49 protein-coding genes, 1 tRNA gene, 1 pseudogene, 1 riboswitch and 3 other annotated features are annotated in these 51742 nt (G+C 42.9%); of the genes and pseudogenes, 46 read left to right on the top strand and 5 right to left on the bottom strand.

Going from position 1 to position 51742, the window contains the following annotated elements; all coding sequences use genetic code 11:
* The first annotated feature begins 80 nt into the window (after window positions 1-80).
* From BIV59_RS24220 to BIV59_RS07185, 17 genes and pseudogenes are all read left to right on the top strand, one after another.
* Window positions 81-212, top strand: a complete 132-nt coding sequence (locus tag BIV59_RS24220) for a hypothetical protein (RefSeq protein ID WP_276205130.1) — start codon at window positions 81-83, stop codon at window positions 210-212.
* A gap of 137 nt (window positions 213-349) precedes the next feature.
* Window positions 350-1381: a glyceraldehyde-3-phosphate dehydrogenase gene (locus BIV59_RS07255; protein ID WP_071350799.1), complete on the top strand. Its 1032-nt coding sequence runs from the start codon at window positions 350-352 to the stop codon at window positions 1379-1381.
* Window positions 1382-1855: 474 nt separating this feature from the next.
* The gene (speD, locus tag BIV59_RS07250) at window positions 1856-2236 is read left to right on the top strand and encodes an adenosylmethionine decarboxylase (protein WP_071350798.1); all 381 of its coding nucleotides are present in this window, start codon (window positions 1856-1858) and stop codon (window positions 2234-2236) included.
* Between the two features lie 184 nt (window positions 2237-2420).
* A complete protein-coding gene (locus BIV59_RS07245; RefSeq protein ID WP_071350797.1) occupies window positions 2421-2816 on the top strand; it encodes a hypothetical protein in 396 nt (131 codons plus the stop codon).
* Window positions 2817-2959: 143 nt separating this feature from the next.
* Window positions 2960-3424 carry a transcriptional regulator NrdR gene (nrdR, locus tag BIV59_RS07240; protein ID WP_071350801.1) on the top strand — a complete coding sequence of 155 codons (465 nt, stop codon included), beginning with the start codon at window positions 2960-2962 and terminating at the stop codon, window positions 3422-3424.
* 145 nt (window positions 3425-3569) lie between these two features.
* Window positions 3570-5000, top strand: a complete 1431-nt coding sequence (locus BIV59_RS07235) for a replication initiation and membrane attachment family protein (RefSeq protein WP_071350796.1) — start codon at window positions 3570-3572, stop codon at window positions 4998-5000.
* Entirely contained in the window at window positions 4987-5928 is a 942-nt protein-coding gene (dnaI, locus tag BIV59_RS07230; protein ID WP_071350795.1) for a primosomal protein DnaI, read from the top strand. Before BIV59_RS07235 ends, dnaI begins: the two co-directional genes overlap by 14 nt.
* Window positions 5929-6325: 397 nt before the next feature.
* The gene (gene ytxC / locus BIV59_RS07225) at window positions 6326-7171 is read left to right on the top strand and encodes a sporulation protein YtxC (RefSeq protein WP_240501864.1); all 846 of its coding nucleotides are present in this window, start codon (window positions 6326-6328) and stop codon (window positions 7169-7171) included.
* 102 nt (window positions 7172-7273) lie between these two features.
* Window positions 7274-7515, top strand: a binding site (T-box leader).
* A gap of 102 nt (window positions 7516-7617) precedes the next feature.
* Window positions 7618-9549, top strand: coding sequence for a threonine--tRNA ligase (gene thrS, locus BIV59_RS07220; protein ID WP_071350793.1), 1932 nt, complete (start codon window positions 7618-7620; stop codon window positions 9547-9549).
* 223 nt (window positions 9550-9772) lie between these two features.
* Entirely contained in the window at window positions 9773-10273 is a 501-nt protein-coding gene (locus tag BIV59_RS07215; protein WP_071350792.1) for a GNAT family N-acetyltransferase, read from the top strand.
* Window positions 10274-10417: 144 nt separating this feature from the next.
* Window positions 10418-10557 (top strand) — a sequence feature (ribosomal protein L20 leader region).
* A gap of 129 nt (window positions 10558-10686) precedes the next feature.
* Entirely contained in the window at window positions 10687-11190 is a 504-nt protein-coding gene (gene infC, locus BIV59_RS07210) for a translation initiation factor IF-3 (protein WP_071350791.1), read from the top strand.
* A 21-nt stretch (window positions 11191-11211) separates the two neighbouring features.
* Window positions 11212-11412 (top strand): 50S ribosomal protein L35, encoded by a 201-nt coding sequence (gene rpmI / locus BIV59_RS07205; RefSeq protein ID WP_034309070.1) that lies wholly within the window; start codon window positions 11212-11214, stop codon window positions 11410-11412.
* A gap of 35 nt (window positions 11413-11447) precedes the next feature.
* Window positions 11448-11807, top strand: coding sequence for a 50S ribosomal protein L20 (gene rplT, locus BIV59_RS07200; protein ID WP_071350790.1), 360 nt, complete (start codon window positions 11448-11450; stop codon window positions 11805-11807).
* An 81-nt stretch (window positions 11808-11888) separates the two neighbouring features.
* A complete protein-coding gene (locus BIV59_RS07195; RefSeq protein WP_240501863.1) occupies window positions 11889-12161 on the top strand; it encodes a DUF1294 domain-containing protein in 273 nt (90 codons plus the stop codon).
* A gap of 57 nt (window positions 12162-12218) precedes the next feature.
* Window positions 12219-12352 (top strand): annotated as a pseudogene (locus BIV59_RS22745) (SDR family oxidoreductase); the annotation flags it as partial.
* Window positions 12353-12480: 128 nt separating this feature from the next.
* Window positions 12481-13209 carry a DsbA family oxidoreductase gene (locus BIV59_RS07190; protein ID WP_071350789.1) on the top strand — a complete coding sequence of 243 codons (729 nt, stop codon included), beginning with the start codon at window positions 12481-12483 and terminating at the stop codon, window positions 13207-13209.
* A 127-nt stretch (window positions 13210-13336) separates the two neighbouring features.
* Complete coding sequence (locus BIV59_RS07185; RefSeq protein WP_071350788.1) at window positions 13337-13780, top strand: GNAT family N-acetyltransferase; 444 nt, start codon at window positions 13337-13339, stop codon at window positions 13778-13780.
* Window positions 13781-13858: 78 nt separating this feature from the next.
* Here the strand turns inward: BIV59_RS07185 and BIV59_RS07180 are convergent, their stop codons facing one another.
* A complete protein-coding gene (locus tag BIV59_RS07180) occupies window positions 13859-14230 on the bottom strand; it encodes a hypothetical protein (protein WP_071350787.1) in 372 nt (123 codons plus the stop codon).
* Between the two features lie 256 nt (window positions 14231-14486).
* Between BIV59_RS07180 and BIV59_RS07175 the strand changes: the two genes are divergently transcribed.
* The 3 genes from BIV59_RS07175 to BIV59_RS07165 all read left to right on the top strand — a co-directional run bounded on the left by BIV59_RS07175 (window position 14487) and on the right by BIV59_RS07165 (window position 17256).
* Window positions 14487-14978, top strand: a complete 492-nt coding sequence (locus BIV59_RS07175; protein WP_071350786.1) for a dUTP diphosphatase — start codon at window positions 14487-14489, stop codon at window positions 14976-14978.
* 149 nt (window positions 14979-15127) lie between these two features.
* Window positions 15128-16213, top strand: coding sequence for a M42 family metallopeptidase (locus BIV59_RS07170; protein WP_071350785.1), 1086 nt, complete (start codon window positions 15128-15130; stop codon window positions 16211-16213).
* Window positions 16214-16437: 224 nt separating this feature from the next.
* Window positions 16438-17256 carry a general stress protein gene (locus BIV59_RS07165; RefSeq protein ID WP_071350784.1) on the top strand — a complete coding sequence of 273 codons (819 nt, stop codon included), beginning with the start codon at window positions 16438-16440 and terminating at the stop codon, window positions 17254-17256.
* Window positions 17257-17348: 92 nt separating this feature from the next.
* On the opposite strand, the gene sspI is transcribed toward BIV59_RS07165, so the two are convergent.
* On the bottom strand, window positions 17349-17561 hold the full coding sequence (gene sspI, locus BIV59_RS07160; protein ID WP_071350783.1) for a small acid-soluble spore protein SspI: 213 nt from the start codon (window positions 17559-17561) through the stop codon (window positions 17349-17351).
* A gap of 120 nt (window positions 17562-17681) precedes the next feature.
* Between sspI and BIV59_RS07155 the strand changes: the two genes are divergently transcribed.
* From BIV59_RS07155 to pheT, 3 genes are all read left to right on the top strand, one after another.
* Window positions 17682-18440, top strand: a complete 759-nt coding sequence (locus BIV59_RS07155) for a TrmH family RNA methyltransferase (protein WP_071350782.1) — start codon at window positions 17682-17684, stop codon at window positions 18438-18440.
* Between the two features lie 58 nt (window positions 18441-18498).
* Window positions 18499-18732 (top strand) — a binding site (T-box leader).
* A gap of 101 nt (window positions 18733-18833) precedes the next feature.
* Entirely contained in the window at window positions 18834-19874 is a 1041-nt protein-coding gene (gene pheS, locus BIV59_RS07150; RefSeq protein ID WP_071350781.1) for a phenylalanine--tRNA ligase subunit alpha, read from the top strand.
* Between the two features lie 54 nt (window positions 19875-19928).
* Complete coding sequence (gene pheT, locus BIV59_RS07145) at window positions 19929-22343, top strand: phenylalanine--tRNA ligase subunit beta (RefSeq protein ID WP_071350780.1); 2415 nt, start codon at window positions 19929-19931, stop codon at window positions 22341-22343.
* Window positions 22344-22485: 142 nt separating this feature from the next.
* Here the strand turns inward: pheT and rnhC are convergent, their stop codons facing one another.
* The gene (gene rnhC / locus BIV59_RS07140; RefSeq protein WP_071350779.1) at window positions 22486-23436 is read right to left on the bottom strand and encodes a ribonuclease HIII; all 951 of its coding nucleotides are present in this window, start codon (window positions 23434-23436) and stop codon (window positions 22486-22488) included.
* 146 nt (window positions 23437-23582) lie between these two features.
* On the opposite strand from rnhC, the gene zapA reads away from it, so the two are divergent.
* From zapA to trxA, 10 genes are all read left to right on the top strand, one after another.
* The gene (gene zapA, locus BIV59_RS07135) at window positions 23583-23843 is read left to right on the top strand and encodes a cell division protein ZapA (RefSeq protein WP_071350778.1); all 261 of its coding nucleotides are present in this window, start codon (window positions 23583-23585) and stop codon (window positions 23841-23843) included.
* A gap of 4 nt (window positions 23844-23847) precedes the next feature.
* Window positions 23848-24390 carry a CvpA family protein gene (locus BIV59_RS07130; RefSeq protein ID WP_071350777.1) on the top strand — a complete coding sequence of 181 codons (543 nt, stop codon included), beginning with the start codon at window positions 23848-23850 and terminating at the stop codon, window positions 24388-24390.
* 294 nt (window positions 24391-24684) lie between these two features.
* Complete coding sequence (gene polX / locus BIV59_RS07125) at window positions 24685-26403, top strand: DNA polymerase/3'-5' exonuclease PolX (protein ID WP_071350776.1); 1719 nt, start codon at window positions 24685-24687, stop codon at window positions 26401-26403.
* Window positions 26404-26448: 45 nt separating this feature from the next.
* Window positions 26449-28809, top strand: coding sequence for an endonuclease MutS2 (locus BIV59_RS07120; RefSeq protein ID WP_071350775.1), 2361 nt, complete (start codon window positions 26449-26451; stop codon window positions 28807-28809).
* 1353 nt (window positions 28810-30162) lie between these two features.
* The gene (locus tag BIV59_RS07110; RefSeq protein WP_071350773.1) at window positions 30163-31860 is read left to right on the top strand and encodes an AMP-binding protein; all 1698 of its coding nucleotides are present in this window, start codon (window positions 30163-30165) and stop codon (window positions 31858-31860) included.
* Window positions 31861-32037: 177 nt separating this feature from the next.
* Complete coding sequence (locus tag BIV59_RS07105) at window positions 32038-32631, top strand: TetR/AcrR family transcriptional regulator (RefSeq protein WP_071350772.1); 594 nt, start codon at window positions 32038-32040, stop codon at window positions 32629-32631.
* Between the two features lie 117 nt (window positions 32632-32748).
* Complete coding sequence (locus tag BIV59_RS07100) at window positions 32749-33522, top strand: enoyl-CoA hydratase (RefSeq protein WP_071350771.1); 774 nt, start codon at window positions 32749-32751, stop codon at window positions 33520-33522.
* 120 nt (window positions 33523-33642) lie between these two features.
* Window positions 33643-34416 carry an electron transfer flavoprotein subunit beta/FixA family protein gene (locus BIV59_RS07095; protein WP_071350770.1) on the top strand — a complete coding sequence of 258 codons (774 nt, stop codon included), beginning with the start codon at window positions 33643-33645 and terminating at the stop codon, window positions 34414-34416.
* A gap of 63 nt (window positions 34417-34479) precedes the next feature.
* Complete coding sequence (locus BIV59_RS07090) at window positions 34480-35457, top strand: electron transfer flavoprotein subunit alpha/FixB family protein (RefSeq protein ID WP_071350769.1); 978 nt, start codon at window positions 34480-34482, stop codon at window positions 35455-35457.
* Window positions 35458-35782: 325 nt separating this feature from the next.
* The gene (gene trxA / locus BIV59_RS07085) at window positions 35783-36115 is read left to right on the top strand and encodes a thioredoxin (RefSeq protein WP_276205131.1); all 333 of its coding nucleotides are present in this window, start codon (window positions 35783-35785) and stop codon (window positions 36113-36115) included.
* 281 nt (window positions 36116-36396) lie between these two features.
* On the opposite strand, the gene BIV59_RS07080 is transcribed toward trxA, so the two are convergent.
* Window positions 36397-37035: an esterase/lipase family protein gene (locus BIV59_RS07080; protein ID WP_071350767.1), complete on the bottom strand. Its 639-nt coding sequence runs from the start codon at window positions 37033-37035 to the stop codon at window positions 36397-36399.
* A 432-nt stretch (window positions 37036-37467) separates the two neighbouring features.
* Here BIV59_RS07080 and uvrC point away from each other — a divergent pair, with 432 nt between their 5' ends.
* Entirely contained in the window at window positions 37468-39240 is a 1773-nt protein-coding gene (gene uvrC / locus BIV59_RS07070; protein ID WP_071350765.1) for an excinuclease ABC subunit UvrC, read from the top strand.
* 70 nt (window positions 39241-39310) lie between these two features.
* A riboswitch (Lysine riboswitch) is annotated at window positions 39311-39487 on the top strand.
* 126 nt (window positions 39488-39613) lie between these two features.
* Window positions 39614-40846, top strand: coding sequence for an aspartate kinase (locus tag BIV59_RS07065; protein ID WP_071350764.1), 1233 nt, complete (start codon window positions 39614-39616; stop codon window positions 40844-40846).
* Window positions 40847-41229: 383 nt separating this feature from the next.
* Here BIV59_RS07065 and BIV59_RS07060 read toward each other — a convergent pair whose 3' ends face one another.
* The gene (locus BIV59_RS07060; RefSeq protein ID WP_071350763.1) at window positions 41230-41682 is read right to left on the bottom strand and encodes a YslB family protein; all 453 of its coding nucleotides are present in this window, start codon (window positions 41680-41682) and stop codon (window positions 41230-41232) included.
* 360 nt (window positions 41683-42042) lie between these two features.
* On the opposite strand from BIV59_RS07060, the gene BIV59_RS07055 reads away from it, so the two are divergent.
* From BIV59_RS07055 to BIV59_RS07005, 11 genes are all read left to right on the top strand, one after another.
* Window positions 42043-42651 (top strand): succinate dehydrogenase cytochrome b558 subunit, encoded by a 609-nt coding sequence (locus BIV59_RS07055; RefSeq protein WP_071350762.1) that lies wholly within the window; start codon window positions 42043-42045, stop codon window positions 42649-42651.
* 52 nt (window positions 42652-42703) lie between these two features.
* Entirely contained in the window at window positions 42704-44455 is a 1752-nt protein-coding gene (gene sdhA / locus BIV59_RS07050; RefSeq protein WP_071350761.1) for a succinate dehydrogenase flavoprotein subunit, read from the top strand.
* Window positions 44456-44470: 15 nt separating this feature from the next.
* Window positions 44471-45232 (top strand): succinate dehydrogenase iron-sulfur subunit, encoded by a 762-nt coding sequence (gene sdhB, locus BIV59_RS07045; protein WP_071350760.1) that lies wholly within the window; start codon window positions 44471-44473, stop codon window positions 45230-45232.
* 294 nt (window positions 45233-45526) lie between these two features.
* A complete protein-coding gene (locus BIV59_RS07040) occupies window positions 45527-45997 on the top strand; it encodes an acyl-CoA thioesterase (RefSeq protein ID WP_071350759.1) in 471 nt (156 codons plus the stop codon).
* A 124-nt stretch (window positions 45998-46121) separates the two neighbouring features.
* Entirely contained in the window at window positions 46122-46346 is a 225-nt protein-coding gene (locus BIV59_RS07035) for a helix-turn-helix domain-containing protein (protein ID WP_028392149.1), read from the top strand.
* A gap of 323 nt (window positions 46347-46669) precedes the next feature.
* On the top strand, window positions 46670-47113 hold the full coding sequence (locus BIV59_RS07030) for a MarR family winged helix-turn-helix transcriptional regulator (protein ID WP_071350758.1): 444 nt from the start codon (window positions 46670-46672) through the stop codon (window positions 47111-47113).
* A 10-nt stretch (window positions 47114-47123) separates the two neighbouring features.
* Window positions 47124-47921: a glutamate racemase gene (gene racE / locus BIV59_RS07025; RefSeq protein ID WP_071350757.1), complete on the top strand. Its 798-nt coding sequence runs from the start codon at window positions 47124-47126 to the stop codon at window positions 47919-47921.
* 513 nt (window positions 47922-48434) lie between these two features.
* Window positions 48435-49502 (top strand): GerMN domain-containing protein, encoded by a 1068-nt coding sequence (locus BIV59_RS07020; protein ID WP_071350756.1) that lies wholly within the window; start codon window positions 48435-48437, stop codon window positions 49500-49502.
* 166 nt (window positions 49503-49668) lie between these two features.
* Entirely contained in the window at window positions 49669-50283 is a 615-nt protein-coding gene (locus BIV59_RS07015; RefSeq protein ID WP_071350755.1) for an XTP/dITP diphosphatase, read from the top strand.
* A complete protein-coding gene (locus tag BIV59_RS07010) occupies window positions 50280-50792 on the top strand; it encodes a metallophosphoesterase (protein ID WP_071350754.1) in 513 nt (170 codons plus the stop codon). The genes BIV59_RS07015 and BIV59_RS07010 overlap by 4 nt, the downstream gene beginning before the upstream one ends.
* Before the next feature lie 138 nt (window positions 50793-50930).
* Window positions 50931-51004 (top strand) — tRNA-Arg (locus BIV59_RS07005).
* Window positions 51005-51742 lie beyond the last annotated feature (738 nt).

The raw sequence follows: 51742 nt of genomic DNA, 5'->3' as shown, positions 1-51742 counted from the left end.
GAGCGTAAGTGCGAGACTCCTGCTTAGATTAGCGGGAAGGTGAGACCCCGCAGGCGAAGCAGAGGAGGCTCACCGCTTGCGTGGAAAGCGAGCAACCTGAAGCGGAAATCAACCCCTTGTTCCATAGCAGCAAAGTTTACGAAAACAGCCTATTTAAAGATGTCTGCTGCACGGCGTCTGAAAAGGAACCATCTGGAGAGGATATGAACTAAAAAGTGAATCAGAGACATCATAATTAATAAATATGCTGATTTTTAGAGAAATGTTTACCGCTTTCATTATGAATTATGCTATACTAATTGTGGAAATAACATAATGAGTATAACACTAATTCGGGAGGTTCCGAAACATGAAAGCAAGAGTAGCGATTAATGGATTTGGAAGAATCGGAAGAATGGTTTTCCGTAAAGCAATTCTAAATGATAACCTGGACATTGCGGCAATCAATGCCAGCTATCCTGCTGAAACCTTAGTGCATTTAATTAAATATGATACAAACCATGGCAGGTTTGACGGGGATGTCAGGGCGGAAGAAGACTCTATTATAGTGAATGGGCACCGTGTTCGGCTCATTAATAACCGCGACCCGAGACTGCTTCCATGGGGCGAAATGAATATAGATATTGTTATTGAAGCAACAGGAAAGTTCAATAGCAGGGATAAAGCTGCGAAGCATCTTGATGCCGGAGCTAAGAAAGTTGTATTAACAGCTCCCGGAAAAGAAGAAGATGTTACAATCGTGATGGGTGTCAATGAAGAAGCGCTTCAGGCTGATGAACACTATATCATCAGCAATGCCTCCTGTACCACGAATTGCCTGGCACCTGTCGCAAAGGTGCTTGAAGATAGTTTCGGAATTGAAAATGGCTTAATGACAACGATTCATTCTTATACAAATGATCAGCGGAACATAGATAATCCCCATAAAGATTTAAGGCGTGCAAGGGCTTGCGGGCAAAGCATCATTCCAACCACTACGGGTGCTGCAAAAGCACTTTCGCTAGTGCTTCCGCAGTTAAAGGGCAAGCTTCACGGAATGGCCTTAAGAGTACCGACCCCAAATGTCTCGCTTGTGGATCTTGTGGTCGATGTAAAAAGAGATGTTACTCTTGATGAGGTTAATGAAGCCTTTATTACTGCTTCAAAAGGGCCTTTAAAAGGAATCCTTGATTTCACGGATGAGCCGCTTGTATCAATAGACTTTAACACGAATCCTCATTCAGCCATCATTGATGGACTGTCAACAATGGTCATGGGGACAAGGAAGGTGAAGGTCTTAGCCTGGTATGATAATGAATGGGGTTATTCCTGCCGTGTTGTGGACCTTGTGAACCTGGTGGCAGATGAAATGCTTAGTATGAAAGAAATGAAGGTAGGATAAACAGAAGGAGCTCCCCTGAAGAGGGAAGCTTCTTTTTTTGGATCATTTCTTAAGTTAATGAGTCTGAGAGGAAAACCCATTGTTAAATCATGTTAATTGGAACGAGCATCCCGAAGCGGAAATCAGCCACCTTGTTTCACAGCTGCAACGTTTACGAAAACTCCCTTTATAAATGACGGACAGCAATAAAGAAACATTTTTAATATGGATTTTTATTTTGGAAAAGATATGCAGAGTGCGGGCTGCTCCCCGTTTCGTGTAAAATCAAGGGATTTTCAGATAGCTGGATATAAAAAAGATATGTTGCAAAGTAATAATAAACAAAGTATACTATGATTCGTGAACTTCTTAGGTTAGACCTTCATAATGGCTACTTAAAGGGTTAGGACCTCTTTGGACTAACTTTCCCCCGTGGTAGTTATTTGCTTGAAATTTACAAAAATATTTTTATCATGTTAAGGGGGAAACATAAACATGGAAACAATGGGCAGACATGTAATATCAGAACTTTGGGGCTGTGACTTCGAAAAATTAAACGATATGAATTATATTGAGCAGGTTTTTGTTGATGCAGCATTAAAATCTGGAGCAGAGGTCCGTGAAGTGGCCTTCCATAAATTTGCACCACAGGGAGTTAGCGGAGTAGTAATTATTTCTGAGTCTCATCTGACTATCCACAGCTTTCCTGAACACGGATATGCAAGCATAGATGTGTATACATGCGGAGATTTGAACCCGCACATTGCTGCAGACTACATTGCAGAGGCATTGAATGCACAAACACGCGAAAATATCGAACTTCCGCGTGGAATGGGCCCTGTACAAGTGAAAAATACTAAAGTTAATGCACTATAATTTAATGACGATTCAGGAGATGCCCGCGCGGCGTCTCTTTTTATTTGCAGGGAAATAGGGAATTTCAGGCATACTTGCCTTGCCATTACTGCTCTTTGTTCCTCGGAATATGATGCTTATGCTTTTTTTTACACAGTTCGACATGTATAATGATTACATCAAAACAATTTCAAGGATGATGTGTATGGCTTTGTTTCAGTCTATTTTTAAACGGTACAATCAGCAATGTGAAACGAACGATCATCATAAAGATGAATTGCTAAGGACGCATTATTATAAAGCGAATGCAGAAACAGCGCTTCGTGCAGCAGAAGAGATTTTTGCAAATAAACAGCAATTTGAAATTAAATCTGTTTCAAAGGAGCACGGTGAAGTTTTTGCTGTGACCCGAAAGGCCCCGCGCATATCCATTATTGCAACCGTCGTAACCGTAAAACCGTTTGAAACTGCAGTCGATTTTACAGTCTCCACGGAAAAGCGCTCCCTGACCGGGGTATATCCGCTACTGTCCAGGGTGGCTGCTGGTTCCTACGAACAACTTGACAAGAAGCTCCCGGCTGCAGCCGGAAAAAAAGCATAATTGCTGGCTTCCAGGAGCTCTGAAAGCTTCTGAACAGTTCTTTATTTCTTCTTGTACTGACAGGTTCTTTTTATAGTATAATGGTATGAAAATGGTTCGTTCTCCATGGATAGGGAGAACTGCATAAACGGAGCTGATAAATGATGAAATGCCCGTCCTGCCAATATAACGGCACACGAGTATTGGACTCCCGGCCTGTAGACGAAAGCCGCTCCATCCGCCGCCGAAGGGAATGCGAGGTGTGCGGGTACCGTTTCACAACATTCGAAAAGGTTGAGGAAATACCTCTAATCGTTGTGAAAAAAGGGGGAACCCGAGAGGAATTCAGCAGGGATAAGATTCTCCGCGGCCTGATAAGGGCATGCGAAAAGCGTCCTGTGCCTTTGAAGGAACTAGAGGAAATTACAAATTTCGTTGAAAAGGAACTGAGAAGCCAGGGGATATCGGAAGTCAAGAGCGACAGCATTGGCGAAATGGTCATGGACAAGCTGGCAGGGGTAGATGAAATTGCTTATGTCAGATTTGCATCCGTGTACAGGCAGTTTAAAGATATTAATGTATTTATAGATGAATTGAAGGATTTAATTAATAAAGAGAAAAAGAGCTGAGGCAACTACTTTGGCTCTTTTTTTCACTGAAAAGCCGTGAAATCATAAAAGATTGCGCAAACTACTGTTGACTGTGAACGCGGGCGGCCTGGCAGCTGCGGCTCCTGCACCCGCTATGATTCACTTTGGAAAGGTTTGAATATGGATGTCCAACCACTGGCAGGAATTGCTTCCCGTAGACCGATATTCGGTATCATCAGCAGGGCTGCTTCATGATTATGACCGCAAAGTATTGACACTATTGTATCAGCCGCTGATCGGGCCGGTATGCATCAGCCTTTATATGACTTTATGGAGTGAGCTTGAAGAAAACCGCCTTTGGTCAGAGTCTTCCCTGCATTATAATTTGATGAACACAATGAGCATGAATTTGAGAGAAATATATGATGCGAGAACCAAGCTAGAAGGTATCGGCCTTTTGACGGTTTATAAAAAGAAGGCAGATGAAAACAAGCAGTTTATTTATGAAGTGAATCCGCCGCTGAGTCCGGAACAGTTTTTCACGGACGGCATGCTGAACATTTATTTATATAAAAAAGTAGGAAAAGCCCAATTTATGCGCCTGAAGAAATTCTTCTGTGATGATCGTGTGCCTGTTGGGGAATATGAACAGGTAACCAAATCTTTTGCGGAAATCTTCGCTTCGGATCACCTTGATTCTTTGTATGTTACAGATGAGTCTTTAAAGGATTTAAGCGTAGACCAGTCCAAGAGATTAATGAATCGAAAAGAAGGCGTAGAGCTGCAGGGGTTTGAGCATACATTTGATTTTGATTTGCTGTTTGCTGGCATCAAAACCTCGCTCGTGCCGCGCAGGGCATTTAATTTGAAGGTCAGGGACACGATTGCCAAGCTCTCCTTTTTATATGGAATTGATCCCATACAGATGCAAAAGCTTGTTCTCGGCTCTCTTGATATAGACAATGAAATTGATCTGGAAGAACTGAGGAAATCAGCCCGCGACTGGTACCAGATGGAATATCATGCTGACATGCCGAGCCTTATTGAAAGGGTTCAGCCCCTAAAATATATTTCACATTCCGAAGAGCCTAAAACGAAGGAACAGCTTTATATCCGCCATTTAGAAACCGTATCGCCGCGCAGCCGTTTGATCCAGCTATCTGGCGGTGCTGAGCCGTCCAAATCTGATTTGCAGATTCTCGAGGATATTATGCTCAAGCAAAACCTGACACCGGGAGTAACGAATGTGCTTGTTGAATATGTGATGATCAAAACTGATATGAAGCTGACGAAGGCTTATGTGGAAAAAATTGCGAGCCATTGGGCAAGAAAGCGTGTTGTTACGGTTGCAGAGGCCATGGAGCTCGCCAAAAGCGAGCACAGGCAATATCAGGAATGGGCAGATAATAAGAAAACAGGAAATACCCGCTCGAAAAAAGCCATTAGGACGGAATCTGTTCCAGAGTGGCTGAATGAAGTGGAAGACAATGAAAGCTCTCCTGCAGCGGCTGCGAAGGTTACCGAAAATGAGAGCCTTGAAGAACGGAAGAGACAGTTTGAGGAAAAATTAAGAAAGCTAAAAACTGGAGGTGAAGCAGCCCGTGGAACGGATTGATAAATCGCTGAATAAGCTTGCTAATACCGGAGATTTTCAGAAAAGATATGAACGGACTAAAAATGAAATCCTGAATGATGAAAATGTCCGTTATTTTTTAAATGAAAACAGTTCCGCCATTTCGAAGGAAACTGTGGATAAAAACCTGATGAAGCTTTATGAATATAGCACACAAAGTAAAAATGGCTGTGAAAAATGTCCAAGCCTTGAAGGCTGCATAAATGTGATGGAAGGCTATCAGCCGCATTTGGTCCTTCAAGGCAATGGAATTGATCTTCATTACGAGCCATGTCCCCGGAAAATAGTTCATGATGAAAAAACCAAACGGGAAAAACTGATTCAGAGCCTGTATGTTCCGAGGGATATACTGTCTGCAGGCATAGAAGATTTTTATCTGAGCGATTCGTCTGCAGGCAGAATGGATGCAGGCGAAAAGGCAATGGCCTTTGTGATGGATTATGAGCCTGGGAAAAAGCAGAAGGGGTTATTCCTGTATGGGAAATTTGGTGTCGGGAAGACATATCTGCTTGGGGCCATTGCAAATGAGCTGGCCAAAAAACAAATTTCTTCCCTGATTGTATATGTGCCTGACTTTCTCAGAGAACTAAAAGGGTCCATTGGGGACAATACGATCAATGAAAAAATAGAAATGACCAAGCATGCTCCTATACTTATGCTTGATGATTTTGGTGCGGAAACGATGACAAGCTGGGGAAGAGATGAAGTCATCGGGCCCATTCTGCAGTTTAGAATGCTTGAAAATCTTCCTACCTTTTTCACGTCCAATTTCGACATGGACGGCTTGAAAAATCATTTAACCTTTTCACAGCGGGGGGAAAAAGAAGAAGTAAAGGCAGCACGGGTCATGGAGAGGATCCGCTATCTGGCTGAGCCTATCCATTTAAACGGGAAAAATAGAAGACTTTAAAATTTACATTAAACAGGCGGCTGCGGACAGCTGCCTGTTTTTATGTTTTAAGCTCTATTTTTAAAGATTTTTGTTTTTTAATTGTTCTGTGAAGCGAACCTGTTGTTAAACCGGGTTGATTGGAGTGTAAGGTGCGAGACTCCTGTGGGATTAGCGGGAAGGTGAGACCCCGCAAGCGCGCTTGTGAGGCTCACCGCCCGCCCCACGGAAAGCGAGCATCCTGGAGCGGAAATCAACCCCCTCTTTCAATAGAAGCAAAGTTTACGAAAACCGCCTTCTTTTAAGAATTTTTGCATAAAGTCTCATTTTTCCATATTCTGTTCCCCTCCTGCTTCTAAATAGAAGGCTTATCCCATATACATAAGCAGAAAGGCAGGCTTAGGGGGGAATAGATTTGGTGCATATCCATTTTCAAAACGAATCAGAAGCAATCATTTTAAAGAAATTGGTTTCTGTCCATCCGTACTGGGCAGAACTCCATTCACATATTCATTTCAGCACTGACCTCAAATTGATCGTTCAGATAAAAGAAAATAATGCCGAAAAGATACTGTCGATGTTAAGTGATGTCTTTTATTCCTATTTGCTGAAGGAAAAACTTTCATCTGTACTTGAAGAGATCGTGACCAAAAAATTCTTTTTTCAGGAAAGAGAAGAGGTGGAGGCGATTACTGATATTGCACATTCCATCATAGAAGGAGACAAGAAGAAAAATAAAGCGAGTCTTTTTGACAGGGAAAGGGCAATCCTTGAAGAAGGATTAAGGAGCATCCTGCTGGAAAAAGACACATTTTCTTTTGATTCATTTGCTACCTTTCGGCTCAAATCCTTTTACGGCACCCTGCTGCACTACGCAGGTCTCGCCATTGATGAATATAAGCTGGAACAGGATTATCAGAACTTCATTGCTTCGCTTCGTGATATGCTGAACGAACGGCAGCCGAAAACAGGCATCATACATTTGCTCCATGACAATGGCTTTCACTTTTATAATGATAAGCGTATGAAGATGGATAAACAGGAAGTATACCGGCTGATTGACAGGAAGCTTATGAGCGAAAAAAATCCTTTTTACATTGATTCTTCTGTTTTGGCTCCCTTGATTTCTATAGCACCTTCTTCTTTGCATCTGTACACAAATGAAAGCGAGGATGGATTGATCCGGACCATCAGCAGGATTTTTGAGGAAAGAACGGTCATCAAGCCCCTCCATACGTTCAGTGAGCAAAATGGCTTTGCATAGCAGGCTAAAAGCCGGAATTACTTTTGAAAAGTCTGTGAAAATGGTCTTGCTTTTCTTTACATAACACTTTATAATTTCCTACATACTATGAAAAAAACATTCGAAAAAGTTATGATGAGGACAAGGGCATTCTAATTACGGGCTGTCAGAGAGGGAGGACACGGCTGAAAGCTTCCCAGCACGATTAGTACGCTTACCGCCTCTAAACTTCAGCCAGGAACGCTTAAGCAAGTATTGGCTGACGGGAAGCTGCCGTTAAAAGTCACGAGTGTCATTTCCTTAGATGGAAATGAAACAAGGGTGGAACCGCGGGTTAATCTTATATGATAAAGCTCGTCCCTGTATTTTATACAGGGGCGGGCTTTTTTTGTGTTTTTTTAAACCCCTGTCTGGCTTTCGGGCCAGTGCCCGGGAATAAAAAATAGAAGTAAAAAGGAGAGATTTGAATGTCAGAATCAATCAAGATTTCATTTCCGGACGGCGCTGTAAAAGAGTTTCCGGCCGGAACTACAACTGAAGACATTGCGTTTTCAATCAGCCCGGGACTAAAGAAAAAATCAATAGCCGGAAAATTTAACGGCGAGCTGTATGATTTAAAACGTCCGATTACTGAAGATGGTTCAATAGAAATTGTTACACAAGATAGCGCGGAAGCTCTTGAGGTTCTTCGCCATAGTACAGCGCATTTAATGGCACAGGCTGTTAAACGTTTGTTTAAAAATGCTAAATTCGGAGTTGGCCCTGTTATTGAAGGCGGATTCTACTATGATATGGATCTTGAAGAGTCTTTAACCCCAGAAGATTTGCCGAAGATTGAAAAAGAAATGAAAAAAATCGTAAATGAAAATCTCGAAATCCTCCGCAAAGAGGTAAGCCGTGATGAAGCAATCAGCAAATTCAAGGAAATTGGGGACGAATATAAGCTTGAGCTTATCGATGCCATTCCAGAGGAGCAGCAGGTAACGCTTTATGAGCAGGGAGAATTTTTTGACCTGTGCCGCGGAATTCATGTACCTTCAACAGGCAAAATCAAAGAATTCAAGCTTTTGAGCATTGCTGGCGCTTATTGGAGAGGAAACAGTGATAATAAAATGCTTCAGCGGGTGTATGGAACAGCTTTCTTCAAGAAAGAAGATCTTGAAAAACATATGCAGATGCTGGAAGAAGCAAAAGAGCGCGACCACCGCAAGCTCGGCAAAGAACTGAGCCTGTTTACAAGCTCTCAAAAAGTTGGCCAAGGTCTTCCGATGTGGCTGCCAAAAGGCGCGACTATCCGCCGTGTCATCGAGCGGTATATTGTGGATAAAGAAGAGCGTTTAGGCTATGACCATGTATATACTCCTGTTATGGGAAGTGTAGATTTATATAAAACTTCAGGACACTGGGATCACTATCAGGACGACATGTTTCCTGTCATGGAAATGGAGAATGAGCAGCTTGTTCTTCGTCCGATGAACTGCCCGCATCATATGATGATTTATAAAAATGACATCCATAGCTACCGCGAGCTTCCGATCCGCATTGCCGAGCTTGGGCTTATGCACCGTTATGAAATGTCTGGTGCCCTTTCAGGATTGCAGCGTGTCCGGGGAATGACTTTGAATGATGCTCATCTATTTGTACGCCCTGACCAGATTAAAGAAGAATTCAAACGTGTAGTCAATCTGGTATTAGAGGTATACAAGGATTTCGATATTAAGGATTACTCTTTCCGGTTATCTTACCGTGACCCAGAGGATACTGAAAAATATTTCAATGATGATGCTATGTGGGAAAAAGCGCAAAGCATGCTGAAGGAAGCCATGGATGATCTTGGTCTTGAGTATTTCGAGGCAGAAGGCGAAGCGGCATTCTATGGCCCTAAGCTTGATGTCCAGGTGCGTACGGCGCTTGGCAAGGACGAAACATTGTCAACGGTCCAGCTTGATTTCTTATTGCCGGAACGCTTCGATTTAAGCTATGTGGGTGAAGACGGCAAGCCGCATCGTCCGGTCGTTATCCACCGCGGAGTCGTATCGACAATGGAGCGTTTTGTCGCATTCCTTATTGAAGAATATAAAGGTGCATTCCCGACATGGCTGGCACCTGTCCAGGTTCAGGTTATTCCTGTATCACCTGAAATCCACCTCAGCTATGCCAAGGAAGTACAGGAAAAGCTGCAGGCCCAAGGGCTTCGTGTATCCCTGGATCAGCGGGATGAAAAAATCGGCTATAAAATCCGTGAAGCCCAAATGCAGAAAATCCCTTATATGCTTGTAGTAGGGGATAATGAAAGTAAGGAAGGCAGTGTCAATGTCCGTAAATACGGAGAACAAAAGTCTGAAACTGTAGCTTTTGATGAATTTGTAAATGCCATAAAGCAAGAAGCTAAACTATAAGCCTAAGAAGCATTGGGCATGCCGCCGTAGGCGGCAAAATGAATCGATATTCCATCAAAGGGCCATGACTCCATAGCTGTGCAGTTAATATTTGCACTGAAAGGGGCATGGCCTTTTTTTAGGCCCCCAGGACGGGGGTCACAAAGACGTTGCCGCAGGACGCGGCGTTCTTAGTCTTTGATCTGCTATTCAGGCGCTTGCGCTTTAGAAGGGAGAAATAATTATGAAAATCCGTGCAGCGTTGCAAAAAGATGCCAAAGCTTTGGCAGCATTGATGGAGCATGCAGATGAATCAGGCTTTATGCTTTTTAATCCAGGTGAAAGAAAGGTAAGGCCCGAAATGCTCGAGGAAAGATTTTTGAGGGCAGGGGACGATGCGGTTACAAAGGTTTTTATAGCTGAAGACAGCGATGGAGAATTAATCGGATATTTAATGCTCATTGGAAACAGTAATGAAAGGGCTCGCCATAAAGCATATATTGTAATCGGTGTGGCTGAGCAGGCGAGAGGAAAAGGCGCCGGCACCCGATTATTCGCTGAGTGTGAAGAACATGCAAGAAGGCTGAACCTGCATAGACTTGAACTTACTGTGATCGCCCATAATGAAGCTGCCATCGCATTATATAAAAAAATGGGGTTTGAGATCGAAGGCATTAAACGGGACTCGGTGTATTTAGGAGGAAAGTTTGCAGATGAATTCTATATGTCGAAGCTCCTGAATTAAGGATATTTTATATATTTTTACAAAACGTATTGCCAAAACCCAGGATATTTGATAAGATAATTTTTGTTGTGAAAACAAAGTAATGTATTTGACAAAACATCTGTGTTTATGATATATTTTCTAAGGTGAATTGAATACGAGTTTGAGGAAAAGAAGAAGCACCCGCTTCTCACCTGGTTGACGCAAATCGTGTTGTTAACAGGTTTCATGATTTGATTATTTGGAATGATTCTATCTAGTCTATCTGTGTGGGTGTTTCTATGCATCCACACTTTTTTATTGATTAAAAGTAGATGCAAACTAAACAGATCATGGCAATGGCAAGCGAAAGTGTTGGCAGTGAGTTGGTTTCTTCAGCCCGAACGCTTGTATTCGCTAAATATCCTTGGAGGTGGCTAACTATTAGTAAAGACATGATGGTAAACGAGGGCATCCGGGCCCGTGAACTTCGTCTTATTGACCAAAACGGAGAACAGCTTGGAATCAAAACGAAATTCGAGGCATTGGACATTGCCGCTCGTGCAAATCTTGATCTAGTATTAGTTGCTGCGAATGCAAAGCCTCCGGTAGCCCGCATAATGGACTACGGAAAATTCCGCTTCGAGCAGCAAAAGAAAGACAAAGAAGCACGCAAGAATCAAAAAGTAATTAGCTTAAAAGAGGTTCGCTTGAGCCCGACTATTGATGAGCATGACTTCAATACAAAACTTCGGAATGCAATCAAGTTCCTTGAAAAAGGCGATAAAGTGAAAGCTTCTATCCGTTTCAAAGGACGTGCAATCACGCATAAGGAAATCGGCCAGCGTGTACTAGACCGTTTCTCAGCTGCATGTAAAGAAGTGGCGACCATTGAATCACACCCAAAAATGGATGGCCGCAGCATGTTCCTGGTTTTAGCACCGAAAAACGAAAAGTAATGTAATGAGGAGGAATACCTTATGCCTAAAATGAAAACACACCGCGGATCTGCAAAACGTTTCAAAAAAACTGGATCCGGCAAACTTAAGCGTTCAAACGCTTATACAAGCCATTTATTTGCTAACAAATCTACTAAGCAAAAGCGTAAGCTTCGCAAAGCTAGCCTTGTAAGCAAAGGTGACTTCAAACGTATTCGTCATATGCTAGACAATATTAAGTAAGATCGAGTTATCGATTGAAATAGGAGGGAAATAACATGCCACGTGTAAAAGGCGGTACTGTTACTCGCAAACGTCGTAAAAAAGTTCTTAAATTAGCCAAAGGTTACTACGGTTCCAAACATACATTATATAAAGTTGCTAATCAGCAAGTAATGAAATCATTATTGTATGCTTTCCGCGACCGTCGCCAGAAAAAGCGCGACTTCCGCAAACTTTGGATCACTCGTATCAATGCAGCAGCACGCATGAACGGTCTTTCTTATAGCCGTTTAATGCATGGCTTGAAGCTTGCAGGTATCGAAGTTAACCGTAAAATGCTAGCTGAGCTTGCTATCTCTGATGAACAAGCATTTGCTCAATTAGCGACAGCTGCAAAACAGCAATACGAAAAATAAGATCAAATTGATCTGTTAAAGAAGCCATTCTCTTTCGGGAGAGTGGCTTTTTTCATATGCGGGAGAATTGGAGTGGAGGACATGTCAGGCATGGAAGTGCTATGGATTTATTTTGTTATCATTAATATCATCTCTTTTACCATAATGGGCATCGATAAAAGAAAGGCAAGAAAACATGAGTACCGGATCAGCGAAGCAACCCTATGGCTTCTTGCCTGGGTGGGGGGAGGAACCGGCGGATTTGCAGGAATGAGGAATTTTCGCCATAAAACAAAGCATGCCAGCTTTGCATACGGCTTTCCCATCCTGATGGTTTTGCAGCTTCTGGCTATGGTTTATCTGACATTTCAGTAACTAAAGCTGAATGAACGAGTGGTTTAATAACGAAAGCAGGCGGTTTCCTATGAGAATCCAAAAGAAATAGCTTTTGTGGCCATGTTCCTTGCTTCAGATGACAATATGTAACAGGAGAAGATATTACCGCAGATGGAGGCATTATGGCCTATACTTGGCCTGGCGAAATGCTGATTGAAGATAAATGGTAAGAGACAGCTGAATAATATGCAAAACAGCTCCGATTCATGATGATCCGGGGCTGTTTTGTGCATATCATATACGAATTTCCGGGCGATATGCTACTATAGAAACTATCTTATATAAAAGAGGTGCCATTATGAAAATTGAAGTATGGTCTGATTTTGTTTGTCCGTTTTGTTATATTGGAAAACGCCGCCTAGAAGCAGCGCTTTCTCAATTTCCCCATAAAGATCAAGTGGAAGTGGAGTTTAAAAGCTTCGAGCTGGATCCAAATTCAGCACTGAATGCTGGTGAAAATATTCATGAAATGCTGGCTAAGAAGTATGGCATGAGCGTTGAACAAGCCAAGCAGGCTAACGCGGGAATAGGCCAGCAGGCGCAAAGTGAAGGTTTGGAGTATAATTTCGAGAACATGAAGCCTACGAATACATTTGATGCCCATCGCCTGGCTAAGTTTGCCAAGCTTCATGGAAAAGAAGCAGTGCTGACTGAAAAGCTTCTTTACGCGTATTTTACAGAGTCTAAGATTATCAGTGATCCTGAGGTTCTGGCGGATATAGCTGAGGCTTCCGGCTTGGATAGGGTGAAGGCAAAAGAGGTATTAAGCGACAAAAATGCATATGCCGCTGATGTTCGCCAGGATGAAAGTATGGCACAGCAATACGGGATTACCGGAGTTCCTTATTTTGTCATCAATCAAAAATACGCCATATCAGGAGCACAGCCAGCCGAAACTTTTACTGGAGCACTACAGCAGGTATGGCAGGAGGAAAATCCTGTACAGAAGCTTAAGGATCTTTCAGGAGATACACCAGCAGATGCTTTTTGCGCAGATGGCAGCTGTGCGGTTCCTGGTGAAAAATAACTGGCTTTGTAAAAGAGGAGAATAGGAAGCTATTCTCCCTTTTCTGTTTGAATATTTTTTTTGAGGGATTACATACTAAGCATCTGTCATTTGATGATTGTACAAAAATCGGAAGCGGAGGACATAAATGGGCTGGGTGCTGAAGAAATTTAACGAGTTGACGAATCATGAATTGTACAGGATCTTAGAAGAAAGAACACGGGTATTTGTTGTGGAGCAAAATTGCCCTTATCTTGAGGCTGACGGTAAGGATACAGCCTGCTATCATCTTTTTCTGGAGGAAGAAGGTGTCATGCAGGCTTATTTAAGAATTGTACCTCCAGGAGTTTCCTATAAACAAGCATCCTTAGGCAGGGTTTTGGTGAAAAAGGAATGCAGGGGAAAGGGCCTGGCCCATGATTTAATCAAGAGAGGCATAGATTTTGTTCAGCGGGAGCTTGGGGAAACGGTGATTAAGATCCAAGCTCAGGCTCACCTGGAAGATTTTTATGGTTACTTTGGTTTTAAGGCGATTTCTGAACCTTACATCGATGATTACATACCTCATATCGACATGCTGCTATCTGAATAACAAGCAGACAGCATGAATTAACCTGCAGGAAGATCGGCCATGGAGAATGAAATCAGCATGGCTGATCAGCCCCTCACTTCAAGTATTTTTGTGATGATAAATGGAATTTTTCCAATCAATGATGGCGTCAGGGTAACGTGCTTTAATAATTCCTTCAATTTTTAAAATGTCCTCCTCTGAAGGTTCGGTGAGCGATTCTTTGTTTTTGTCCCAGATGGAGATGGAATGCACCTGCTCATCATCATGCAGATATTTTTCTCCTTCATAAAGGAAGCCGTTAAAGGTAACGAAAAAGTTCTTCCTGATATCAGCCCTGTCATCAAGGAAATAGAACTTTTTCTGTTTATGGGCGTGATGCAATTTACGGCGCGGACTAGCTATATAATGAAAGAAAGAGTAAATGATAAATATGATGAATGCAAGCAGCACTATCCGAATGGCCAAAATCATAGTTGCCTCCTGTTATTAAAGAATTCAATGCATGTAATATATGTACGATGGTGATTTTAATAAGTTTCAAATTTTGCTTTAATTTCGCTAACTGCAGCTGTAAATGCAATGAAATAACAAGGCTATTTTCGCAATTGCATGGACAAGGTGGCTGATTTCCTCTCCTGGTGACTTTACGGGATCGCCTCACAGAACACACAAAAAAACAATAATCTTTAAGAAAAGAGCCAATAATAAAAAGGCAGGGATCAGAACGATGAACTTACATAAGCTTTTTAGCATGCAGGCCGCACTGGATTCTCATATAGAAGAGCAGCATGGAATCAAAAAAGAAGATGTGCTGGAAAAAAAAGTGCTGGCACTGCTGGTGGAAACAGGTGAGCTTGCTAATGAAACAAGAACCTTTAAATTTTGGAGTGTAAAAGGGCCCTCGGAACGCAAAAAGATCCTTGAGGAATATGTAGACGGCATCCATTTTCTGCTGTCGCTTGGGATATCTCTGAATCTGGAGGATGCAAACATCGCTTTTGAATCAAAACAGTGTGAAGGAAGCCTGACATCCCAGTTCTTGGAGGTCTATGCGAAAATTGGCGAGTTCAGGAAGCAGCTTTCGAATGAAGCGTATCTTGAGATGTTTCAGTCATTCATTTCTTTAGGTGATATGCTTGGTTTTTCCGGACAGGATATCGAAGAAGCGTATGTAAGCAAAAATGAAGTCAATTACGACCGCCAAAAACAGGGATACTAAAAACTTCTATTAAAGAAAAGCTTCAGCCGGGGAATATGCACGACGAATACAAGAGTTGACGAATTGACGCCAATTATGAAAAAATTTTGTGAATTTGGGTTTAGTTTTGTATAATATAGCTGGAACATAAGAAAAAAGGGGGTTTTTTGATGGTGAAATTAGATGAAACTCTAACCATGCTGAAAGATCTTACTGACGCTAAAGGCATTCCAGGCAATGAAAGCGAAGTAAGGAAAGTTATGAAAGAATACATAGCTCCGTTTGCAGATGAAGTTACATCTGACGGATTAGGAAGCTTAATTGCCAGAAAAACAGGAAAAGAAGATGGACCGAAAATCGCGGTGACTGGACATCTAGATGAAGTAGGCTTTATGATTACCCAAATTGATGATAAAGGCTTTCTTCGCTTTCAGCCTGTCGGCGGCTGGTGGTCACAGGTTATGCTTGCACAGCGGGTCACAATCGTTACCCGCAATGGAGATGTGACAGGAATTATCGGTTCTAAGCCTCCTCACATTTTAAGTGCAGAAGCAAGGAAAAAGCCAGTTGAAATTAAAGATATGTTCATTGATATTGGCGCAGCCAGCAAAGAAGAAGCACAGTCATGGGGAGTAAGGCCTGGAGATATGGTTGTTCCATACTTCGAGTTCACAGTAATGAATAATGAAAAGCTGCTGCTTGCTAAAGCTTGGGATAACCGCATTGGCTGTGCGATTGCCATTGATGTGCTTAAGCAGCTGGACGGAAGCGATCATCCAAACGTGGTTTACGGTGTGGGTGCCGTTCAGGAGGAAGTAGGCCTTCGAGGCGCGAAAACCTCCACATTTAAAATTCAGCCTGATATCGGTTTTGCTGTTGATGTAGGCATTGCGGGGGATACACCAGGAATTTCTGAGCGCGAAGCTTTAAGCAAAATGGGAAAAGGCCCGCAAATTGTAATTTATGATGCATCCATGGTGTCCCATAAAGGCTTGCGCGAGCTTGTGACAGATACAGCGGATGAGTTGAACATTCCATATCAGTATGAGTCGATTCCAGGCGGAGGCACGGATGCCGGATCCATTCACTTGACTGCTAACGGTGTTCCTGCGCTGGCTATTACTATCGCAACACGCTACATCCATTCTCATGCAGCGATGCTTCACCGCGATGATTATGAAAATGCCGTCAAGCTGATTGTTGAAGTCATCAAGCGTCTTGACCGTGAAACAGTAGACAAAATCATTTACGAATGAAGCGAAACATGATTACTATGGCAGGCTCCCTAAATGGGGCCTGTTTTTTTTTATGGCTGCGCTGCCTTGCAGGACGGGGTCACAAAGACGTTGCCGCAGGACGCGGCGTTTTTAGTCTTTGATCCTTTGACAAGGCGCTTGCGCTTTTTTTTGTTTACAGGTTTATAGTGCGGGTATAGATAGTTAATACTATACGGAAAAATGGATGCAGAGGAGGAGTTATTATGGTTAAGAGTGTTTTTGGGATTTTTGACAGCAGTTCAGAGGTGCAGGGAGCAATTAATATTTTAAAGGCAAAGGGCTATGACAGCGGGGATATTACAATTGTAGCGGATAAGGAAGATAGGCTGGATTTTTTCGGCTCAACCGAAAAAACAGATGTAAAAACCATTACAACAGCTGAAGATACCTATGATGATACATTCATGGATAAAGTCATGAGATTCCTTACAAACGAAGGCACATTTGACCTCAAAGACCAATTGGAAAACACGGATTTGTCGGATCGAGAAATTTCAGCGTATGTGAGTGATGTTGATGAAGGCAAACTGCTCGTGCTGGTGGATAAGGAGGAGAATCAAGATGACCTTCTTGTAAACTCCGTCCATGCTTCAAGAGAAGATGGAGTGAGTCCAGAAGGTTCTATTGAAACAGGAGTTACGCAAAACCCTGATCCAAATATTTTCCCGAATCCTGCAGCTGCGGCAGAACTGGGCCATGCACATTCTGGTTCCCGCAAAGAGCCTGGTTCCCCTGAAATGCATAGCACAACCGGAACAGAGCAGAATCTTGTGGAAGGAAGCGGCCGCCTCAATACAAATGCTTTTACTGCGATTGGCAAGGATGGCGATGAAGACAGCAGCAGCCGTTCAAAAACAAAAAGTATACGTGATAAAGAATTGGAAATTGAAAAGAAAAAATCAGAGGAAGCTCATTATAAGGAGAACCTGAATCAGGAAGAAGATGTCCAGCTGGATTCTGATGATAATCCAATTGTTCATGATGACATTTTTAAAAATAGGATTAATACCGATCACTTATGAGGTTTCAAATAACGGCAGGAGGCCTTAAGAGGCGAACTGAATCTGCCGCCCTTTAAGGAGAAAAGAAAAAAGCAATAGCCAGGGTTGCCCGGCTATTGCTTTTTTAATCCGTTTTCCAGCGTTTGAAGCATTTCGCTTTTTTCCTCATTAGAGGCATTTTGCCAAATGACTTCGAACAGTACGCCAAGACCAGGAAGCATCTTTTCTTCACCATTTTGGATGGCATCGACGATTGTATCCTGCAGCTGATCCTGCGAGTTGCCGCTTACGTTGTGGATAATCGCATTTCGAAGGTTTAAATTCATTGTCAATCCTCCCTTAAATCATGATTACTCACAGACTTAGTTTTTCACAATGGTGCATGCATTATGTATGCTAATTGCGTTATAATAGGACAATCATTGAAATAAAGGAGGCAATTTGCCTTGAATTTTATAGAATCAGCAAAAAATCCGAAGGTAAAGCAATGGAAAAAGCTTTTAGGCAAAAAAGAGCGGGATAAGACGGGGAAGTATATAATTGAAGGTTTTCATTTAGTGGAAGAGGCATTAAAAGAAACTGACGTTGTAACGGAAGTCATTCTTTCAAAGGAAAAAGAGCTTCCTGTTTCCTTTAAATTGGAAGGCACTGATGTTACATATGTAAGCGAAGACGTAATGAAGGCCATTTCTGATATGGAAACTCCGCAGGGAATCATTGCCGTTTGCGAGCAGAAGCCATGGAATCTCGAGGAAATAAATCCTGAAAAAATCCTCCTGATTGATGCCGTGCAGGATCCGGGCAACATTGGAACAATGATCCGGACAGCAGATGCTGCAGGAATGGATATGGTCATACTGGGCGAAGGCTGCGCAGATCTTTATCATCCTAAAGTGATACGGTCGACACAGGGAAGTTTATTTCATATGCCAATCATGAAGGGAGATCTTTCTGAAGCGATAGCCGGGCTTCAGGAGCGCGGCATCCCGGTTTATGGCACCGCATTAGAAGGGGCTGTTTCTTATGAAACGGCAGATAAATCGGATTCTTTTGCCATTCTGGTCGGCAACGAGGGGCAGGGTGTTAATAAGGATCTGCTGAAAAAAACCACGCAAAATTTATATATTCCTATTTACGGAAAAAGCGAATCCCTGAATGTTGGCGTAGCATCAGCGATATTAATGTATGCCCTTCGAAAGCAATAATATAATTCAATTTGAATACAAAGCGGAATTATAATATAATATATATCAAATTGAAAAATGAAAGACTATGACGGAGACAAGTAGCACCGGAAAGCCATTTTAGGGATAAATGCCTTGACTGAAAGCATTTTATGGGACTGCCAGTGTGAAATTTCAGCTCTCGAGTCGGCATCGGGATAATCCAAGGGTTGAATGATGCATCGGTGAAAAGCCGTTATCTTTGTCAAGTGAGCGCCGTTAGCATTGGCGCTAATAAGGGTGGTACCGCGATTACATAAACCTCGTCCCTTTCTGGGATGGGGTTTTTTTGCATTCCAAAAGTTTGTCATCCTTCATAAAAATTGCAAGCAAGTGCTACATACCCATATTAAAGAAATAAAAGGAGGAAAAATCATGCAAGAACGTCTCCAGGAACTTCAGGAGGAAGCACTTCAAAAGGTTTTGAATGCTTCTGAATTAAAGGAATTGAATGATATCCGAGTGGCTTATTTAGGCAAAAAAGGCCCTATTACAGAGGTATTGCGCGGAATGGGCAAGCTCTCGGCGGAAGAACGCCCGAAAGTTGGCGCACTTGCCAATGTAGTGCGTGAAGCCATTGCACAGAAGATTGAGGAAAAGCAGCAGGCACTTGAAATGGCTGCTGTGAACGAAAAGCTGGCAGCTGAAAAAATTGATGTAACATTGCCAGGACGCCCTGTCAAAAAAGGAAGCCATCACCCGCTCACAAAAGTCATTGAAGAAATAGAAGATCTTTTCATCGGAATGGGCTATACCGTTGCGGAAGGACCTGAAGTAGAAACAGATTACTACAACTTCGAGGCGCTTAATTTGCCTAAAGGCCATCCGGCTCGCGATATGCAGGATTCCTTCTATATTACAGAAGAAATTTTAATGCGTACCCATACCTCTCCTGTACAGGCAAGAACGATGGAGAAGCACAAAGGAAAAGGTCCGGTTAAAATCATCTGTCCTGGAAAGGTATACCGCAGGGACAATGACGATGCTACACACTCTCACCAGTTCATGCAGATTGAAGGCCTTGTGATTGATGAAAATATCCGCATGAGCGACCTTAAGGGAACACTTGAGGTTTTTGCCAAGAAAATGTTCGGCCAGGACCGGGAAATCCGCCTGCGCCCAAGCTTCTTCCCGTTCACTGAGCCATCAGTGGAAATGGACATTTCCTGCAAAATCTGCGGCGGAAAAGGCTGCAGTGTCTGCAAGGGAACAGGCTGGATTGAAATCCTTGGAGCAGGTATCGTGCATCCGAATGTGCTGGAGATGGCCGGTTTTGATCCTGAAAAATATTCTGGTTTTGCATTCGGAATGGGGCCAGAGCGAATCGCCATGCTGAAATATGGTATTGATGATATCCGCCACTTCTATACAAATGATATCCGTTTCCTAAAGCAATTTGAACAATTCGAATCCTAAGCGCTGCTATGGATATTCAATATTTGAGCTAAAACATTTCTGAGGAGGAAAATCATGTTTGTATCATATAAATGGCTGCAGGATTATGTGGATTTATCAGGAATCACTCCTGATGAGCTTGCTGAAAAAATCACAAAAAGCGGCATTGAAGTTGAAGGTGTAGAAAAGAAGAGTGAAGGCATTTCAGGCGTTGTCATTGGCCATGTCCTTGAAAAAGAACAGCATCCCAATGCAGATAAATTAAATAAATGCCTGGTGGATGTCGGCGGAGAAAATCCGATTCAGATTATCTGCGGCGCCCCGAATGTGGATAAAGGGCAAAAGGTGGCAGTTGCTACTGTCGGAGCGGTTTTGCCTGGGAATTTCAAAATAAAAAAAGCCAAGCTGCGCGGAGAAGAATCAAATGGCATGATTTGCTCGCTTCAGGAGCTGGGCATTGAATCCAAGTTAATCAGCAAGGATTATGCTACAGGCATCTATGTATTCCCGAATGATGTAAAAGTCGGTGGAAATGCATTGGAATACCTTGGACTGGATGATGCGGTACTAGAACTTGGACTTACACCGAACAGGTCTGATTGCCTAAGTATGATTGGAGTCGCCTATGAAGTGGCTGCCATTCTTGGCCGTGAAGTAAAATGGCCGGAGGTTTCTGCTGAAGAAACCGATGAAAAAGCAGACGGCTTGCTTACTGTTCAGGTAGAAGCACCAGAAGATAACCCATTATATGTGGCAAAAGTCATTAAAAATGTAAAAGTAGGGCCGTCGCCTTTATGGCTTCAAGGCCGTTTGATGGCCAGCGGAATCCGTCCCCACAACAATGTGGTTGATATCACGAATTACATTTTGCTTGAATACGGCCAGCCTTTGCACGCATTTGATTATGACCGTCTTGGATCAAAGGAAATTGTCGTAAGGCGCGCACATGATGGAGAAAAAATCGTGACATTGGATGCTGCTGAAAGAACGCTGACTCCTGATCACCTTGTTATTACCAATGGAAAAGAACCGGTTGCCATTGCAGGTGTGATGGGCGGAGCTAATTCAGAGGTTAAAAATGATACGGTTACTGTTATTCTTGAATCTGCTTATTTTTCAGGTGCAGTTGTAAGGAAAACGTCCAAGGACCATTCATTGCGCAGTGAAGCAAGTGCCCGTTTTGAAAAAGGGGTCGATCCCGAAAGAGTGCGCCAGGCTGCTGAAAGAGCGGCCGGATTAATGGCTCAATATGCAAATGGAACAGTTCTTGCAGGCTCAGTAGAGCATGATACATTAACAGCTGAACCGGCTGTTGTGAGCATTACCCTGCAAAAAATCAACAGCCTGCTTGGAACTGAGCTTAAGGTGTCTGAGGTAGTATCCATTTTTGAAAGACTTCAATTCGAAGTGTCTGAAGACAATGGCACATTTACCGTGACTGTCCCGACCCGACGCGGTGATATCACAATTGAAGCAGATTTAATAGAGGAAGTTGCCCGTCTTTATGGCTATGATTATCTTCCGACTACCTTGCCGGTTTCAGCTTCTGCTCCTGGAGGTTTGACGGATTATCAGCTTAAACGCCGCATGATGCGCCGTGTCCTTGAAGGTGCAGGACTATACCAGGCTGTAACGTATTCCTTGACCAGTGAAGAAAAATCAGCACAGTTTGCCCTTTCTAAAAGAGAGTCCATCAGGCTGGCCATGCCGATGAGCGAGGAACGCAGCCAGCTTCGCTTAAGCATCGTTCCGCAGCTTCTTGAAGTATTGAAATATAATAGTGCCAGACAAAACGACTCATTGGCTTTATATGAAATTGGCTCTGTCTTCCTGAAGAAAGAGGGAGAAGACCTTCCAGAGGAAAGAGAACATTTAGCCGGTGCCATTACAGGGCTTTGGGAATCAAATCCATGGCAGGGCGAAAAGAAGCCAGCTGATTTCTACGTTGCCAAAGGAATCCTGGAAACAGCTTTTGCTGCACTTGGATTAGAAGGGCAAATTTCCTTCAAGCAAGCTGAAATTGCCGACATGCATCCGGGCAGGACTGCTCAAGTACTGTTAAATGAAGAAGTCATCGGCTTTGTGGGCCAGGTCCATCCGACACTTCAAAAAGAGCTCGATTTGAAAGAAACCTATGTATTTGAACTTTCTTTCAAAGCTCTGGCAGAAGCTTCAGGAACTCCTGTTTCATACAGCATGATTCCGCGTTTCCCTTCCATCACACGCGACATCGCTCTTGTCTGTGACAGCGAAACAGCAGCAGGGGATATTCAGCAAGCCATTGCCAAGGCAGGCGGAAAATTGCTGAAAGAAGTAAATGTGTTTGACTTATACGAGGGAGAGCGTATGGAGCCAGGAAAAAAATCGCTCGCATATTCTCTGAAATATTTTGATCCTGAACGCACACTGACTGACGAAGATGTAACAAAAGCGCATGACAAAGTGCTTTCAGCAGTTAAAGAGCAATTCGGAGCAGAATTAAGAGGATAACAAAAACTTCAATGAAAAAGCAGTCTGGCCAAATGCCAGACTGCTTTCTTCTGCTTAGGCCCCCAGGATGGGGGTCACAAAGACGCTGCCGCAGGACGCGGCGATCTTAGTCTTTGATCCGCTCACAAGGCGCTTACGCTTTTTATTTATATTTTTTCTGGTATAGGCGTTTGGCTTTTTCTGTGTTGGCGAAGTGGGTTTTGGTGAATTCATTGAGTGCATTTATGCCCTTTTCTCGGATTAGCCTTGCTGCAGCTTCGTCAACTGCCCCGCCTGCACCTTTTGGGATTGTGAAGCCTGCTTTTTCGCTGAGTTTTTCAATATGCCTGATAAAGGCAAAGCGCGCCAGGATAGAGGCAGCAGCCACACTGAGATGGATGCCTTCTGCTTTTGTGCTTAAATAGATGGAATCCGATTCAAAAAGCTGCTGTCCTTTTAAGTAATTGAAAAATACACCAGGCTGGGCAAACTGGTCGATTAGAATTCCTTCGGGCTTTTCTGGAATTTTATTTAACACATGCTTGATGGCAGCGTTATGCAAAAGGGCTTTTATTTTACCCTGGGACATGCCTTGTGCCTGCATGGCGTTGTATTTGGGATTCTCGCATGTGACAAGCGAGAATGGAACAACGTGCCTGATTTGTGATGCAATTTCCATGATCTGTTTATCTTTCAGGTTTTTAGAGTCCTGTACACCCATTTCTTTCAAAAGCCCAAGCTGCTCTTTTTTTGCATAAACAGCTACAACAGTGATGGGGCCAAAATAATCGCCAGTCCCGACTTCATCAGATCCGACTATCGACATTTGCCCAATGCCAGGCGGCGGGGAATACTTGTGCTTGGCAGGATTGGAAGTGGACGTAGCATGCTTGCCTGCAGGTGATGGGGTGTCAGCACTCCATTTTCCTGATTCAAACTCGGCATTTGAACCCTGGAATAATACTTTTCCAGACTTGTAGGCAGTAATGGTGCACTGCGCAGGCTTGGCAGAAAAGATGCTGCCTGGAGGTTTTTTTTCAATGATGGACGCGGAATAGTGTTTTTCCATTTCGTTCATCACAGAAGGATTTACTAATAAAACGACATTTGCCATGTTAAATTGACTCCTTTTTTTAAATTTTTTTCCGTAAATTTACAAAAAAATCGTTATAACAGCTGAATTGGCTGTCCTCTCTCTTTCACGACGAAAAACTTCATGTTATAGTATGAGGTAGGATTCTTTAGAATGGGGGCATTATTGTGCCGGACGATAGAAAAAATAGAACAACGGTTGATATATACGGACAGCAATATACCATCGTGGGTGCGGAGAGCACTGGTCATATCCGCCTGGTCGCATCCATGGTTGACGATAGCATGAGAGAAATAAGCATGAAGAATCCATCACTGGATACAAGCAAGCTTGCCGTGCTGACAGCGGTGAATGCGATACATGATTATCTGAAATTGAAAGATCAAATAGACCAGCTTAAACTGGAATTACAGAAAGAAAAGGACTGAGTGCATGGTAGACTTGGCCATTATAGCCATTCTTGTAATCGGATTTTTTATCGGATTAAGGAGAGGCCTGATATTGCAGCTGATCCATCTTACAGGGTTTATTGTTGCCTTCATCGCCGCATATGCCTATTATGACGAGCTGGCACCGAAGCTGAAGCTATGGATTCCTTATCCGTCTCTAGGAAATACATCTAGTCTGAAAATGTTTTTTGATGGCGCCGGACTTGATGGAGCCTATTATAATGCCATCGCTTTTGCGATCATCTTCTTCGCTGTCAAGATTTTATGGCAGCTTTTGGGGTCGATGCTTGACTTCATTTCCCATTTGCCGATCTTAAGGCAGCTGAATAGCTGGGGCGGGGGAATCTTTGGTTTAGCTGAAGTATATTTTATCATGTTTATCCTATTATACATAGCCGCGCTTCTGCCGGTGGATACCATTCAGGGACCGCTGAATGACTCCTTTATGGCAAAGGCTATAGTAAAAGACACACCAATCCTCTCAAAGACAGTGAAGGATTTGTGGTTTCAATATGTAAAAGTATAAGCGTAAGGTCCTGTGGCCCCGCAGCCTCCAAAGCAATCCTTTATAAGGCGAGCTGGAAGCCCGGGAAAACAGGCCTTTTCTGTCTGTAAATCCCCTTAGAGGCTAATCCTGCGCTGCTGTTTTGCTGTCTGGCCATTCCAGAATAGTTGTACTTTAGTGTGAAGCCATGTATCTTTAAGAATGGGAACCATCATAACTATTAAAGGCAAAAAGAACCTTAGGCTGAACGGAGATTATTACGTGCGGCTTAGGATATCAATATATATTAAAACTAAATCTGGCAGGTGAATTCAGATGACAATCAATAAAAAAGACTGCATAAAATTACTCGAACGAATTGCAACATATATGGAGCTAAAAGGAGAAAATCCATTCAAGGTTTCTGCCTTCAGAAAAGCGGCCGGAGCCCTCGAGACGGATGACAGAAGCTTGTCAGATATAGAAGACTTCACTAAGATGAACGGAATAGGAAAAGGCACGGCAGCTGTTATCGAAGAATTTATTAATGAAGGAAAATCCTCAGTGCTGATAGAGCTTCAGGAGGAAGTGCCAAAAGGATTAATTCCGCTTCTGCAGCTGCAGGGTCTCGGAGGAAAGAAAATCGCGAAGCTTCATAAAGAACTTCAGGTTAATGATGTACATGATCTGAAGCGGGTCTGTGAAGAAGGAAGAGTGCGTGATCTGGCCGGCTTTGGAAAAAAGACCGAGGAGAAGATCCTTGCCGCGATTGAAGATGCCGGAAAAAGGCCAGACAGGCTTCCGCTGGCATTTATGATGCCAATTGCAGGGGATATTGAAGCTGCTCTTGAAAATATGGATCATATCATCCGTTTTTCAAGAGCGGGGAGCTTGAGGAGAATGAGGGAAACCATTAAGGATCTTGATTTTATCATCAGCTCGGATAAACCTGATGAAATAAAAGAGCAGCTGCTCGCCCTTTCTGGGATTAAGCAGGTAATTGCAGCGGGGGAAACCAAGGTATCTGTTGTATTGGATTATGAATATGATGTATCGGTGGATTTCAGAATCGTAAAAGACAATGAATTCATTACCACTCTGCACCATTTTACAGGTTCAAAGGACCATAATGTCCGAATGAGGCAGCTGGCAAAGGAACGCGGCGAAAAGATCAGCGAGTATGGCGTGGAAATCGATGAGACAGGGGAAGTGCTTTCTTTTCAATCTGAAGAAGAATTCTATAAGCATTTCGGCTTGCCGTTCATTCCTCCTGAACTTCGTGAAGACGGAACAGAAGTGGATCACTATAAGGCGGATGAGCCATTAATTAGCTCCTCAGACATCTCCGGGGATCTTCATATGCACACAACATGGAGCGATGGAGCCTATACAATCGAAGAAATGATCGAGGCGTGCAGGGCGAAAGGCTATAAATATATGGCAATCACGGATCATTCTCAATATCTGAAGGTCGCAAACGGGCTTACTGCAGAGCGTCTCAGAGAACAAAAGAAAATCATTCATGAGTTGAATGAAAAATATGATGACATAACGATCCTGTCTGGAATTGAAATGGATATCCTTCCAGACGGTTCACTGGATTATGATGATGAACTGCTTGCTGAGATGGACCTGGTGATTGCGTCCATACACTCAAGCTTCTCACAGAGCCAGGATAAAATTATGGATCGCCTGAAAAATGCGCTTGAAAATCCGCATGTCGATATTATTGCACATCCTACGGGCAGACTGATAGGTAAAAGGGATGGCTATGACGTAGATATGGATATGCTGATTGAGCTTGCAGCTAAAACAAATACGGCACTTGAACTTAATGCCAACCCAAATCGTCTTGACCTTGCTGCTCCGAACGTAAAAAAGGCGCAGGAAGCAGGGGTAACGATTGTCATCAATACGGATGCCCACAGCATTGATATGCTGGAGGATATGCCGATTGGCGTTTCTTCTGCAATAAAAGGCTGGATTAAAAAGACAACCGTCCTGAATGCAATGGATACAGACGGCTTGCTGTCATTTTTAAAAAGGAACGATTAAAGCGGAGATCTACTAACCGATTCCCAAGAGGAGGATACTTGCTTCATGCATGCTAAAGCTTTAAAAACGCTGGAATTTGATAAAATAAAAAGCCAACTCCTGACTTTTGCTTCATCCTCAATCGGCAAGGAAAAGGCTGAACAGCTCACGCCTTCTGCTGATTTTACAGAGGTATTGAAGTGGCAGGAGGAAACGGATGAAGCGGCCAATGTAATCCGTCTGAAAGGAAATGTGCCTCTCGGCGGAATCTTTGATATCAGGCCACACGCAAAGCGCGCACAAATTGGAGGCATGCTGAGTCCGATGGAGCTGATGGAAATATCATCAACGATTCGTGCCGGCCGCATTCTGACACGCTTTTTCGAGGAGCTGGAGGAAGATGAACACGAACTTCCCCATCTGGGAGAATATATAAAAAGTATAATGCCACTAGGCAATCTGCAGCAGGAAATCAATTTTGCCATCGGCGAGCACGGAGAAGTCATCGACTCGGCAAGCGACAAGCTTCGCACCCTCCGCAATCAGCTGCGCACAAACGAAAGCAGGGTACGCGATAAACTAGAAAGCATGATCCGGTCTTCCAATGCTTCAAAAATGCTTTCAGACGCCATCGTCACAATCAGAAACGACCGGTTTGTTATTCCTGTCAAGCAAGAGTACCGAAGCGTCTATGGAGGAATCATCCATGACCAGTCTTCATCAGGACAGACACTTTTCATCGAACCGCAAGTTATTGTTCAGTTAAACAATGTGATCCAGGAAACCAGGGTAAAGGAGCAGCAGGAAATTGAGCGGATTCTTGTTGAATTATCCCTTGCCGTCGGTGAACATACACATGATCTGCTTGTGAATGTGAGGATACTTGCCGAACTTGATTTCATTATTGCAAAAGCAAGGTTCGGCAAGGCCATAAAGGGTTCAAAGCCGAAGCTGAATGATGAAGGACGCGTTAAGCTGATCAGAGCCAAGCATCCGCTGATTGATGAAGACGTTGTAGTGGCCAATGATATTTATCTGGGCGAGGATTTTACCACCATTGTAATCACCGGACCCAATACAGGCGGTAAAACAGTCACACTGAAAACGCTGGGGCTTTGTACGCTTATGGCACAGTCCGGCCTTCATATTCCGGCTGCTGACGGCTCCGAAACGGCTGTTTTCCGTTCAGTTTATGCAGACATCGGGGATGAGCAATCGATTGAACAGAGCTTGAGCACATTTTCATCCCATATGGTCAATATCGTGGAAATCCTGAAGCACGTTGATCACGAAAGTCTGGTGCTGTTCGATGAACTGGGAGCCGGTACAGATCCCCAGGAGGGTGCAGCACTCGCCATTTCCATTCTGGATGAAGTGTACAAGCGGGGCGCAAGAGTGATTGCAACTACGCATTATCCGGAACTGAAAGCATATGGATTTGACCGTGACGGTGTTATCAATGCAAGCGTCGAATTCGATGTGGAATCACTTCGTCCGACATATAAATTGCTGATAGGCGTACCTGGACGAAGCAATGCCTTTGAAATTTCTAAACGCCTCGGTCTTGAAGAATCCATTATCAGCCATGCCAGAAGCCATGTCGGGGAAGACACTAACCAAGTGGAAAATATGATTGCTTCCCTCGAGGACAGCAGAAGGCAGGCCGAGGCTGAAGAAGCTGAAGCAGCGGATTATCTAAAGCAGGCTGAAAAACTGCATAAAGATCTTCAAAAAGAAATCATGGAATACTATGAACAAAAAGATGAGATGATGCAAAAAGCTGCAGCCGAAGCAGCTGAGCTTGTGGAAAAAGCAAAAAGAGATTCAGAAGCGATCATTTCCGATCTGAGAAAAATGCGTCTTGAAAAACAGGCAGATGTTAAAGAGCATGAATTGATTGAAGCCAGAAAGCGTCTGGATGAAGCGGCACCTGCCGTGAAGAAAACAGCAAAAGCAAAAACAGCCGCCGCAAGCGATAAGAGAGAGCTTCATCCAGGTGATGAAGTAAAAGTAATCAGCTTTAACCAAAAAGGCCATCTTATTGATAAAACATCAGGCGATGAATGGCAGGTCCAGATTGGAATCATGAAAATGAAGGTAAAAGAATCTGATCTTCAATTCATTAAGGCCACAAAAGAAAAAGAGAAAAAACCGCTGGCAACAGTCAGGGGAAAAGATTATCATGTCAGCCTCGAACTTGATTTGCGCGGCGAAAGATATGAGAGCGCCCTTTCAAGGGTTGAAAAGTATATTGATGATGCACTGCTTGCCGGCTATCCGCGCGTTTCCATTATTCACGGAAAAGGAACGGGCGCTTTAAGGCAGGGAGTTCAGGAATACTTGAAAAATCACCGCTCTGTCAAAAGATCAAGGTTTGGAGAAGCAGGCGAAGGCGGAACAGGCGTCACGGTCGTAGAGTTTAAATAGTTCAGTGAAAAGCTGTGAGGTCTGTCTGAAGCAAAAAAAACGAAAATAAAAAGCAGAGATGGATAAAGGGGAGAAGCCGGGTGGAAAAACTCGCAAAGGTGCTGATCGGATGCTGTGCAGTGTTCCTGGCACTCGGTATCATTTATATGGTTTACTTTGCTAAATAGCTTCACGAAACTGCATACTGACAAAGAAGAGAAAGCTGCTGATAATTTCTTAAAAAAGCTGTATTTATTCCGCAATTTTGGAATAAATACGGCTTTTTTCATGTTTTCTGGCGCGGTTTTTACCTATGTGGTGCGAAATCCAGCTTTAAAGAGAAACAATTGAGTTGGGATATCAATTATTCATAAAAGCCTCTTATTATACTTGTAATTTCCAATTAAGTGGATAATAGTTCCAAATTGAGCTCCATTCGAGCGAAATAGCCCCTGATTCGAGCGAAATCGGAAGTGATTCGAGCCAAATCAGCTTTGATTCAAGCGAAATGTTTTTTTCACAATACCTGCTGCAGGCAAGCATCCTATTACACTGGGTCTTTCTGAAAAGGACTATCCTAGAATTTGAAATTGTAGGAAAAACAGATTTTTTTAACATTTGATACGCTCTTTTGGTAAAACACATAATTAGAGAGGTGCCTTTTTCATAGTGGACCGCAAAATCAACTGTCTAATTTCCGGTAAAATGGATAATAGTTCCAAATCGCGCTCCATTCGAGCGAAATATCCCCTGATTCGAGCGAAATCATAAGTGATTAGAGCCAAATAGGCTTTGATTCGAGCGAAATGTTTTTTTCACAATATCTGCGGCAAGCAAGCATCCTAATACACTGGGTTTTTCCGAAAAGGACTATCCTAGAACTTAAAAGTGTAAGAAAAACAGACACGTTTTAACGATTTGATACGCTCTTTTGGTAAAACACATAATTAGAGAGGTGCCTTTTTCATAGTGGACCGCAAAATCAGCTGTCTAATTTCCAATTAAATGGATAATAGTTCCAAAATGAGCTCCATTCGAGCGAAATAGCCCCTGATTCGAGCGGAATCACAAGTGATTAAAGCCAAATCGGCAGGGATTCAAGCAAAATCAATTTTTCTGCCAAAGACGAAGCGTTCCCGCCCTATAAACTTTCAACAAGCGCTTCCGCTTTTTATTTCATTGTCACTCTTTGCGGAGTATATTATAATATAATGGAAAAGTTAGAATTTTTAATCTAGTTTGCCGGCTGTTTTATAATGCGGCAAGGGGATAGGCAGATAGTTAGCTAACATGATTCAGGAACACGTATAGAAAGAGGTTGCCGCCGAGCTAGCCATTAGAAAAATAAGCCCAGTCATTAAGGGGAGGGTTTAAATGAGCAATAAGCCATGGACAAAGGTCTACCCGAAACATATACCTGAAACTTTGGAGTACGAAGAAAAACCGCTGTATTCTTTATTAAATGAGTCCGCGGAAGAATTTCCTGATAAAATCTCCATTTCATTTATGGGAAAAAAACTGACGTTTAAAGAAGTGCATCAGTCAGCGCAGAAATTTGCATCTTATTTGAAGAAGATTGGTCTTCAAAAAGGGGATCGAGTAGCGATTATGCTGCCAAATACCCCGCAGGCTGTCATCAGCTATTTTGGCATCCTGCTCGCGGGAGGCACGGTTGTCCAGACGAATCCTCAGTATATGGAAAGAGAATTGGAATATCAGATGAAGGATTCTGGCGCAAAAATCATCGTTACGCTGGATCTTTTATTTCCGCGGGCTGCATCTATAGCCGGCAGGACAGATTTGAAACATATTATTGTAACCGCTATCAAGGACTATTTGCCTTTCCCGAAAAATATCGCTTATCCTTTTATCCAGAAAAAAGAGCATGGAATTGTAGTTAAGGTTGAACATGCCGGAAGCCACCATCTGTTTAAAGAAATCATGAAGATGGAAGTGCCAAGTGAAAGGCCTGCTTCGATTGATCTTGATGAAGATCTTGCGCTTATCCAGTATACAGGCGGGACGACCGGTTTCCCAAAGGGTGTTATGCTGACCCACCGGAATCTGCTTGCCAATGCTAAAATGTGTTCAGCGTGGCTGTATAAATGCCGGCGCGGAGAAGAAAGCGTGCTTGGGATTTTGCCGTTTTTCCATGTGTATGGAATGACAACGGTAATGATTTTATCCATAATGGAAGGATATAGAATGATTCTCCTCCCGAAATTCAATACGGAAATGGCGCTGAAAACGATTCAAAAGGAACGCCCGACAATGTTTCCCGGGGCACCGACCATTTATATCGGTCTTCTGAATCATCCATCCATTCAAAAATATGATCTTTCATCCATAGATTCCTGCATTAGCGGATCAGCTCCCCTGCCAGTTGAAGTTCAGGAGAAATTCGAGAAGGTAACCGGGGGGAAATTGGTGGAAGGCTACGGATTGTCCGAAACATCACCTGTTACACATGCTAACTTTTTGTGGGATCAGCCAAGAGTCAAAGGCAGCATAGGGGTTCCATGGCCTGATACTGAAGCCGTGATTTTATCCCTTGAAACAGGCGAGCCAGCTGAAAACATGGAAATAGGGGAAATAGCCGTAAAAGGGCCGCAGGTAATGAAAGGGTATTGGAACCGTCCGGAAGATACAGAAGCAGTTTTTAAGAATGGCTGGCTTTTGACTGGAGATCTAGGGTATATGGACGACCAGGGATTCTTTTATGTGGCAGACCGTAAAAAGGACATGATCATTGCCGGAGGATTTAATATATATCCGCGGGAAGTTGAAGAAGTGCTGTATGAGCATGAAAGCATACAGGAAGCTGTAGTGGCAGGCGTCCCTCATCCCTATAGAGGAGAAACAGTAAAAGCTTACATTGTTTTAAAAGAAGGGGCATCTGTAACAGAGGAAGAACTGGATGCCTTCACAAGGAAGCATCTGGCAGCTTACAAGATTCCGAGAATTTATGAATTCCGGAAAGAACTGCCAAAAACAGCTGTAGGGAAGATTCTTCGCAGGGAGCTTGTAGATGAAGAAAATAGAAAAATCGCTCAAGAAAAAAAAGATGCCTGAGTATGCTAGCCGTGATGCGGGAGTTTCCCGTTTTCTTGCATTAAAACTGGACAAACCCCCATGCCGGCCATAAAATGGAACTATTAAGATGTTTTTTCTTGACAGTTTGGAGGCATCATTCTATGATGGAAATATGAATGATGATTCATTCATTTTCTCTCTGAAAGGGGACGCCAAGTGAAACGCAACAAACCAAAATACAAACAGATTATTGATGCTGCCGTAGTAATTATTGCAGAAAACGGCTATCATCAGGCACAGGTTTCAAAGATTGCCAAGCAGGCAGGTGTGGCGGACGGCACCATTTATCTTTATTTTAAGAACAAGGAAGATATTCTCGTTTCTTTATTTCAGGAAAAAATGGGATACTTTGTTGAACAGATAGAAGAAGAGATAAGAGGAAAGAAAAGCTCTGCCGAAAAACTGCTTGTCTTAATAAAAAAACATTTTCAAATCCTTTCAGATGATGTTCATTTAGCAACTGTAACCCAGCTGGAGCTAAGACAGTCCAATAAAGAATTGCGTTTGCGGATCAATGATGTTTTAAGAGGATATTTGACAGTGATTGATAGGATTATTCGGGAAGGAAAAGAAAATGGAGAGTTCCTTCCGGATCTGAGTGTGAAGCTTGCCAGGCAGATGATTTTCGGCACGATTGATGAAACAGCGACAACCTGGGTCATGAATGAGCAGCATTATTCCCTGACTGAGCTTGCCGATTCTGTACACTCCCTATTGATTGGGGGCTGCGGCTGCAAAGTGCAGTCATAGCCTCGAAGTGTCATTACATAGCAATTGTTTGAATCTTATATGCAGACAGTGTACGCTGTCTGCATATAAGGGAAGTTTTAGAAAGCGCTTACCGCTACTTTTAGGGAGGAATAGAAAATGGAATTCATCAAACACCAGATAGAAAATTTTGTTGCATATATCACCATACAGAAGCCGCCGGCCAATGCCCTTTCTTCTACTGTATTAACTGAGATGTCCGGATTATTCGATGAACTGGAACAAAATAGTGAAGTCAGGGCCATTTTGATTCACGGAGAAGGGAAATTCTTTTCTGCAGGTGCAGATATTAAAGAATTCACTACCATTCCAAGCGGTGAGGAATTTTCCGCGCTATCCTCAAAAGGGCAAAAGTTTTTTGAAAGAATTGAGCAGTTTTCAAAGCCTGTCATTGCAGCCATTCACGGCGCGGCCTTGGGAGGCGGGCTTGAACTGGCGATGTCCTGCCATATCCGGCTGGTGACGGAAAATGCGAAGCTTGGACTTCCTGAGCTGCAGCTTGGACTCGTTCCGGGATTTGCCGGAACGCAAAGGCTTCCGCGATATGTAGGGACTGCAAGGGCGGCAGAGATGCTGTTTACAAGTGAACCGATTACGGGCAGCGAAGCCGTGCAGCTTGGCCTGGCTAACCACGCGTACCAGGATGAGGAACTGCTTCCGAAGGCAAAAGAGCTTGCTCAAAAAATTGCGAAGAAAAGCCCGCTTGCACTTAAGAAAACAATTGAACTTCTAAATTATTCAAAGCCTGAAAGCTTCCATAAGGGAGTTGAAAAGGAAGCCGCAGCCTTTGGAGAGGTTTTCGTTTCAGAGGATGCCAAAGAAGGAATCAGCGCATTTATTGAAAAAAGAGAAGCTGTTTTTAAAGGCAGATAAACATTGGAATTATGGCCAGCTGCAGAACTAAGCTTGTGAGAACAAGCAGGGAAGCGGAGCCATTCTTATAAAAAATATCCCAATTTTCCAAACTGACAGAAAAATTTAGGAGGGACCAACGTGAATATTTATGTATTATTAAAAAGAACCTTTGATACAGAAGAAAAAATTACTCTTTCAGGCGGCAAAATCAATGAAGATGGAGCAGAATTCATTATCAATCCTTATGATGAGTATGCGGTAGAAGAAGCGATTCAGGTCCGTGACGCACAGGGCGGCGAAGTGACTGTTGTAACAGTGGGCGGAGAAGAAGCAGAAAAGCAGCTTCGCACAGCACTGGCAATGGGTGCCGATAAAGCTGTACTGATTAACATAGAAGATGACGTAGAAAATGGCGATCAATTTACAACATCTAAAATTCTTGCTGAATTCCTGAAAGACAAAGATGCGGACTTGATTCTTGCAGGAAATGTTGCAATCGATGGGGCAACAGGCCAGGTAGGCCCGCGTGTGGCTGAGATTTTGGATATTCCTTATATCACAACGATCACTAAGCTTGAAATCAGCGGAGAAACAGTCACTGTAACAAGAGACGTGGAAGGCGATTCCGAAGTGATTGAAACAAAGCTTCCTCTTTTGGTTACGGCACAGCAGGGATTAAATGAGCCCCGCTATCCTTCTCTTCCGGGCATCATGAAAGCCAAGAAAAAGCCATTGGATGAATTGGAACTGGATGATCTGGATCTTGAAGAGGATGATGTGGAAGCAAAAACGAAAACAATTGAAATCTTCCTTCCTCCTAAAAAAGAAGCCGGCAGAGTCCTTGAAGGAGAAATTGCCGAACAGGCTGCCGAGCTTGTAAAGCTTCTCCGCAGTGAAGCTAAAGTTATCTGACCTAAATAGAATAATGGCGCTACCCTATAAAAAAACGATAATCATGCACAGGAGGTTTTATTAATGGCTAGAAAGGTTCTCGTGTTGGGAGAAGTACGTGATGGTTCTTTAAGAAATGTATCATTTGAAGCAATCGGTGCAGCAAAGCTTGCTGCTGGCGGCGGTGAAGTGGTAGGAGTGCTGATTGGAGAAGGGATACAGTCATTTGGAACTGAATTGATTCAATATGGAGCTGACCGTGTTGTCACAGTAGAAGATGCAAAGCTTGCGCAATATACATCTGACGGCTACTCTCAGGCCCTGCTTGCAGTCGTAGATGCTGAAAACCCGGAAGGTATTTTCTTCGGGCACACGGCACTGGGAAAAGACCTGGCTCCAAGGATTGCTTCAAAGCTTAGCTCCGGCCTGATTTCTGATGTTACATCCATGGAAGAAACAGGAGGAAACCTGGTATTCACACGCCCGATTTATTCAGGCAAAGCATTCGAAAAGAAAATCGTTACAGACGGTCTTGTTTTCGCAACGATCCGTCCGAATAATATCAGCCCTCTTGAAAAAGATGAGTCCCGTTCAGGAGAGGTTACAGCCCTTCAGGCAGAAATCAAGGATCTGCGCACAATCATTAAAGATGTTGTCAGAAAGGCCAGTGAAGGTGTAGATCTTTCTGAAGCGAAAGTAATTATTGCAGGAGGCCGCGGCGTAAAAAGCGAAGACGGATTTGAGCCGCTTAAAGAGCTTGCAAATGTGCTTGGCGGTGCTGTTGGTGCTTCCCGCGGAGCATGTGATGCAGATTATTGCGATTACTCTCTCCAAATCGGCCAGACTGGAAAGGTTGTTACTCCAGATCTTTATATTGCATGCGGAATATCAGGCGCCATCCAGCATTTAGCTGGTATGTCCAACTCTAAAGTAATCGTGGCAATCAATAAGGATCCTGAAGCAAACATCTTTAAGGTGGCAGATTACGGCATAGTGGGCGATCTTTTCGAAGTGGTTCCATTGCTGACTGAAGAATTCAAGAAGCTTAAAGTGAATGCATAATATATAAGAAAAACAGACTGCACTAAGGCATTTGCAACCCGCAAATGCCTGCAGTTTTTTAGGGCGGGGTTCCGTATAATTTTCAGCTGATTTTGGTAAAATGAGCAGTGAAGCAAATTAATAGCATCTCATATATTTATGGTGTTATACTGTTTGTAAGTTTTAACCGAGCCGCTTCCATAAAGATGAACAAGATGCATTCGTGCGATTAAGCTTGTTAATGGATAAATGCGTCCCCAAAGAAATGGGAAACAGGCGCTTTCCAGCATGCTTTTTGATGTATTTTTTTATGTAATCCTTATGGTGCGGGCGTAATCAACGTAAAATTAGGAGGCTAAATAATATGGCTATTTCACATGTTACAGATCAATCATTCTCTACAGAAACAAACGAAGGTCTAGTTCTTGCAGATTTTTGGGCACCATGGTGCGGACCTTGTAAAATGATCGCTCCAGTTCTTGAAGAACTTGATTCAGAAATGGGAGAAAAAGTTAAAATCGTTAAGCTTGATGTTGACGAAAACCAGGAAACAGCTGGCAAGTTCGGCGTTATGAGCATCCCGACTTTAATTTTGCTTAAAGACGGAGAAGTTGTAGATAAAGTTGTCGGCTTCCAGCCAAAAGAAGCTTTATCTGAATTAATCTCCAAGCATGCTTAAGATATAAATACTTCATGCAAGTACCCTATAGAGCAGGCGCTTTAAAAAAAGACTGCTTTATAGGGTGCTTTTTGTATGGGGAAAAGCGGAAGTTTATAGTTTGTTCTGTAAGGCTCTCCGCCCGCATGGAGGAAACGGGCATTCTGGAGCGGAAATCAGCCGCCTTGTACAAAACAGCAAAGTTTAAGAAAACAGCCTTTAAAAAATGGCTCCTGATAACAGAAGCCATCTTTTTTATATAATCCTGCCTGCCCCAGTTTAAGCATTAGGAAATACTTGTGTTAATTTGAATTTGTTCCTCCGCCATTCAGTCCTTCTTTTATCAGTGCATTGACTTTACTGTTAAAAATCAATCCCACGTGATCTACACCGCTGATCTGAACGTTTTTCGCTCCCTGAAGTGTTGAAAGCCATGTAGGCACAACAATATCGCTGGTACTGTAAATCGAAGTATAGCGGATTTTATGTTTAGGATCTGTACCTGCCGGGGCTTTCGAAGTTATAAACTTGTTTGGCGAACCAAGCGTTACCACATCGTTTACCTTGCTTCCTCCTCCATTTAGGATATAGGTAAGGGTATTGATGCCTCCTGCGCTATGGCCGATAATATCGACCTTGCTCTTTCCTGTCTTCTTTAACACTTCATCTACAAATGGCGCGAGCTGTCTTGCGTTATTTAAGCTGTTCCCAGTTTTATCAGCCATTTCAATGGCATATAGTTCATCATTAGACCAGCCTTGAGTCTTCAGGTAATTTTTAATGCTGTTAAAGTTTGAACTATTGCCGCCTGCTCCGTGAATGAAGATAACTGGATCATGGGTGCTTGCACTTGCCTTTGAATCAGAAGGATGAATAGTCGCCGCAGAAAAAATAATGGCCAAGCATGCTGTTAATGAAAGTAACAATCTATTGTTTTTCATATTTCCCTCCTGTGTATGTAAGATGTTGTCTTGCTGTTTCAATTGTTATACATTTTAAAGCAAGAAACAACCGGCAACATTTTCTAATTATTCTGCCAGTTGCTGCGCGACCATAGAAGCTTGCGCGGTTCTTATAAAATATCTTTATCAGAGAGTGTTTCTGAAGTATTTTGTTATCCCGCCTTTTGATGTTTGGCTGGCGGAAATGGAAAGCATCACAGCCTGCCTTTTTTGCTGATATGTAGTATATTTAAGAAAGTAAGTATGAAAAAATAGAATGAATGTTCCCTGAGCAGCAATTCCCTTTTTTAGCAGGAGCTGCTGCCAGGAAAAGTCCCGATTATAACCAATCATCAGCATGGAAAGAGAAAATTCGCTGATGTGTATTTCACTATATAGATCAAAGTTTGAGACAGAAAAGAAGGTGAAGAAGTGAATCAGAGGATCAAAGACAAGCTTGCACTGCTTCCTGACCAGCCTGGCTGCTACCTGATGAAGGACCGGCAAGGGACCATCATCTATGTGGGCAAGGCAAAGGTTCTAAAAAACAGGGTCAGGTCTTATTTTACAGGCTCCCATGACGGTAAAACCCTTAGGCTTGTTAATGAAATAGAGGATTTTGAATACATTGTAACCTCTTCAGATATTGAAGCGCTGATCCTTGAGCTGAATTTAATCAAAAAGCATGACCCGAAGTATAATGTCATGCTGAAGGATGATAAAACCTATCCTTTCATCAAGCTGACGGCAGAAAAGCATCCCCGGCTGATTATTACAAGGAAGGTCAAGAAGGACAAGGGAAAGTATTTTGGGCCATACCCCAATGTAATTGCCGCAAATGAGACAAAAAAACTGCTGGACCGGATATACCCGCTCCGAAAATGCAATACCCTCCCGGACAGGGTCTGTTTATACTATCATCTGGGCCAGTGCCTGGCACCATGTGTGTATGATGTGGAAGAAAGAGAATATAAAAAAATGACCGACGATATTGCCCGTTTTTTAAATGGCGGCTATCAGGAAATCAAAAAAGAGCTTACAGAGAAAATGCATGCTGCTGCTGAAAATCTCGACTTTGAAAGAGCAAAGGAATACCGCGATAAAATTGCCCATATTGAAGTAACGATGGAAAAGCAGAAAATGATGACTCATGATTTTACGGACCGTGATGTTTTTGGCTACTCCTATGATAAAGGATGGATGTGTGTACAGGTGTTCTTTGTCAGGCAGGGCAAACTGATTGAGCGTGATGTTTCCCTATTTCCGATTTATGATGAACCGGAACAGGAGCTTCTGACATATCTTGGACAATTTTACGCAATGCCAAGCCATTTTAAGCCAAAGGAAATTCTGCTGCCGGAATCTGTCGATGCTGAGCTTGCCGGCCGCTTGCTGGATGTGAGGATTGTTCATCCGAAAAGAGGCCAAAAGAAGGATCTCTTAAAGCTTGCCAATAAAAATGCGAACATTGCCCTCCAGGAGAAATTTTCGTTGATTGAACGGGATGAAGACCGGACGATCAAGGCTGTGGAGAACCTTGGGTCCCATCTTGGCATTTATACACCGCACAGGATCGAGGCATTTGATAATTCGAACATCCAGGGAACCAATCCTGTTTCAGCTCTTGTTGTCTTTATTGACGGAAAACCGGAAAAACGCGAATACCGGAAATATAAAATTAAAACCGTCCAGGGACCGGATGATTACGAATCCATGAGGGAGGTTGTCCGCCGGAGATATACCCGGGTACTGAAGGAAGGGCTTCCCCTGCCTGATTTGATTATCATTGATGGAGGAAAGGGCCATGTTGACGGTGTGCGGGATATATTAGAAAACGAACTGGGCTTGGATGTTCCTCTAGCAGGGCTTGTTAAAGATGATAAGCATAAAACCTCACAGCTGATGATTGGAAATCCTCTTGAGCTTGTTCCATTAGACAGAAGAAGCCAGGAATTTTATCTTCTTCAGCGGATCCAGGATGAGGTCCACCGTTTTGCCATCACCTTTCACCGCCAGATCCGCGGGAAAAATGCCTTTCAGTCCTTGCTCGATGAGATTGACGGGATTGGCGAGAAGAGAAAGAAACAGCTCCTGAAGCATTTCGGATCTGTTAAGAAAATGAGGGAAGCTACGGCAGAGGAAATCCGGGAAGCGGGGATTCCGGCTGCAATTGCTCAGGAAATCGTTAGAAAATTGCAAGAATAAAGTTGATGCAGGGAATTTCCTGTGCTATAATCATAGTGAATTTTACATGATTAAAACGTTACTGTTTTAAAGTGTTGATAGAGGTGCGGGTTTCAAGAGTAACAGCCGGGAGAAGGATGAGCTTCTGCGAAAGGCTGCGAAAGGGGAAATCGCCGAAGCAAAACAAGGCTCAATACTTGTTTTGCTGGTCTGACATTGAATAAATGGCAGATTGTCAGGATGAAAATTCTGGAGAGCTATCTCACTGTGCTAGGCGTATTGTTTCTACGTTTTCCACAGCAATGAGATATTTCTCATTGCTTTTTTTGCGTCGGAAAAAGGAAGCATACATGTATTTAAAGATGGTAAACAAATTCGGAGAGGGTGCAGCATAATGGCATTAATTGTCCAGAAATTTGGCGGAACATCAGTAGGAAGCATTGAGAGAATACAAAATGCTGCAAACAGGGTCATTGAAGAAGCAGAAAGAGGAAACCAGGTAGTGGTGGTTGTGTCCGCTATGGGGAAAACCACGGATGAACTGGTTTCCATGGCAAAAGAAATATCAGCTGCTCCATCCAAACGGGAAATGGATATGCTTTTATCCACAGGAGAGCAGGTGACCATCTCCTACTTAACAATGGCATTATTGGCTAAAGGCTATGATGCTGTTTCATATACAGGATGGCAGGCGGGAATCAATACAGAAGCCGTCCATTCAAATGCAAGGATTTCGGATATAGCAACAGCGAGGGTGAAGGCAGCTCTTGAAGCAGGAAAAATCGTTGTTGTTGCAGGCTTTCAGGGTGTGGATGCCAACGGGGAAATTACGACGCTTGGCAGAGGCGGGTCTGATACAACGGCTGTTGCCCTTGCATCCGCTCTCCATGCTGACCGCTGCGATATTTATACAGATGTAACTGGCGTGTATACAACAGATCCCCGCTACATAAAAGGAGCCAGAAAGCTGCTGTCCGTTTCATATGATGAAATGCTCGAGTTAGCCAATCTTGGTGCAGGAGTGCTGCATCCGAGAGCAGTGGAGTTTGCAAAAAATTATCAAATTCAGCTTGAAGTGCGTTCAAGCATGGAAAAGGAAAAAGGAACGATCATAGAGGAGGAAGCATCGATGGAACAAAATCTGATTGTAAGAGGAATTGCTTTTGAAGATCGTATTACACGTGTCACCATTTTTGGTTTGTCAGGCAATATCGGAACGCTATCCACCATTTTCACAACATTGGCCGAAAACCGCATTAATGTGGACATTATTATTCAAAGCATGACAGATACGGATTCTATTAATCTTTCCTTCTCCATTAAAAGCAATGATGTGGAAGACGCGCTGAATGTACTGGAGAAAAACAAAAGCAATCTGCCATTTGACAGGGTCGAAACGGAAAGCGGCCTTTCAAAGGTGTCTATTGTAGGCTCCGGCATGGTCTCTAACCCGGGCGTTGCCGCGGAAATGTTTGAGTGCATGGCGCAGAATGGCATTGTGATAAAAATGGTGAGTACATCGGAAATCAAGGTTTCCACGGTTGTGGACCAAAAGGATATGGTGAAAGCGGTCGAGGCGCTTCATGAAGCATTCCGTCTTGATGAGCCTGCACGTGTAAAAGCATAAACCTTTTTATTAATGGAGGATTTGCCCGCAAATCATAAAAAAGTCTGTTTTCGTAAACTTTGCTGCTATGGAACAAGGGGTTGACTTCCGCTCCAGGGTGCTTCGCTTTCCGCGGGGCGTACGCTGATCCCGCAGGAGTCTCCGCACCTTCCGCTCCAATCAACCTGCTATAACAATGGAATTGCCCCGAGAACTATTTAAGTAACTTAAAGAGGCGAGCCTGTTGTTACATCGCCTGAAGCGGATACCGGTCTGCTGTGCAGCAAAGTTTTATGAAAACAGCCTAAAAAAATAAGAGGATCGCCCATCTGGAATAATTTCCGGCCATGCCCGGCAGGCATCGCTTAGATGAGTGAACCTCCTTTTCATGAATGGCCTTCCCGTTAAATGGGATCCTTGATATCCCATTTAACGAGAAAGGCCACTTTTTTATTTCTTCGTTTTGTTTCTTCGTACGCTTCTGAATGGAATTTCTTGATCATGCTGATTTGTTCTGCAAGAAATCCGGTTTCGAGTCCAAAATGGCATTCATGGCTGATATCAAGGCGCCTGTCGATAATCTCGCCGCTGAGAGACATTTCCAATTCATCTTTTGATTGTTTCACTATTTCAAGCTGGCCCCATCCTGCGCTAACGAAGAATTCAATAACTTCGTCCACTCCGTTAAGCGGGAATTTCCTTGCTAATTGCTTGCCGGCCCAGTACATGATTTGTTTGGAATCTTTGCCGAGTATATCAGGCAGCAAAATTTCCCTGATAAGCTCATAGCCAAATGCGGGGATTTGGAATTCATCGTTTTGCAGGGTTTCCAATAAAGCAGGACTATTCTTTTTCATGGTATATATCCCCTCTTTTCTCTATCTCCATTATAAACAATTTTAGTTATGATTCAGTATATTTTATCAAAAAGATAGATACATGGAAAAAATAAATTATATTATTTTGAAATATTGTTATATAGTGAGAAAGCAAGAGTGGGCAGTTGTTATATAATAAGTTTCGCGGGTGAATATTCAAAAAAAAAACTCTATTTCACAAAAGAAATATTGTATCCGTTTTCTTGACGCTTCCAAATCGTAGGAGTAAAATGAACATGTCAGAACATTGTGGATAGTGTAGAATTTTGTTCGCTGTATTTTTGGATAAAAGTAGAAGAAAATATCTGCATGATCTTTATTATTAAGGGGGGGCACTTAGTGGCACAAAATCGGGAATTTAGGAATCGCAGGCTGCATTCACTGCTTGGAGTTATCCCAATTGGTTTGTTTTTATTGGAGCACTTGATAACGAATTACATGGCAACAAAGGGGCCGGATTCATTCAATTCAGCAGCGGCTTTTTTGGAAAACCTGCCGTTCAGGGTTGTTCTTGAAACAGTATTGATCTTCCTGCCGCTGATTTATCACGCAGTGTACGGAATTTATATTGCATTCACAGCTAAAAACAACCTTGGCAGATTCAGCTTTTTCCGCAACTGGATGTATATGCTGCAGCGTTTAACAGGAATCATCACTCTGATTTTCATTGTTTGGCATATCTGGTCCACCAGAATTCAGGCAGCAATGGGTGCAGAAGTAGATTTCAACATGATGAGTGATATTTTATCCAATCCATTTATGGTAGTTTTCTATATTGTCGGAATCATTTCTACTACTTTTCATTTCTCTAATGGATTATGGTCTTTCGCAGTCAGCTGGGGCATCACGGTGTCTCCTAAATCTCAGAGAGTCTCTACTTATGTTACTTTAGTAATCTTCGTTTTAATTTCATATGTTGGCGTAAGAGCCATTCTAGCATTCGTATAAAGAAAATGACAGATATATAGCTTGACAGTTCGAAATGAAGGAGTGAGCAAGTTTGGGTAAAGGTAAAATCATAGTCGTCGGCGGCGGATTGGCCGGCTTAATGGCAACAATCAAAGCGGCAGAGCACGGACAGCAGGTTGACTTATTTTCATTGGTTCCTGTTAAGCGATCCCACTCTGTATGTGCCCAGGGCGGAATCAATGGTGCAGTAAATACAAAGGGTGAAGGAGATTCTGCTTTAGTCCATTTTGACGATACAATTTACGGCGGGGATTTCCTTGCAAACCAGCCGCCGGTAAAGGCAATGTGTGAGGCAGCGCCTTCCATCATCCATATGTTTGACCGTATGGGTGTTATGTTTAACCGTACTCCTGAGGGCTTGCTGGATTTCAGAAGATTCGGAGGAACCCAGCATCACCGTACCGCTTTTGCAGGTGCCACAACAGGACAGCAGCTTTTGTATGCGCTTGATGAACAGGTGCGCCGATATGAAGTGGAAGGCCTTGTTACCAAGTATGAAGGCTGGGAATTCCTTGGAGCGGTAATTGATGATGAAAGAATCGCCCGGGGCATAGTTGCTCAAAACTTAACAAGCATGGAAATTAAATCTTTCCCTGGCGACGCAGTCATCATGGCTAGCGGCGGCCCTGGAATCATTTTCGGTAAATCGACGAACTCGATGATCAATACAGGATCAGCAGCATCCATCGTGTATCAGCAGGGTGCCACTTACTCTAACGGAGAATTCATCCAGATTCACCCGACAGCACTTCCTGGCGATGATAAGCTTCGCCTGATGAGTGAATCAGCGCGCGGAGAAGGCGGACGTGTCTGGACATATAAAGACGGCAAACCATGGTATTTCCTTGAAGAGAAATATCCTGCATACGGCAACCTTGTGCCGCGTGATATTGCCACACGTGAAATCTTTGATGTGTGCGTAAACATGAAGCTCGGCATAAATGGAGAAAACATGGTGTACCTTGATCTTTCCCATAAAGATCCTAAGGAATTGGATATTAAACTTGGCGGAATCATTGAAATCTATGAAAAATTCATGGGCGAGGATCCTCGTAAAGTGCCTATGAAAATATTCCCTGCCGTTCACTATTCAATGGGCGGGCTTTGGGTAGATTATGATCAAATGACGAACATCCAGGGTCTTTTCGCTGCAGGCGAGTGCGATTACTCACAGCATGGCGGAAACCGTTTAGGAGCCAACTCCCTTCTATCAGCCATTTACGGCGGAAGCGTTGCCGGCCCTAATGCGATTAAATATATCGAAGGCCTTGAAAAAGGCGCAGATTCCATTCCATCTTCTGTTTTTGACAGGGCTGTTAAGGAACAGGAAGAAAAATGGAACGGCATCATGTCGCTTAACGGCACAGAAAATGCGTATATTCTTCATAAGGAACTTGGAGAATGGATGACTAATAATGTTACAGTTGTGCGCTACAATGATAAATTGCAGGCTACAGATGACAAGATCCTTGAACTTATGGAACGCTTTGAAAATATTAACATTAACGATACAGCCAAATGGAGCAATCAGGGTGCATCATTCACAAGACAGCTTCAGAATATGATGCAATTGGCCCGTGTTATCACGATCGGTGCATTGAACCGGAATGAAAGCCGCGGCGCCCACTATAAGCCTGATTTCCCTGAGCGTAATGATGAGGAATTCCTGAAGACCACTATGGCTAACTTCACGGGTCCTAAATCAGCGCCGGCTTTCCATTATGAAGAAGTGGATATTTCACTTATCAAACCGCGTAAACGCGATTATTCTACAAAACATTAACAGGGGGAAGAAAAGATGGCTGAGACAAAAACAGTACGTTTTGTAATCACTCGACAAGATAGACCTGACACAGCCCCTTATACAGAGGAATTTGATCTGGATTACCGCCCGAACATGAACGTTATTTCTGCATTAATGGAAATCCGGCGTAATCCTGTCACTGTGAAAGGCGAGAAAACAACGCCAATTGCCTGGGACATGAATTGCCTTGAAGAGGTATGCGGAGCTTGTTCGATGGTGATCAATGGCAAACCGCGCCAATCATGCACAGCTTTGGTTGATCAATTGGAGCAGCCGATCAGGCTTGAGCCAATGCGCACATTCCCTGTTGTCCGGGATTTGCAGGTGGACCGCAGCCGCATGTTCGATTCATTAAAGAAAGTAAAAGCATGGATTCCAATCGACGGAACATACAATTTAGGCCCTGGCCCGCGTATGCCGGAGAAAAAGCGCCAATGGGCATATGAATTATCCAAATGCATGACATGCGGGGTATGCCTTGAAGCCTGTCCGAATGTGAACAGCAATTCAAGCTTCATTGGACCGCAGCCGCTTTCACAGGTACGCCTGTTCAATGCCCATCCGACTGGCGCTATGAATAAAGGGGAACGTCTGAATACCATCATGGGAGATGGTGGCCTTGCCAACTGCGGAAACTCTCAAAACTGTGTTCAATCATGCCCTAAAGGCATTCCATTGACCACATCGATCGCAGCGCTTAACCGTGACACAACCCTTCAATCGTTCCGTAATTTCTTCGGAAGCGATCAGGTATAATGATGAAAGAATCTATATCCTCTGCGATATAGATTCTTTTTTTAAGGCTGTTTTCGTAAACTTTGTTGCTGCCTGAACAAGTGGCTGATTTCTGCTACAGGATGCTCCAATCAGCCTGCTTTAACAATGGATTGCCTTTAGAACGTATTAAAAAATAACATTCTTTAAGAAAAGAGCTTTTTTCAAGAAAAGAGCCAATAATAGAAGGAATGTAGGGGAAATCACTTTCCATTTCAAGATAATTTATATAAAATGAATGAATAACCATTCATTTTTAAGAAGAGGAGCGACATAATGGGCAGAATAGGATATATCCATGATTTGAAAGAGTGGGCTGCATCTTTTCATTTTAGTCATAGCATCAAGGTACGTTTTTCTGAGACAGACATGTTCGGCCATTTAAATAACACGGTGCCTTTTACTTATTTTGAAGAAGCGAGGATTGAGTACTTTAAAAGCTTAGGCTTTATGCAGGAGTGGGTGAAGGATGGAAGTGAGGCCATTCCGGTTGTGGCAGATCTGCAGTGTGACTTTTTGGCTCAAATCTTTTTCAATGATGAGCTGACTGTGCATGTGAAAGCTGAAAGAATCGGAAACTCCTCTGCGGATATCCACTATATGGGCAAGAAAGCGGACGGTACCATTTGTTTAACGGGGAGAGGAACGATTGTCCAAATATCAAAAGCGACAGGAAAAGCCATCCCCTGGCCGCAGGAGAGCATTGATCTTATGAATAGAGAAGAACGCACAATTCAGCGGAGTTAAAATAAAAGTTCGGTTCCTTTGCTGATTGCAGTCACTCACCTTCCTTCAGCTACATACTATATCGAGACTAAAAAGTTACCCGCTCCGGGTTTTATGCTGGTGAAGGCAAGGAGGGTTACAATATTTGAAGGAGAACGAATTCACTCATAAGCCACTACTCACCAAGAGAGAAAAAGAAGTATTTGAGTTATTAGTTCAAGACAAAACAACGAAAGAAATCGCAGGTGAATTATTTATCAGCGAAAAAACAGTTCGAAACCATATATCGAATGCCATGCAGAAGCTTGGAGTCAAAGGACGTTCACAAGCTGTAATAGAACTCCTTCGCATGGGAGAATTGAAGCTTTAAGGTTTTTTACAGAATCAGAATCTTGCTTTGGCGCCCGGTGCAGGCAATGCGGAAACGCGGACCGCTTGTTTTTCTAATACCTAGAAGACCAGGAACCCTCATGCAAAAGTGCTTAATCTTGAGCAGCAATTCAGGAAACGATTAACGATGATTGAATGTATCATGGTTATTAGCTCCTGATTGCTGCTTTTATTATGGAAGAAACTTAGGCCTTATGATCCTGATCCATTCAGCTTAATAATGAATGAATCTTGAAATTTCCTTCACTTTCAAGCACAATGAGAGTATTATAAGTTTTTATGAAAGTATAGGGAGCTGTTTTTATGGGCGATGCAAGGCAAAACGTGAATGTTGCTGAAGTTGAGAAGGAATTGCGATATGTTTCATCCCTCATCAAACAAAAGGGAAGAGAAATTTTAAATAATTATAAAATCACTCCGCCGCAATTTGTGGCGCTTCAATGGCTTTCTGAGGACGGCGATATGACAATCGGCGAGCTGTCGAATAAAATGTTCCTTGCGTTCAGCACGACAACGGATCTTGTCGACCGTATGGAGAAGAATGAGCTTGTCCAAAGGGTGAAGGATGAAAAAGACCGACGCGTTGTAAGGATTCACCTTTTAAATGAAGGCAAGAGAATCATAGATGAAGTTATTGAAAAACGCCAGGATTATTTAAGAGACCTTCTTATCGATTTTTCTGACTCGGAAGTGGCCTCCCTAAAGCAGAATTTAACTAAATTACATATTAAAATGAAACAAGAATGAGGCGAGATTGTTGAAGGAACCAATTGGAATCATTGATTCAGGAGTTGGCGGCTTGACGGTTGCTAAAGAGGTCATCCGCCAGCTGCCAAATGAAAACATTTTATATGTTGGTGATACTGCCAGGTGTCCATATGGACCAAGGCCTATGGAAGATGTGAAGAAATTCACCTGGCAGATGACCAATTATCTAATGCAGCATCATATTAAAATGCTTATAATAGCCTGCAATACAGCCACAGCGGCTGTACTTGAGGAAATTAAGGAAGAATTGCCGATCCCTGTAATCGGGGTTATCCACCCTGGTGCAAGGGCGGCTTTAAAGGTTTCTGAAAACCTTAATATCGGTGTGATCGGAACCATTGGCACGGTTGAAAGCCATGCATATGACCAGGCGCTCCACTCCATCAACCAGGAGGTAAAGGTAGATAGCCTGGCCTGCCCGAAATTCGTGCCGATTGTTGAAAGCGGCGAATTTGGGGGTGCTATCGTTGAAAAGGTAATAGAAGAAACGCTGAAGCCTTTAAAAAATACTTCTATTGATACACTGATTCTCGGCTGCACCCATTACCCATTGCTCGGGCCTGTCATCAGCAGGTACATGGGAAGCGGTGTAAAAGTCATTTCTTCCGGTGAAGAAACTGCCCGTGAAGCAAGCGTCATCCTTCATCATGATAATAGGATGAATACTGCTAAAACGCCTCCTGTGCATCAATTTTTCACAACCGGATCGAAGGATATCTTTCAGGCCATTGCTTCATCATGGCTGGAGAAGCCGATCCAAAATGTTAAAACCATAAAGATTGATTGATCTATTTTCTGCTGGCGCATATCTCTTGCGCCAGTTTTTTTGAATTCAGCTGCTATAAGGCCATAAAATAACCTAGTCAGAGTTTTATATAAGAATCTTTTCATAAATTTTGTTTTTTTACATAATTAATAGGTAAAATTAACCTATGGCTAAAGGTGTTAAATAATATGGAGGTGGCTAAGTGAGTAATGCAGCCTTTGCTGCTATCTTTACAAGTTTTATTGGTGCTTTTGTTTGTATAACGGCAGCTATAAAAATAAAAAAAGATAAAAAAAACAAGTCTAAATAGCACTCAATCCAGCAAAGAACCATTCTCGATGCTGTAAATAAGATTTTAAGACATATCCTTGCATTTTACCGCCTTAAAGGGGATCATGAGCTGCTTTGCCAGCCTTGATGCAGCAGGTTCAAGAAAGCAATGATCTATGTGAAACCACTTTATAAAAATTTTTGTTCTATATATCCCGGGGGCTCGTATAAATAGTAGTACAAACAGTCCTGGGAGGGATGAGGATGTCTAAAGCAACAAAAATAACGGTGGCTTCCACCATATTGGCTTCTTCTGTGCTGCTATCCGGGTGCGGATTATTCGGCGGAGATGAGAAAACCAGCATCGATCCGCCGAAGAATGTTTCATTGGTGGATGACGCATCCAAGATTGAAAAGGAAAATAGCAAAAAGAAAGAAATTGCAAAAGAAACAGCAGGGAAAAACTCTGTACAGACAGAGCTTTACTTAATAGATAAAAGTGGATATGTAGTCCCTCAGACCTTAACATTGCCGAAAAAATCAGAAGGATTTGCCAAACAGGCGCTTGAGTATTTAGTGGACAATGGACCTGTTTCCAATATCATTCCGAATGGCTTCCGGCCTGTGCTTCCGGCTGATACGGAAGTAAGCGTGGATATCAAGGACGGGGTGGCAACCGCAGATTTTTCAAAGGAATTTAAGAATTATAAAAAAGAGGATGAATTGAAAATCCTGCAGTCGATTACCTGGACGCTAACACAGTTTGATACAGTCAAAAAGGTCAAAATATCGATGAATGGACACGAACTGAAAGCGATGCCTGTAAACGGTACGCCAATTGGAGACGGTGTTTCAAGAATGTCAGGGATTAATCTGGATACGAATAATGTGACGGATATTTCCAATACAAAAGCGCTCACAGTCTATTATATAGGCGGAGAGACTGGAAATAATTATTATGTGCCGGTTACAAAACGGGTCAGCGAAACGAAAAAAGATGATGTGGCGGCGGTGGTGGATGAATTGGTCAAAGGGCCATCAAACTCGTCTTTGCTTACAGTTTTCGCCCCTGATGTAAAATTAACAGAAACACCTGAGATGAATGACGGAAAAGTGACGCTGAATTTCAATAAAAACATCCTTGGCAGCTTTAAGGAAAATAAAGTCTCAAAGGATATGCTAGATGCTTTAGTATTATCGCTTACTGAGCAGCAGGGAATTAAAAGCGTAGAAGTGAAGGTCAATGGAAGTGCCAAGCTTCTGAATGAAGACGGCAAAAAACTTTCGGAGCCCGTTACAAGGCCCGAAAAAGTGAACACGGGCAGTTATTAATCAAGGTTTTTTGATATACTATATGTAAGCTAAATCCGGGGCATGCTACCAGCTGCTCCTTATTCTTATTGGCTGAGTAGAAACGGACGCATAAGCTGTGAGGATTCTCAAAGAAGGAAAATTATGCACTGAGCACTTCAGCAGGTACATAAAGGAGTGAAGGATCATGAAAACAGTAATTATCGCCACGAAAAATAAAGGCAAAGCGAAGGAATTTGAAAGCTTATTCCATTCAAAGGGGTATAGTGTCAAAACACTGCTTGATTTTGAGGGATCTCCCGATGTGGAGGAAACAGGGACAACCTTTGAAGAGAATGCCATTTTAAAAGCGGAAGCAATTGCCAGGGAGTTTGGCCAGTTTGTAATTGCGGATGACTCCGGATTGATTGTAGATGCATTAGACGGCAGGCCTGGTGTGTATTCTGCCCGTTATGCCGGTGAAGATAAAAATGATGCAGCGAATACAGAAAAAGTCCTGTTTGAGCTTAAAGATATACCCGAAGAAGAAAGAACAGCACGATTTTACTGTGCACTTGCACTTTCTTCGCCTAATCAGAAAACGATCACGGTTTCCGGGACTGCTGAAGGAATGATTGCAAAAGAGCCAAAAGGTGAAAATGGATTTGGATACGATCCTGTCTTTTTTGTAAAGGAAAAAGGCAAAACAATGGCTGAGCTCAAGCAGCATGAGAAAAACAGCATCTCACACCGGGCAAAGGCATTACAGGCACTGGAGGGGCAGCTGGACCAATTTCTTCAGAGGGAAGAAGGCAAGGCATGAAGATCCTGATTCTAAGCGATAGCCATGGTTCAACAGAAGGCCTAAATGCGATTAAGGAACGGCATCAGAAGGAATGTGATGCAATGATTCACTGCGGAGATTCAGAGCTTCAAAAGAGTGATTCCTTAATGCAGGGGTTCCTTGCTGTCAGGGGAAACTGCGACAGTGATGCAAGCTATCCTGACATGCTGGTTGAAGAGATAGGGAAATTCCGCTTCCTCATCACACACGGGCATCACTACAATGTTAAAATGACTCTGCTCAGCCTTTCCTATAAAAGCTCTGAAGAAGAAGCAGATATCGTCTGCTTCGGGCATTCCCATATCGCAGGATCCGAAATGATCGGCAAAACCTTATTCATCAACCCCGGAAGCATCACCCTTCCAAAAGCCAGATTAGAGAAAACATATGCTATCCTTGAAACCGGAGAACAAGAAGTAAAGGTAACGTTCTTTAACTCAAAAGGAAGCATCATAAAAGATTTATCTAAAACTTATCATTTAGGCTAAGTTCATGTATAATAAACAGGAGGAAATATTTCTCCTGTCTTTTTTTAAAATGCTGTTGACTTTGAATAACTATCGTACTATAATTAGAATTGTCGTTAAGGAAATACTACATAAGTGTTTCGGTAACTATATCATACTGTCCCAGTAGCTCAGCCGGATAGAGCAACGGCCTTCTAAGCCGTCGGTCGGGAGTTCGAATCTCTCCTGGGACGCTAGAAATCGGGTAAGAAAGCCCGTCAGATAAACCTCTTGTATCGATTAGATATAGGAGGTTTTTTTGTATATCCAAAAGAAAAGTTTTGTTTGATTTAAGAAGTGATATGAAAATGTTTATTTGAGTCATAATGCAGCTTAAGGAAAGGCATTCAAAATTTAGGGGAGAAGAAATCACAATACTGTAAATTGAGAAGAATTTAAAACAGATTCATTTTTATGGTAAAATAAGGTAATTAAAACAAGGGATTATTTTTGCCCTTAATATAATAAGTAAAAGTAACTGGATTGGCTGGAGATTTTGATAAGTATTTATTTCATTTTACAAATTACATTCTTTTGGCTGCGAATAACCTGGAGTGATAAATGATGGCGATTGAGACGCAGCTGCCTAAGAAAAGATGAATCTGAGTTTAATAACGAGTAACTCTCCCTGCACACTTTTGGTGATTTCATGCTAGAATGTTAGTTTTTGCGTGTAGTTGTTTTTCACTTCTTTACTTTAGGCTCTTTTCTTATAGATTGTTGTTTTTTTAAATTTGTTATGTGAGGAGTTCCCAATTGTCAAGTCAGGTTGATTGGAGCATAAGGTGCGAGACTCCTGTGGGATTAGCGGGAAGGTGAGACCCCGCAAGCTATGCTTGTGAGGCTCACCGCCCGACCCACGGGAAGCGAGCATCCTGGGGCGGAAATCAACCACCTTGTTTCATAGCTGTAAAGTTTACGAAAACAGCCTT

This window comes from Bacillus sp. MUM 13, assembly GCF_001866725.1.
Classification (GTDB): Bacteria; Bacillota; Bacilli; order Bacillales; family DSM-1321; genus Peribacillus.
The sequence above is the reverse complement of the archived record's forward strand: the minus strand, read 5'-3'. Positions and strand labels throughout refer to the sequence as shown.

Coding starts and splice junctions, on each gene's coding strand:
- BIV59_RS07165 (WP_071350784.1), top strand. CDS start 16,438: ATGGTTAAGAGTGTTTTTGGGATTTTTGACAGCAGTTCAGAGGTGCAG.
- BIV59_RS07010 (WP_071350754.1), top strand. CDS start 50,280: ATGAAGATCCTGATTCTAAGCGATAGCCATGGTTCAACAGAAGGCCTA.
- rplT (WP_071350790.1), top strand. CDS start 11,448: ATGCCACGTGTAAAAGGCGGTACTGTTACTCGCAAACGTCGTAAAAAA.
- infC (WP_071350791.1), top strand. CDS start 10,687: ATGATGGTAAACGAGGGCATCCGGGCCCGTGAACTTCGTCTTATTGAC.
- BIV59_RS07235 (WP_071350796.1), top strand. CDS start 3,570: ATGTCCAACCACTGGCAGGAATTGCTTCCCGTAGACCGATATTCGGTA.
- BIV59_RS07020 (WP_071350756.1), top strand. CDS start 48,435: ATGTCTAAAGCAACAAAAATAACGGTGGCTTCCACCATATTGGCTTCT.
- BIV59_RS07130 (WP_071350777.1), top strand. CDS start 23,848: ATGGTAGACTTGGCCATTATAGCCATTCTTGTAATCGGATTTTTTATC.
- rpmI (WP_034309070.1), top strand. CDS start 11,212: ATGCCTAAAATGAAAACACACCGCGGATCTGCAAAACGTTTCAAAAAA.
- BIV59_RS07175 (WP_071350786.1), top strand. CDS start 14,487: ATGAACTTACATAAGCTTTTTAGCATGCAGGCCGCACTGGATTCTCAT.
- BIV59_RS07185 (WP_071350788.1), top strand. CDS start 13,337: ATGGGCTGGGTGCTGAAGAAATTTAACGAGTTGACGAATCATGAATTG.
- BIV59_RS07080 (WP_071350767.1), bottom strand. CDS start 37,035: ATGAAAAACAATAGATTGTTACTTTCATTAACAGCATGCTTGGCCATT.
- BIV59_RS07100 (WP_071350771.1), top strand. CDS start 32,749: ATGGAATTCATCAAACACCAGATAGAAAATTTTGTTGCATATATCACC.
- pheS (WP_071350781.1), top strand. CDS start 18,834: ATGCAAGAACGTCTCCAGGAACTTCAGGAGGAAGCACTTCAAAAGGTT.
- BIV59_RS07030 (WP_071350758.1), top strand. CDS start 46,670: ATGGGCGATGCAAGGCAAAACGTGAATGTTGCTGAAGTTGAGAAGGAA.
- BIV59_RS07245 (WP_071350797.1), top strand. CDS start 2,421: ATGGCTTTGTTTCAGTCTATTTTTAAACGGTACAATCAGCAATGTGAA.
- BIV59_RS07060 (WP_071350763.1), bottom strand. CDS start 41,682: ATGAAAAAGAATAGTCCTGCTTTATTGGAAACCCTGCAAAACGATGAA.
- nrdR (WP_071350801.1), top strand. CDS start 2,960: ATGAAATGCCCGTCCTGCCAATATAACGGCACACGAGTATTGGACTCC.
- BIV59_RS07110 (WP_071350773.1), top strand. CDS start 30,163: ATGAGCAATAAGCCATGGACAAAGGTCTACCCGAAACATATACCTGAA.
- pheT (WP_071350780.1), top strand. CDS start 19,929: ATGTTTGTATCATATAAATGGCTGCAGGATTATGTGGATTTATCAGGA.
- sdhB (WP_071350760.1), top strand. CDS start 44,471: ATGGCTGAGACAAAAACAGTACGTTTTGTAATCACTCGACAAGATAGA.
- BIV59_RS07090 (WP_071350769.1), top strand. CDS start 34,480: ATGGCTAGAAAGGTTCTCGTGTTGGGAGAAGTACGTGATGGTTCTTTA.
- BIV59_RS07170 (WP_071350785.1), top strand. CDS start 15,128: ATGGTGAAATTAGATGAAACTCTAACCATGCTGAAAGATCTTACTGAC.
- speD (WP_071350798.1), top strand. CDS start 1,856: ATGGAAACAATGGGCAGACATGTAATATCAGAACTTTGGGGCTGTGAC.
- BIV59_RS07120 (WP_071350775.1), top strand. CDS start 26,449: ATGCATGCTAAAGCTTTAAAAACGCTGGAATTTGATAAAATAAAAAGC.
- BIV59_RS07065 (WP_071350764.1), top strand. CDS start 39,614: ATGGCATTAATTGTCCAGAAATTTGGCGGAACATCAGTAGGAAGCATT.
- BIV59_RS07215 (WP_071350792.1), top strand. CDS start 9,773: ATGAAAATCCGTGCAGCGTTGCAAAAAGATGCCAAAGCTTTGGCAGCA.
- sspI (WP_071350783.1), bottom strand. CDS start 17,561: ATGAATTTAAACCTTCGAAATGCGATTATCCACAACGTAAGCGGCAAC.
- BIV59_RS07255 (WP_071350799.1), top strand. CDS start 350: ATGAAAGCAAGAGTAGCGATTAATGGATTTGGAAGAATCGGAAGAATG.
- BIV59_RS07180 (WP_071350787.1), bottom strand. CDS start 14,230: ATGATTTTGGCCATTCGGATAGTGCTGCTTGCATTCATCATATTTATC.
- thrS (WP_071350793.1), top strand. CDS start 7,618: ATGTCAGAATCAATCAAGATTTCATTTCCGGACGGCGCTGTAAAAGAG.
- BIV59_RS07190 (WP_071350789.1), top strand. CDS start 12,481: ATGAAAATTGAAGTATGGTCTGATTTTGTTTGTCCGTTTTGTTATATT.
- rnhC (WP_071350779.1), bottom strand. CDS start 23,436: ATGGCAAATGTCGTTTTATTAGTAAATCCTTCTGTGATGAACGAAATG.
- BIV59_RS07015 (WP_071350755.1), top strand. CDS start 49,669: ATGAAAACAGTAATTATCGCCACGAAAAATAAAGGCAAAGCGAAGGAA.
- BIV59_RS07040 (WP_071350759.1), top strand. CDS start 45,527: ATGGGCAGAATAGGATATATCCATGATTTGAAAGAGTGGGCTGCATCT.
- BIV59_RS07195 (WP_240501863.1), top strand. CDS start 11,889: ATGTCAGGCATGGAAGTGCTATGGATTTATTTTGTTATCATTAATATC.
- polX (WP_071350776.1), top strand. CDS start 24,685: ATGACAATCAATAAAAAAGACTGCATAAAATTACTCGAACGAATTGCA.